At 59.8% G+C, this 54786-nt stretch carries 58 protein-coding genes (1 of these 58 only partly in view); 23 read left to right on the top strand and 35 right to left on the bottom strand.

Annotated elements, in window-relative coordinates; genetic code table 11:
- On the top strand, window positions 1–422 hold the 3' portion of the coding sequence (yihA, locus tag ACIPZE_RS25605) for a ribosome biogenesis GTP-binding protein YihA/YsxC (RefSeq protein ID WP_008081236.1). It extends 223 nt beyond the left edge of the window; the window shows 422 of its 645 coding nt (coding positions 224–645); the start codon falls outside the window, past its left edge; the stop codon is at window positions 420–422.
- Window positions 423–846: 424 nt separating this feature from the next.
- Here yihA and polA read toward each other — a convergent pair whose 3' ends face one another.
- Window positions 847–3651 (bottom strand): DNA polymerase I, encoded by a 2805-nt coding sequence (gene polA / locus ACIPZE_RS25600; protein ID WP_283438193.1) that lies wholly within the window; start codon window positions 3649–3651, stop codon window positions 847–849.
- 74 nt (window positions 3652–3725) lie between these two features.
- Here polA and ACIPZE_RS25595 point away from each other — a divergent pair, with 74 nt between their 5' ends.
- Window positions 3726–4022 carry a DUF2782 domain-containing protein gene (locus ACIPZE_RS25595; protein ID WP_008081231.1) on the top strand — a complete coding sequence of 99 codons (297 nt, stop codon included), beginning with the start codon at window positions 3726–3728 and terminating at the stop codon, window positions 4020–4022.
- A gap of 61 nt (window positions 4023–4083) precedes the next feature.
- Window positions 4084–5037 carry a homoserine kinase gene (locus ACIPZE_RS25590; RefSeq protein ID WP_283438192.1) on the top strand — a complete coding sequence of 318 codons (954 nt, stop codon included), beginning with the start codon at window positions 4084–4086 and terminating at the stop codon, window positions 5035–5037.
- A gap of 97 nt (window positions 5038–5134) precedes the next feature.
- On the opposite strand, the gene ACIPZE_RS25585 is transcribed toward ACIPZE_RS25590, so the two are convergent.
- Window positions 5135–6055: a zinc ABC transporter substrate-binding protein gene (locus ACIPZE_RS25585; protein ID WP_283438191.1), complete on the bottom strand. Its 921-nt coding sequence runs from the start codon at window positions 6053–6055 to the stop codon at window positions 5135–5137.
- Window positions 6056–6121: 66 nt separating this feature from the next.
- Here ACIPZE_RS25585 and ACIPZE_RS25580 point away from each other — a divergent pair, with 66 nt between their 5' ends.
- The 4 genes from ACIPZE_RS25580 to ACIPZE_RS25565 are packed head-to-tail and all read left to right on the top strand — an operon-like array spanning window position 6122 to window position 8921.
- Window positions 6122–6604: a Fur family transcriptional regulator gene (locus ACIPZE_RS25580; protein ID WP_007911760.1), complete on the top strand. Its 483-nt coding sequence runs from the start codon at window positions 6122–6124 to the stop codon at window positions 6602–6604.
- Window positions 6604–7389: a zinc ABC transporter ATP-binding protein ZnuC gene (gene znuC / locus ACIPZE_RS25575; RefSeq protein WP_007911759.1), complete on the top strand. Its 786-nt coding sequence runs from the start codon at window positions 6604–6606 to the stop codon at window positions 7387–7389. Before ACIPZE_RS25580 ends, znuC begins: the two co-directional genes overlap by 1 nt.
- Window positions 7382–8170 (top strand): zinc ABC transporter permease subunit ZnuB, encoded by a 789-nt coding sequence (znuB, locus tag ACIPZE_RS25570; protein ID WP_283438190.1) that lies wholly within the window; start codon window positions 7382–7384, stop codon window positions 8168–8170. The genes znuC and znuB overlap by 8 nt, the downstream gene beginning before the upstream one ends.
- A gap of 37 nt (window positions 8171–8207) precedes the next feature.
- Window positions 8208–8921, top strand: coding sequence for a PA5502 family lipoprotein (locus ACIPZE_RS25565; RefSeq protein ID WP_400776109.1), 714 nt, complete (start codon window positions 8208–8210; stop codon window positions 8919–8921).
- 83 nt (window positions 8922–9004) lie between these two features.
- On the opposite strand, the gene katE is transcribed toward ACIPZE_RS25565, so the two are convergent.
- Window positions 9005–11146 (bottom strand): catalase HPII, encoded by a 2142-nt coding sequence (katE, locus tag ACIPZE_RS25560; RefSeq protein WP_400776116.1) that lies wholly within the window; start codon window positions 11144–11146, stop codon window positions 9005–9007.
- A gap of 260 nt (window positions 11147–11406) precedes the next feature.
- Here katE and ACIPZE_RS25555 point away from each other — a divergent pair, with 260 nt between their 5' ends.
- The 3 genes from ACIPZE_RS25555 to ACIPZE_RS25545 all read left to right on the top strand — a co-directional run bounded on the left by ACIPZE_RS25555 (window position 11407) and on the right by ACIPZE_RS25545 (window position 13935).
- Complete coding sequence (locus ACIPZE_RS25555; RefSeq protein WP_129387105.1) at window positions 11407–12414, top strand: methionine ABC transporter ATP-binding protein; 1008 nt, start codon at window positions 11407–11409, stop codon at window positions 12412–12414.
- The gene (locus ACIPZE_RS25550) at window positions 12414–13088 is read left to right on the top strand and encodes a methionine ABC transporter permease (protein ID WP_129387108.1); all 675 of its coding nucleotides are present in this window, start codon (window positions 12414–12416) and stop codon (window positions 13086–13088) included. The genes ACIPZE_RS25555 and ACIPZE_RS25550 overlap by 1 nt, the downstream gene beginning before the upstream one ends.
- A gap of 76 nt (window positions 13089–13164) precedes the next feature.
- On the top strand, window positions 13165–13935 hold the full coding sequence (locus ACIPZE_RS25545; RefSeq protein ID WP_129387111.1) for a MetQ/NlpA family ABC transporter substrate-binding protein: 771 nt from the start codon (window positions 13165–13167) through the stop codon (window positions 13933–13935).
- Window positions 13936–14186: 251 nt separating this feature from the next.
- On the opposite strand, the gene ACIPZE_RS25540 is transcribed toward ACIPZE_RS25545, so the two are convergent.
- From ACIPZE_RS25540 to ACIPZE_RS25520, 5 genes are read right to left on the bottom strand one after another with little or no spacing between them, the layout of a single operon-like run.
- Window positions 14187–14822, bottom strand: coding sequence for an SCO family protein (locus tag ACIPZE_RS25540; protein WP_400776104.1), 636 nt, complete (start codon window positions 14820–14822; stop codon window positions 14187–14189).
- Complete coding sequence (gene cyoE, locus ACIPZE_RS25535; protein ID WP_400776101.1) at window positions 14819–15718, bottom strand: heme o synthase; 900 nt, start codon at window positions 15716–15718, stop codon at window positions 14819–14821. Before cyoE ends, ACIPZE_RS25540 begins: the two co-directional genes overlap by 4 nt.
- A complete protein-coding gene (locus tag ACIPZE_RS25530; protein ID WP_283438186.1) occupies window positions 15706–16785 on the bottom strand; it encodes a heme A synthase in 1080 nt (359 codons plus the stop codon). The genes cyoE and ACIPZE_RS25530 overlap by 13 nt, the downstream gene beginning before the upstream one ends.
- Window positions 16786–16795: 10 nt before the next feature.
- Window positions 16796–17389 carry a hypothetical protein gene (locus tag ACIPZE_RS25525; RefSeq protein ID WP_283438185.1) on the bottom strand — a complete coding sequence of 198 codons (594 nt, stop codon included), beginning with the start codon at window positions 17387–17389 and terminating at the stop codon, window positions 16796–16798.
- Window positions 17355–18095: an SURF1 family protein gene (locus ACIPZE_RS25520; protein ID WP_283438184.1), complete on the bottom strand. Its 741-nt coding sequence runs from the start codon at window positions 18093–18095 to the stop codon at window positions 17355–17357. Before ACIPZE_RS25520 ends, ACIPZE_RS25525 begins: the two co-directional genes overlap by 35 nt.
- A gap of 71 nt (window positions 18096–18166) precedes the next feature.
- Here ACIPZE_RS25520 and ACIPZE_RS25515 point away from each other — a divergent pair, with 71 nt between their 5' ends.
- Window positions 18167–18370, top strand: a complete 204-nt coding sequence (locus ACIPZE_RS25515; protein ID WP_127925322.1) for a twin transmembrane helix small protein — start codon at window positions 18167–18169, stop codon at window positions 18368–18370.
- Between the two features lie 9 nt (window positions 18371–18379).
- Here ACIPZE_RS25515 and ACIPZE_RS25510 read toward each other — a convergent pair whose 3' ends face one another.
- From ACIPZE_RS25510 to coxB, 4 genes are all read right to left on the bottom strand, one after another.
- A complete protein-coding gene (locus ACIPZE_RS25510; RefSeq protein ID WP_129387129.1) occupies window positions 18380–19267 on the bottom strand; it encodes a cytochrome c oxidase subunit 3 in 888 nt (295 codons plus the stop codon).
- Between the two features lie 25 nt (window positions 19268–19292).
- A complete protein-coding gene (locus tag ACIPZE_RS25505; RefSeq protein ID WP_064116612.1) occupies window positions 19293–19844 on the bottom strand; it encodes a cytochrome c oxidase assembly protein in 552 nt (183 codons plus the stop codon).
- Between the two features lie 261 nt (window positions 19845–20105).
- On the bottom strand, window positions 20106–21692 hold the full coding sequence (gene ctaD / locus ACIPZE_RS25500; RefSeq protein ID WP_129387135.1) for a cytochrome c oxidase subunit I: 1587 nt from the start codon (window positions 21690–21692) through the stop codon (window positions 20106–20108).
- A gap of 82 nt (window positions 21693–21774) precedes the next feature.
- The gene (gene coxB / locus ACIPZE_RS25495; protein ID WP_283438183.1) at window positions 21775–22905 is read right to left on the bottom strand and encodes a cytochrome c oxidase subunit II; all 1131 of its coding nucleotides are present in this window, start codon (window positions 22903–22905) and stop codon (window positions 21775–21777) included.
- A 369-nt stretch (window positions 22906–23274) separates the two neighbouring features.
- On the opposite strand from coxB, the gene ACIPZE_RS25490 reads away from it, so the two are divergent.
- Entirely contained in the window at window positions 23275–23925 is a 651-nt protein-coding gene (locus ACIPZE_RS25490; protein WP_250605512.1) for a hypothetical protein, read from the top strand.
- A 123-nt stretch (window positions 23926–24048) separates the two neighbouring features.
- Here ACIPZE_RS25490 and ACIPZE_RS25485 read toward each other — a convergent pair whose 3' ends face one another.
- From ACIPZE_RS25485 to ACIPZE_RS25475, 3 genes are all read right to left on the bottom strand, one after another.
- The gene (locus tag ACIPZE_RS25485; protein WP_283438182.1) at window positions 24049–25575 is read right to left on the bottom strand and encodes a SulP family inorganic anion transporter; all 1527 of its coding nucleotides are present in this window, start codon (window positions 25573–25575) and stop codon (window positions 24049–24051) included.
- Window positions 25576–25665: 90 nt separating this feature from the next.
- Window positions 25666–26394, bottom strand: a complete 729-nt coding sequence (locus ACIPZE_RS25480) for a carbonic anhydrase (protein WP_129387148.1) — start codon at window positions 26392–26394, stop codon at window positions 25666–25668.
- Window positions 26395–26631: 237 nt separating this feature from the next.
- A complete protein-coding gene (locus ACIPZE_RS25475; RefSeq protein ID WP_129387151.1) occupies window positions 26632–27690 on the bottom strand; it encodes a PA0069 family radical SAM protein in 1059 nt (352 codons plus the stop codon).
- A gap of 233 nt (window positions 27691–27923) precedes the next feature.
- On the opposite strand from ACIPZE_RS25475, the gene ACIPZE_RS25470 reads away from it, so the two are divergent.
- Entirely contained in the window at window positions 27924–28226 is a 303-nt protein-coding gene (locus ACIPZE_RS25470) for a hypothetical protein (protein ID WP_283438180.1), read from the top strand.
- Window positions 28227–28301: 75 nt separating this feature from the next.
- Here the strand turns inward: ACIPZE_RS25470 and ACIPZE_RS25465 are convergent, their stop codons facing one another.
- From ACIPZE_RS25465 to ACIPZE_RS25455, 3 genes are read right to left on the bottom strand one after another with little or no spacing between them, the layout of a single operon-like run.
- On the bottom strand, window positions 28302–29603 hold the full coding sequence (locus ACIPZE_RS25465) for a c-type cytochrome (protein ID WP_400776092.1): 1302 nt from the start codon (window positions 29601–29603) through the stop codon (window positions 28302–28304).
- A gap of 12 nt (window positions 29604–29615) precedes the next feature.
- Complete coding sequence (locus ACIPZE_RS25460) at window positions 29616–31400, bottom strand: GMC family oxidoreductase (protein ID WP_400776089.1); 1785 nt, start codon at window positions 31398–31400, stop codon at window positions 29616–29618.
- A gap of 2 nt (window positions 31401–31402) precedes the next feature.
- On the bottom strand, window positions 31403–32149 hold the full coding sequence (locus ACIPZE_RS25455; protein ID WP_400776087.1) for a gluconate 2-dehydrogenase subunit 3 family protein: 747 nt from the start codon (window positions 32147–32149) through the stop codon (window positions 31403–31405).
- 302 nt (window positions 32150–32451) lie between these two features.
- Between ACIPZE_RS25455 and ACIPZE_RS25450 the strand changes: the two genes are divergently transcribed.
- The gene (locus ACIPZE_RS25450; protein WP_400776085.1) at window positions 32452–33096 is read left to right on the top strand and encodes a dual specificity protein phosphatase family protein; all 645 of its coding nucleotides are present in this window, start codon (window positions 32452–32454) and stop codon (window positions 33094–33096) included.
- Window positions 33097–33141: 45 nt separating this feature from the next.
- On the opposite strand, the gene ACIPZE_RS25445 is transcribed toward ACIPZE_RS25450, so the two are convergent.
- A complete protein-coding gene (locus tag ACIPZE_RS25445; RefSeq protein WP_400776082.1) occupies window positions 33142–33429 on the bottom strand; it encodes a YheV family putative zinc ribbon protein in 288 nt (95 codons plus the stop codon).
- Window positions 33426–35477, bottom strand: coding sequence for an oligopeptidase A (gene prlC, locus ACIPZE_RS25440; RefSeq protein WP_400776079.1), 2052 nt, complete (start codon window positions 35475–35477; stop codon window positions 33426–33428). Before prlC ends, ACIPZE_RS25445 begins: the two co-directional genes overlap by 4 nt.
- An 88-nt stretch (window positions 35478–35565) precedes the next feature.
- Between prlC and ACIPZE_RS25435 the strand changes: the two genes are divergently transcribed.
- Window positions 35566–36111, top strand: a complete 546-nt coding sequence (locus tag ACIPZE_RS25435) for a gamma carbonic anhydrase family protein (RefSeq protein ID WP_400776076.1) — start codon at window positions 35566–35568, stop codon at window positions 36109–36111.
- Between the two features lie 29 nt (window positions 36112–36140).
- Window positions 36141–36791, top strand: a complete 651-nt coding sequence (locus ACIPZE_RS25430; RefSeq protein WP_400776073.1) for an HAD family hydrolase — start codon at window positions 36141–36143, stop codon at window positions 36789–36791.
- A 93-nt stretch (window positions 36792–36884) separates the two neighbouring features.
- Here ACIPZE_RS25430 and ACIPZE_RS25425 read toward each other — a convergent pair whose 3' ends face one another.
- The gene (locus ACIPZE_RS25425; protein WP_400776071.1) at window positions 36885–37967 is read right to left on the bottom strand and encodes an aminopeptidase; all 1083 of its coding nucleotides are present in this window, start codon (window positions 37965–37967) and stop codon (window positions 36885–36887) included.
- 58 nt (window positions 37968–38025) lie between these two features.
- On the opposite strand from ACIPZE_RS25425, the gene ACIPZE_RS25420 reads away from it, so the two are divergent.
- Together ACIPZE_RS25420 and ACIPZE_RS25415 are read left to right on the top strand one after the other, a co-directional pair.
- Window positions 38026–38448 carry a hypothetical protein gene (locus ACIPZE_RS25420; protein WP_283438170.1) on the top strand — a complete coding sequence of 141 codons (423 nt, stop codon included), beginning with the start codon at window positions 38026–38028 and terminating at the stop codon, window positions 38446–38448.
- Between the two features lie 40 nt (window positions 38449–38488).
- Window positions 38489–38908, top strand: a complete 420-nt coding sequence (locus tag ACIPZE_RS25415) for a hypothetical protein (RefSeq protein ID WP_283438169.1) — start codon at window positions 38489–38491, stop codon at window positions 38906–38908.
- Window positions 38909–38914: 6 nt separating this feature from the next.
- On the opposite strand, the gene ACIPZE_RS25410 is transcribed toward ACIPZE_RS25415, so the two are convergent.
- Window positions 38915–39154: a DUF1161 domain-containing protein gene (locus ACIPZE_RS25410; protein WP_129387190.1), complete on the bottom strand. Its 240-nt coding sequence runs from the start codon at window positions 39152–39154 to the stop codon at window positions 38915–38917.
- A gap of 259 nt (window positions 39155–39413) precedes the next feature.
- Window positions 39414–39845 carry an OsmC family protein gene (locus ACIPZE_RS25405; RefSeq protein WP_283438168.1) on the bottom strand — a complete coding sequence of 144 codons (432 nt, stop codon included), beginning with the start codon at window positions 39843–39845 and terminating at the stop codon, window positions 39414–39416.
- Between the two features lie 242 nt (window positions 39846–40087).
- Here ACIPZE_RS25405 and ACIPZE_RS25400 point away from each other — a divergent pair, with 242 nt between their 5' ends.
- Complete coding sequence (locus tag ACIPZE_RS25400; RefSeq protein WP_400776067.1) at window positions 40088–41089, top strand: LLM class flavin-dependent oxidoreductase; 1002 nt, start codon at window positions 40088–40090, stop codon at window positions 41087–41089.
- Window positions 41090–41364: 275 nt separating this feature from the next.
- Here the strand turns inward: ACIPZE_RS25400 and ACIPZE_RS25395 are convergent, their stop codons facing one another.
- Together ACIPZE_RS25395 and ACIPZE_RS25390 are read right to left on the bottom strand one after the other, a co-directional pair.
- The gene (locus ACIPZE_RS25395; protein ID WP_400776064.1) at window positions 41365–41589 is read right to left on the bottom strand and encodes a DUF1161 domain-containing protein; all 225 of its coding nucleotides are present in this window, start codon (window positions 41587–41589) and stop codon (window positions 41365–41367) included.
- Window positions 41590–41716: 127 nt separating this feature from the next.
- Window positions 41717–41932, bottom strand: coding sequence for a dodecin (locus tag ACIPZE_RS25390; RefSeq protein ID WP_129387202.1), 216 nt, complete (start codon window positions 41930–41932; stop codon window positions 41717–41719).
- 157 nt (window positions 41933–42089) lie between these two features.
- On the opposite strand from ACIPZE_RS25390, the gene ACIPZE_RS25385 reads away from it, so the two are divergent.
- Window positions 42090–42416, top strand: a complete 327-nt coding sequence (locus ACIPZE_RS25385; RefSeq protein WP_129387205.1) for a YqjD family protein — start codon at window positions 42090–42092, stop codon at window positions 42414–42416.
- Here ACIPZE_RS25385 and ACIPZE_RS25380 read toward each other — a convergent pair.
- Entirely contained in the window at window positions 42389–43306 is a 918-nt protein-coding gene (locus ACIPZE_RS25380; protein ID WP_400776060.1) for a LysR family transcriptional regulator, read from the bottom strand. The genes ACIPZE_RS25385 and ACIPZE_RS25380 overlap by 28 nt on opposite strands.
- Before the next feature lie 114 nt (window positions 43307–43420).
- On the opposite strand from ACIPZE_RS25380, the gene trpB reads away from it, so the two are divergent.
- From trpB to ACIPZE_RS25365, 3 genes are all read left to right on the top strand, one after another.
- Window positions 43421–44653, top strand: coding sequence for a tryptophan synthase subunit beta (gene trpB / locus ACIPZE_RS25375; protein ID WP_400776058.1), 1233 nt, complete (start codon window positions 43421–43423; stop codon window positions 44651–44653).
- Window positions 44653–45465 carry a tryptophan synthase subunit alpha gene (gene trpA / locus ACIPZE_RS25370; protein ID WP_283438164.1) on the top strand — a complete coding sequence of 271 codons (813 nt, stop codon included), beginning with the start codon at window positions 44653–44655 and terminating at the stop codon, window positions 45463–45465. Before trpB ends, trpA begins: the two co-directional genes overlap by 1 nt.
- 122 nt (window positions 45466–45587) lie before the next feature.
- On the top strand, window positions 45588–46043 hold the full coding sequence (locus ACIPZE_RS25365; protein ID WP_283438163.1) for an anti-virulence regulator CigR family protein: 456 nt from the start codon (window positions 45588–45590) through the stop codon (window positions 46041–46043).
- A 170-nt stretch (window positions 46044–46213) separates the two neighbouring features.
- Here the strand turns inward: ACIPZE_RS25365 and ACIPZE_RS25360 are convergent, their stop codons facing one another.
- From ACIPZE_RS25360 to ACIPZE_RS25320, 9 genes are all read right to left on the bottom strand, one after another.
- Window positions 46214–48175, bottom strand: a complete 1962-nt coding sequence (locus ACIPZE_RS25360; RefSeq protein WP_400776055.1) for a DUF4105 domain-containing protein — start codon at window positions 48173–48175, stop codon at window positions 46214–46216.
- Window positions 48172–48492, bottom strand: coding sequence for a DUF2388 domain-containing protein (locus ACIPZE_RS25355; RefSeq protein ID WP_007911662.1), 321 nt, complete (start codon window positions 48490–48492; stop codon window positions 48172–48174). The genes ACIPZE_RS25360 and ACIPZE_RS25355 overlap by 4 nt, the downstream gene beginning before the upstream one ends.
- Window positions 48493–48533: 41 nt before the next feature.
- Complete coding sequence (locus ACIPZE_RS25350; RefSeq protein WP_400776052.1) at window positions 48534–48851, bottom strand: DUF2388 domain-containing protein; 318 nt, start codon at window positions 48849–48851, stop codon at window positions 48534–48536.
- A 108-nt stretch (window positions 48852–48959) separates the two neighbouring features.
- Complete coding sequence (locus ACIPZE_RS25345; RefSeq protein ID WP_007911658.1) at window positions 48960–49277, bottom strand: DUF2388 domain-containing protein; 318 nt, start codon at window positions 49275–49277, stop codon at window positions 48960–48962.
- 373 nt (window positions 49278–49650) lie between these two features.
- Window positions 49651–49866, bottom strand: coding sequence for a DUF1127 domain-containing protein (locus ACIPZE_RS25340; protein WP_400776050.1), 216 nt, complete (start codon window positions 49864–49866; stop codon window positions 49651–49653).
- Between the two features lie 321 nt (window positions 49867–50187).
- Entirely contained in the window at window positions 50188–51681 is a 1494-nt protein-coding gene (locus ACIPZE_RS25335) for an acetyl-CoA hydrolase/transferase family protein (RefSeq protein WP_129387226.1), read from the bottom strand.
- 214 nt (window positions 51682–51895) lie between these two features.
- Complete coding sequence (locus ACIPZE_RS25330) at window positions 51896–53329, bottom strand: NAD(P)(+) transhydrogenase (Re/Si-specific) subunit beta (RefSeq protein WP_016985542.1); 1434 nt, start codon at window positions 53327–53329, stop codon at window positions 51896–51898.
- The gene (locus ACIPZE_RS25325; RefSeq protein WP_003187417.1) at window positions 53329–53649 is read right to left on the bottom strand and encodes an NAD(P) transhydrogenase subunit alpha; all 321 of its coding nucleotides are present in this window, start codon (window positions 53647–53649) and stop codon (window positions 53329–53331) included. The genes ACIPZE_RS25330 and ACIPZE_RS25325 overlap by 1 nt, the downstream gene beginning before the upstream one ends.
- A 15-nt stretch (window positions 53650–53664) precedes the next feature.
- A partial coding sequence (locus tag ACIPZE_RS25320) for a Re/Si-specific NAD(P)(+) transhydrogenase subunit alpha (protein WP_400776047.1) occupies window positions 53665–54786 on the bottom strand: 1122 nt, incomplete at its 5' end.

The raw sequence follows: 54786 nt of genomic DNA, 5'->3' as shown, positions 1-54786 counted from the left end.
ACGAAGATCGTCGTCTGGTCGACCTGCCGGGCTACGGTTACGCAAAAGTACCGATCCCGCTGAAGATGCACTGGCAGCGTCACCTTGAGGCTTACCTCGGTGGCCGCGAGAGTTTGAAGGGTTTGATTTTGATGATGGACATCCGTCATCCAATGACTGACTTCGACCTGTTGATGCTCGACTGGGCCGTTGCGGCCGGCATGCCGATGCACATCCTGCTGACCAAGGCCGACAAACTCACCTACGGCGCAGCCAAGAACACTCTGCTCAAAGTGCAGTCGGAAATTCGCAAGGGTTGGGGCGACCTGGTCACCATCCAGCTCTTCTCCGCGCCAAAACGCATGGGCCTGGAAGAGGCCTACACTGTACTGGCCGGCTGGATGGAACTGGCAGACAAAGGCGCCGAGGCGGCAGCCGAGTAAGTCGGGATATGGAAATTTGTTTGTAGTGTGTTCAGGCAAGGCGAAAGGGCAGTGAAAAGCGGCCGGGGTCGCGCTCGACTTTAGGGAACCTAAATGAGCATTTGAGCTGTGCTTTCAACGCAGCATGAACGCGCTACAGACAAATTTTGGGCAAAAAAAGCCCCGGATTTCATTGGGGAGGGAGAAATTCCGGGGTTCAAGTTCCGAACCGCTAGGGCGGGGTTCAGATATCTGCCAACACTTAACACAACATAGGAGCATTGAAGGGCTTCACCAGCCATTCAGTAACTCTGAGTGGTGTCCTTCCAGATTAGTTCAGATTTTTTTCAAAAAGCTTTGGAATAATCACAAGCGCTTTTCGAAATAAGCAGGTTTTACCGGTGCTGCCGCGACGCCATGTCGCGGCGAACCGTGTTTATAAGGTTCAGTGAGCCTCATCCCAATTGTTGCCCACACCTACCTCGACCAGCAGCGGCACATCCAGTTTCGCCGCTTCGCTCATGTGCAGGCGAATCTCGGCACTGACCTGCTCGACCAGATCCTCGCGAACCTCGAGCACCAGTTCATCGTGCACCTGCAGGATGACTTTGGCGTCCAGCCCGGACGTCGCCAGCCAGTTATCCACCGCGACCATGGCTTTTTTGATGATGTCGGCAGCCGTGCCCTGCATCGGCGCGTTGATCGCCGTGCGCTCGGCGGCAGCGCGTTCCTGCGGCTTGTTGGAGTTGATCTCCGGCAAATACAGGCGACGCCCGAAGAACGTCTCGACATAACCCTGATCCGCCGCCTGCGCGCGGGTGCGATCCATGTACTCGCGAACCCCCGGATAACGGGCGAAGTAGGTATCGATGTAAGCCTTGGCGGTCTTGGTGTCGACGCCGATGTCTTTGCCGAGCTTCTGCGCGCCCATGCCGTAGATCAGGCCGAAGTTGATCGCCTTGGCGCCACGGCGCTGATCGGAAGTCACTTCATTGAGCTCGACCTTGAACACTTCGGCAGCAGTCGCGGTGTGCACGTCCAGATTGTTGCGGAAGGCATTCATCAGGCCTTCGTCCTTGGACAGGTGCGCCATGATCCGCAACTCGATCTGCGAATAGTCCGCTGCCAGCAGTTTGTAGCCCTTTGGCGCGACGAACGCCTGGCGGATACGACGACCTTCAGCGGTACGCACCGGGATGTTCTGCAGGTTCGGATCACTGGAGGACAAGCGGCCGGTCGACGCCACGGCCTGATGATACGAAGTGTGGATACGCCCGGTACGCGGGTTGATCTGCTCCGGCAGGCGATCGGTGTAAGTGCTTTTCAGCTTGCTCATCGAGCGGTGCTCCATCAGCACCTTCGGCAAGCGGTGATCGTCCTCAGCGAGTTTCGCCAACACTTCTTCAGCAGTGGACGGCTGGCCCTTGGCAGTCTTCTTCAGCACCGGCAGACCAAGTTTCTCGTAGAGAATCACGCCCAGTTGCTTCGGCGAGCCAAGGTTGAATTCTTCCCCGGCGATCTCGAACGCTTCGCGCTCCAGCGCAACCATTTTGTTGCCCAGCTCGATGCTCTGGATGCCGAGCAGCTCAGCATCGACAAACGCACCTTGGCGCTCGATGCGCGCCAGTACCGGCACCAGCGGAATCTCGATGTCGGTCAAAACGCTGGCCAGACTCGGAATGGCGCTGAGTTTTTCGAACAGCGTCTGGTGCAGACGCAGGGTGATGTCGGCGTCTTCGGCGGCATACGGGCCGGCCTGCTCTAGCGCGATCTGGTCGAAGGTCAACTGCTTGGCGCCTTTGCCGGCGATGTCCTGGAAGCTCACGGTGGTGTGATCCAGGTACTTCTGCGCGAGGCTGTCCATGTCGTGGCGGGTGGCGGTGGAGTTGAGTACGTAGGACTCAAGCATCGTGTCGAAGGCGATACCGCGCACGGTAATGCCTTGGCTCTGATCGCCGCCGATGGCGCAGTTGGCGAGAATATTCATGTCGAACTTGGCGTGCTGGCCGACCTTGAGCTTGCTCGGGTCTTCGAGAATCGGCTTGAGCGCGCGCAGCACGGTGTCGCGATCCAGTTGCTCCGGCACGCCGATGTAGGAGTGGGTCAGCGGAATGTACGCGGCCTCGTTGGCCTGCACGGCGAACGACAGGCCGACCAGTTGCGCCTGCTGTGCATCGATGCCGGTGGTTTCGGTGTCGAAGGCGAACAGCTTGGCGTTGCTGAGTTTTTCCAGCCAGACATCGAAACGTGCCTGATCGAGGATGGTTTCGTACGCCGCTTCGGTCGGAGCAGCGGGAGTTTCGATATCTGGCGCGCTGAACAGATCGCCGGCCGGTGCAGGCTCGCTGGCCGCGCTCAATTCCAGGCGTTTGGCGTCGCGATCCAGATCATTGATCCAGCTTTTGAATTCCAGCAGCGAGTACAACTCGTAGAGCTTGGCCGGGTCTTCCGCGCCCATCTGCAAATCATCGAGTTCGACGTCCAGCGGCACGTCGATCTTGATGGTCGCCAGTTGATAGGAGAGGAATGCCATCTCCTTGTGCTCTTCGAGCTTGGCCGGCAGGGTTTTCGCCCCGCGAATCGGCAGGGTCGGGACGATGTCGAGATTGGCGTACAGCTCGGTCAAGCCGCCGTTGACGCCCACCAGCAGGCCGGAAGCGGTCTTCGGGCCGATGCCCGGAACGCCCGGAATGTTGTCGGACGAATCGCCCATCAGCGCCAGATAATCGATGATCTGCTCCGGTGCGACGCCGAATTTCTCCTTTACGCCTTCCACGTCCATCGAACTACCGGACATGGTGTTGACCAAGGTAATGTGGCCGTCGACCAGTTGCGCCATGTCCTTGTCGCCGGTGGAGATGATCACCGGGCGATCCGCCGCTGCGCTGCTGCGGGCGAGGGTGCCGATCACGTCGTCGGCCTCGACGCCTTCCACGCACAGCAGCGGGAAACCGAGGGCAATCACGCTCTGGTGCAGCGGCTCGATCTGCACGCGCATGTCGTCGGGCATGCTTGGGCGATTGGCTTTGTATTCGGCGTACATCTCATCGCGAAATGTCCCGCCCTTGGCGTCGAACACCACGGCGAACGGGCTGTCCGGGTACTGCTTGCGCAGACTCTTGAGCATGTTCAGCACGCCTTTGACCGCACCGGTCGGCAGGCCTTTGGAAGTAGTCAGTGGTGGCAGCGCGTGAAACGCGCGGTACAGGTAAGACGAACCGTCCACCAGGACGAGGGGGGCTTGGCTCATGAGCAGGATCAACCTTTTCGGCGGGTCCGGCGCTAGAATAGCGGGACCGTTGACGACAAAGGGACAAGGTTATCATGCGTACGTTAAATCGCTTGCTGCTGGTCGGTCTGATTGCTGCCTCACCGTTGGCCGCGATGGCGGCGGATGATGCGCCCGCCTCGGAGCCGGAAGTTACGATCAACACGCACACGGAAGGCGACAAGGTCATCCAGGAATACAGTCGCAGTGGCTTCGTCTATGCGATCAAGGTCACGCCGAAGGGTGGCAAACCGTATTTCCTGGTGCGCGCCGATGGTACGGACGCGAACTACATTCGCTCCGACCAGCCGGATATGCTGATTCCGTCGTGGGAAATCTTTACCTGGAAGTAAGATTCCCGACTTTTAATCGGCGTCGCCTGAGCGCGACGCCTGAACTGAGCAGTTTTTAACCATGTCTGTGTTCACTCCCCTGGCTCGGCCCGAGCTGGAAACCTTTCTCGCCCCTTACGGGCTTGGCCGCCTGCTTGATTTCCAGGGGATCGCCGCCGGCAGCGAAAACACCAACTTCTTTATCAGCCTGGAGCAGGGCGAGTTCGTCCTGACCCTGGTCGAGCGCGGGCCGGTGCAGGAGATGCCGTTCTTCATCGACCTGCTCGACGTGCTCCACGAAGCCGATCTGCCGGTGCCTTACGCACTGCGCACCACCGACGGCGTGGCGTTGCGTGATCTGAAAGGCAAACCGGCACTGCTGCAACCGCGCCTGTCCGGCAAGCACATCAAGGTCGCCAATGCTCAGCATTGCGCGCAGGTCGGCGAGTTGCAGGCGCATCTGCATCTGGCGACCCACGGCGAGCGCATGATCAAGCGCAAGACTGATCGTGGCCTCGACTGGATGCTGGAAGAGGGCACGGCGTTTCTTTCGCACCTGAGCGATGAGCCGCGTGCCTTGCTGCAAAAGGCGCTGGACGAAATCACCGAGCGCAAGGAGAAGATTCTCGCGCTGCCTCGGGCCAACATCCATGCCGACCTGTTTCGCGATAACGCGATGTTCGAAGGCACGCACCTGACCGGGCTGATCGACTTCTACAACGCCTGCTCGGGGCCGATGCTGTATGACGTGGCGATTGCCTTGAACGACTGGTGTTCGGACGAGGATGGTTTGATCGATGGGCCGCGCGCGCGCGCGTTTCTCGGCGCCTATGCGGCGCTGCGGCCGTTCACGGCGGCGGAGGCTGAGTTGTGGCCAACGATGTTGCGTGTGGCCTGTGTGCGGTTCTGGCTGTCGCGGTTGATCGCGGCGGAGCAGTTTGCCGGGCAGGATGTGTTGATTCACGATCCGCGGGAGTTTGAACAGCGGTTGGCGCAGCGGCAGCAGGTCAATACACCGCTACCTTTCGCCCTTTAAGATCAAAAGATCGCAGCCTCCGGCAGCTCCTACATGGGATCACCTGTAGGAGCTGCCGAAGGCTCGGGCCGCGTTCGGACGATCTTTTTCTATGGGATTACAACGATTCCAGGCACCCGGCCAGATCGTTACCCAACTTCTCCAACACTTGCTCATAACCCTGAGCTGTCGCCGGGGTGTACCCGCCCAACGCATCCAGTTCCGCCAGTTTCACCGGCAGCCCGGCCACCAAAGTCTCGGCCAGACGCGGGCGTAACGGAGGCTCGCTGAACACACACGTCTTGCCCACTTCCTGCAACCGCTTGCGCATCGCCGCGACATGCTGCGCGCCCGGCTGCACTTCAGCGGCCACGCTGAACACCCCGGTGTGCTTCAGGCCATAAGCCTCTTCAAAATAATCAAACGCCTCGTGAAAGACGAAGTACGGCTTGCCTTCAACACTGGCCAGACGCTGCTTCAAACGCTGATCCAGTGCGTCCAGACGCTGATCAAACGCCTTGGCGTTGCTCTGATAGCGTTCGGCATTGGCCGGGTCGGCAGCGCTGAGGTCTGCGGCCATCTTGTCGGCAATCACCCGCGCATTCACCGGCGATAGCCACAAGTGTGCATCCAGCGTGCCCGGGCGGTGGTCGTGATCATGTTCGTCGGCGTCTTCGGCGTGGGAGTGGCTGTCTTCAGCGAAACGACGCAGCTTCATCCCCGGCAGATCCTGCACGGCGATGCTCGGCAGCGTCCGACCGTTGAGCACGCGCGGCAGAAAGCCTTCCATGTCCGGGCCGATCCAGTAGAGCAGATCCACCGACTGCACCTTCCGTACGTCGGATGGCCGCAGCGCGTAATTGTGCGGCGAGGCGCCTGGCGGCAGCAGCACTTCGGGAATCGCCACGCCGTCCTGCACGGCCGCTGCAATCAGCTGCAACGGTTTGATGCTGGTGAGGACTTTGACCTCGGCCTGGGCCGAACCGATCAGCAGGAAACTGGCGACAAAAGCCACAAAAACAGAAAAAAGTCGGGACACGATGACCACTCAAGGAGGCGAGAACGGGTAACATAATAACGTCTCTATCAAAACTCGTCGCCGCCCATGCCTATTACACCGATTGCCAGCCGTCCCCACGACCACTCTCATTGCGTGCACAGCGCTTTGTCCGAGGCCGATACCTTGTGCGCCCAGAAAGGCTTGCGCCTGACCGCGTTGCGCCGCCGGGTGCTGGAACTGGTGTGGCAGAGCCACAAGCCGTTGGGTGCCTATGACATTCTCGCGGTACTCAGCGAGCAGGATGGCCGCCGCGCTGCGCCGCCAACCGTCTACCGCGCGCTGGATTTTCTCCTGGAAAACGGCCTGGTGCACCGCATCTCCTCGCTCAACGCCTTCGTCGGCTGCGTACACCCGGAACACGCGCATCAGGGCCAGTTCCTGATCTGCCGCGATTGCCACGCTGCCATCGAGCTTGAGCAAAAAGTGATCAGCGACGCGATCATCAACAGCGCCAAAGACGTTGGTTTCATCGTCGAAGCGCAGACCGTCGAAGTCGTCGGCCTGTGCTCCGGTTGCCAGGGGGCTTGATGAGCAATGCGCTGATCCGTCTGGAGCAGGTCGCCGTCACGTTTGCCGGGCAGGCTGTGCTGGACAACATCGAGCTGAGCGTTGAGCCGGGGCAGATCGTCACCCTGATCGGCCCCAACGGCGCCGGCAAGACCACGCTGGTGCGCGCCGTGCTTGGCTTGCTCAAGCCGGACAGCGGCAGCGTCTGGCGCAAGCCGAAACTGCGCGTCGGCTACATGCCGCAAAAACTCCACGTTGATCCAACGTTGCCGCTTTCGGTGCTGCGCTTTCTGCGACTGGTGCCGGGCGTTGATCGTCCGCGTGCGTTGGCGGCGCTGAAAGAAGTCGGCGCCGAGCACGTCATCGACAGCCCGGTGCAAAGCGTTTCCGGTGGTGAAATGCAGCGCGTACTGCTCGCTCGGGCATTGCTGCGCGAGCCGGAATTGCTGGTACTCGACGAGCCGGTGCAAGGCGTCGACGTCGCCGGCCAGGCCGAGCTGTACAGCCTGATCACCCGTCTGCGCGATCGCCATGGTTGCGGCGTGTTGATGGTGTCCCACGATTTGCATCTGGTGATGAGCACCACCGATCAGGTGGTCTGTCTCAACCGTCACGTCTGCTGCTCCGGGCATCCCGAGCAGGTCAGCGGCGATCCGGCGTTTGTCGAACTGTTCGGCAAGAACGCGCAGAGCCTGGCGGTTTATCACCACCATCACGACCACGCCCACGACCTGCACGGCTCGGTGGTCAAAGGGCCGGTTATTGGCCAACCTCACGTTCATGGAGACAACTGCAAGCATGGCTGATTTTCTGTTGTATGCCCTGCTTGCAGGTCTGGCGCTGGCACTGGTGGCCGGGCCGCTCGGTTCGTTTGTGGTCTGGCGGCGCATGGCTTATTTCGGCGACACCCTGTCCCACGCCGCGTTGCTCGGTGTGGCGCTGGGCTTTTTGCTGGATGTCAGCCCGACGGTCGCGGTCACCGTAGGCTGCCTGCTGCTGGCGGTGCTTTTGGTGACCTTGCAACAGCGCCAACCGCTGGCGTCCGACACGCTGTTGGGAATTCTCGCACCGAGCACGCTCTCTCTCGGCCTGGTGGTACTAAGCTTCATGCATGAAGTGCGGATCGACCTGATGGCTTATCTGTTCGGCGACCTGCTGGCGATCAGCCCGACCGACCTGGCGTGGATTCTCGGCGGCAGCGCGGCGGTGCTGGTGTTGTTGGTGACGCTGTGGCGGCCATTGCTGGCGATCACCGTGCATGAAGAGTTGGCCAAGGTCGAAGGCCTGCCGGTCGCGGGCCTGCGCATGGCACTTATGCTGTTGATTGCGGTGGTGATCGCGGTGGCGATGAAAATCGTCGGTGTGTTGCTGATTACTTCGCTGCTGATCATCCCGGCAGCTGCGGCACAGCGTCACGCCCGCTCACCGGAGCAGATGGCGGTGGGCGCGAGCCTGCTGGGCATGCTCGCCGTGTTCGGCGGGCTGGCGCTGTCCTGGTTCAAGGACACCCCGGCCGGGCCGTCAATCGTTGTGACGGCGGCCGCACTGTTTCTGTTGAGTTTTGTTCTGCCCCGTCGTGGGGTGTAGACTTGGCCGCTTTTTGCGCAAATAGAGAGTCGCAGGAATGAAGCCGTTCGCCTCCCGTTATCTGCTCCTTGTCGCATTTTCAGTGCTGCTGGGCGCCTGCCAAAGCACGCCGCCGGAGGCCCAAGCCCCCGATGCGCGAGCTACGGCCATCGCACAGCTGGAGCAAAGTCTGGCCAGCAGCGAACTGGCCACTGCCGAAGACCAATTGGCTGCTTTGCAGAAAGACACCCCAAACGACCAATCCCTTGAGCAATACCAGCGGCAGCTTGCCGAAGCGTATCTGCGCCGCAGCCAGATTGTGTTGCAGAAGGGAGATGTGAATGCGGCCGCCACTGCATTGAGCCGCGCCCGTGCGCTGATGCCGAAAGCCCCGGCGCTGACCGGTGGCGTTAACGGTGCCATTACCGAAGCGCGCAAGGCTGAGCTGGAAAAGGCTGAAGCGGCGCTGCTGGCAGCCGAAGCCAAGCCCAAAGCCAAGGTGATCGATCCGACTGCCGAGAGCACCACGGTCGCGCTGAACATCACCGATAGCCGCAAACTTCGCCGGCAATTGGATGCCATCGCCGCCGATGTGGTGAATTATGAGTGTGGGGTGACCATTCAGGCGCCACGCACGAATGATTATCCATGGTTGGCGACGTTGCTGACCAAGCGGGTGAAGAAGTTGAACCCGGATTTTGATCTGAAGATTGAGAAGCAGATCGTGCGTACAGTGCCGGCTCAGATGGTTCTGAGCCCGCGTAAGCCGTAAAAAAGATCGCAGCCTGCGTCAGCTCCTACATGGGATTGAGATACACCCTGTAGGAGTTGCCGAAGGCTGCGATCTTTTGCTTTTTAAGCCGGAATGGCTTTCGCCTTAGGCTCGCGATCCCAAACCCGGTGCTGCCCGATCGCCGCAAAGAACGGTTTGGTCAACGCTGCCACGTCCTTGCCCTGCAGCAATCCAGCATCCGCTTCCAGTTTCAGCAGGTCTTGCAACTGCTTCGCCTCGCCCTGCAACGCAATCGCCTTCAAATGCTTGTACGCCTCCAGCAGGTAATGCAACGCCACGCCGTCGCCGCTCAACGCCTTGACCGACGCCGCGCCACCCGGCACAAACACCGCATCGAAAATCACCGACGGCATGCCTTCCATCGATGCATCGACAGGCAACATTTTGCCGTCCGCAGTTTTCACCGGCGCCGAAGTCGGCCCCAGCAACTTTGCATGTGCCCCCTCAGCCGCCAATGCTTTCTTCATCGCATCAATCGCCGCACCATCGACGCCGTTAGCGGCAAGAATCGCCACTTTTCGCGTCTTGATGTTCTCCGGCAAAAGATTTGCCTGGCTCAATGCTGGCGAATGATCGAAAGATACTTTGCGCACATCCACCGTACCTTTGCTCGGCGCCGGCAGACCCAGATTAGCCGCCACACGCTTGGCCAGTTCCAGATCGATGTTGGCCAGAATCTCATTCACCTCACGCGCCCGAATGTGCTCGCGCTCAACCTTGCCCAGCTCGAAGCTGTAAGCAGAGATGATGTGTTCCTGCTCATGCTTGCTCATGCTCTTGAAGAACAATGTCGCCTGAGAGAAGTGATCGCTGAACGACTCGCTGCGCTGGCGAATCTTGTTGGCGTCGATGCGCTCTGGATAACTCTCGAACCCACCGTCCTGCGCGGCCGGCGGCGTTTCTTTTGGCCAGCCGCCATCAATCGAGTTCGGCTCATAAGAAGCGCGACCCTTGTCGATCACCGTGCGGTGCTGCGCATCGCGCTGGCCATTATGGAATGGCGCCACCGGACGGTTGATCGGCAGCTCATGAAAATTCGGCCCGCCAAGTCGGCTGATTTGCGTATCGGTGTAGGAAAACAGCCGACCTTGCAGCAGCGGGTCATTGGAGAAGTCGATGCCCGGCACGATGTGGCCGGGGCAGAACGCGACCTGCTCGGTCTCGGCAAAGAAGTTGTCCGGGTTGCGGTTCAACGTCATTTTGCCCAGCGGCGTGATCGGCACGATTTCTTCGGGGATCAACTTGGTCGGGTCGAGGATGTCGAAATCGAAGTCGTGCTCGTTTTCCTCCTCGATGATCTGTACGCCGAGTTCCCATTCCGGGTAATCGCCCATCTCGATCGCTTCCCAGAGGTCGCGACGGTGGTAGTCGGTGTCTTTACCGGCGAGCTTCTGCGCCTCGTCCCACACCAGCGAGCAAGTACCGGCGGTAGGGCGCCAGTGGAATTTGACGAAGCGTGATTTGCCTTCGGCGTTGATTAACCTGAAGGTGTGCACGCCGAAGCCTTGCATGCTGCGCAGGCTTTTCGGGATCGCCCGGTCGGACATCGCCCAGATGACCATGTGCGCCGACTCCGGCACCAGGGACACAAAGTCCCAGAACGTATCGTGGGCCGAGCCGCCGGTAGGAATTTCATTGTGCGGCTCGGGTTTTACCGCGTGGACGAAATCGGGAAACTTGATCGCGTCCTGAATGAAAAACACCGGCATGTTGTTGCCGACCAGGTCGAAGTTGCCTTCATCGGTGAAGAACTTCACCGCGAAACCACGCACGTCGCGCACGGTATCGCCAGAACCACGCGGGCCCTGCACCGTGGAAAAGCGCACGAACACCGGGGTCTTTTTTCCCGGATCCTGTAGGAAACCGGCCTTGGTCAGCGTCGAATGGTTCTCGTAGGCCTGAAAGAAACCATGCGCGCCAGTGCCGCGTGCGTGGACGATGCGCTCCGGAATCCGCTCATGGTCAAAATGCGTGATCTTTTCTCGCATGATGAAGTCTTCAAGCAGCGACGGCCCGCGCGGGCCGGCCTTCAGGGTGTTCTGGTTGTCAGCAATCTTGACGCCCTGATTGGTGCGCAGGGCTTGGCCAGTGGCGTCGGAGCGGAACTTCTCCAGGCTGTCGAGTTTGGCGTTGGTGTTGGCTCGATCCGGGGCATCGGTTCCGGCCATTTGGCTTTTGTCGGACGTAGGCTTCTTGCTCATCAGTCGTAAACTCCTCGGTTGACCCCGATGCTTGCCGGGGACTCTTGAGTGGTTCCCGGGCACGGCACCCAGGGTTTTCAAGTCGCTTACTTAGTGACTGATGGGCTGCTTTGGACGTTCCTTTTTTATGACCTTTGATCTTGTTATTGCCAAATCGAAGGTTAATTGAGAAATAAATGCTAAGAACCTCTATACGGACAGGCTAAAATGCGCGCCCGGCTAACCGCTGATCCTTTTCTAACGCGCCCCACAAGGTTCGCTACGTGATCGAGTTTCAAAACGTCCACAAGACTTACCGCGTCGCCGGTAAGGATATTCCCGCGCTGCACCCGACCAGTCTCTCTATCGAGAACGGGCAGGTGTTCGGCCTGATAGGCCATTCCGGCGCGGGCAAAAGTACCCTGCTGCGCCTGATCAATCGCCTGGAAAACTCCAGCGGCGGCAAGATCATCGTCGACGGCGAAGAAGTCACCGCGCTGGACGCCAACGGCCTGCGCCGTTTCCGCCAGCAAGTCGGGATGATCTTCCAGCATTTCAACCTGCTCGCCTCCAAGACCGTGGCCGACAACGTGGCGTTGCCGCTGACCCTGGCGGGCGAATTGTCGAGCAGCGACATCGACAAGCGTGTAGCCGAGTTGCTGGCGCGGGTTGGTCTGTCCGACCACGCCAAGAAGTATCCGGCGCAGTTGTCTGGTGGCCAGAAGCAGCGCGTCGGCATTGCCCGCGCCCTGGCGACCAAGCCGAAGATTCTGCTCTGCGACGAGGCCACCAGTGCCCTCGACCCGCAGACCACCGCGTCGGTCCTGCAACTGCTGGCCGAGATCAACCGCGAACTGAAGCTGACCATCGTCCTCATCACCCACGAGATGGATGTGATCCGTCGCGTCTGTGATCAAGTGGCGGTGATGGACGCTGGCGTGATTGTCGAGCAAGGTTCGGTGGCCGATGTGTTCCTGCATCCGAAGCACCCGACCACCAAGCGTTTCGTCCAGGAAAGCGAGCAGGTCGACGAGAGCGAGCAGCGTGATGACTTCGCTCACGTGCCGGGCCGCATCGTGCGTCTGACCTTCCAGGGCGAAGCGACCTACGCGCCGTTGCTCGGTACCGTCGCCCGCGAAACCGGCGTCGACTACAGCATCCTCGCCGGTCGCATCGACCGCATCAAAGACATTCCGTACGGGCAATTGACCCTCGCCGTCACCGGTGGCGACATGGAAGCGGCCTTCGCCCGCTTCACCGCCGCTGACGTTCACATGGAGGTATTGCGCTAATGGAAGACCTGATCAGTTTCTTCACCAATATCGACTGGTACGAAATCTGGCTGGCCACCGGCGACACGATGCTGATGCTCGGCGGTTCGCTGCTGTTCACCGTGTTGCTCGGCCTGCCGCTGGGCGTGTTGCTGTTCCTCTGCAGCCCGCGTCAGTTGCTGGAAAACCGTGGCCTCTACGCGTTCATGTCGTTGGCGGTGAACATCCTGCGTTCGCTGCCGTTCATTATTCTGTTGATCGTGATGATCCCGTTCACCGTGCTGATCACCGGCACGTCGCTGGGCGTGGCCGGTGCGATTCCGCCGTTGGTGGTCGGCGCGACGCCGTTCTTCGCGCGTCTGGTGGAAACCGCGCTGCGTGAAGTTGATCGCGGCATCATTGAAGCGACCCAGTCGATGGGTGCTACCACGCGGCAGATCATCGTCAACGCCTTGCTGCCAGAGGCTCGCCCGGGCATCTTCGCAGCGATTACGGTGACCGCGATTACCCTGGTGTCCTACACGGCAATGGCCGGTGTGGTCGGCGCCGGTGGTCTGGGTGACCTGGCCATCCGCTTCGGCTACCAGCGTTTCCAGACCGACGTGATGATCGTCACCGTGGTGTTGCTGTTGATTCTGGTGCAAGTGTTGCAGATGGTGGGCGACCGTTTGGTCGTGCATTTCTCGCGCAAATAAACCGGTTTTGTAAGAAGACATGAGCCGGCCATTCGCTGGCAGGCGCCAGACGGGCGCCTCAAAAGGAGTTAGCTGAATGAAAAAACTGATCGCTGCTATTGCTGCCGTTGCAGCATTCTCGGCCCACGCCGAAACCCTCACCGTTGCCGCCACTCCAGTGCCGCACGCAGAAATCCTCGAGTTCGTGAAGCCGGCACTGGCCAAAGAAGGCGTGGATCTGAAGGTCAAGGTCTTCACCGACTACGTTCAGCCGAACGTACAGGTCGCCGAAAAGCGCCTGGACGCCAACTTCTTCCAGCACCAGCCGTACCTCGATGAGTTCAACAAGGCCAAGGGCACCAACCTTGTCGCCGTGACCGGTGTGCACCTGGAGCCGCTGGGCGCTTACTCGAGCAAACTGAAGAACATCAATGATCTGCCAAGCGGCGCCAATGTGGTGATTCCGAACGACGCTACCAACGGCGGCCGTGCGCTGTTGCTGCTGGCCAAGGCTGGCGTGATCACCCTGAAGGATCCGACCAACATCCTGTCGACCGTCAAAGACATCGCGCAGAACCCGAAAGACCTGAAGATCCGTGAACTGGAAGCCGCGACCATCCCGCGCGTGCTGACCCAGGTCGATCTGGCGCTGATCAACACCAACTACGCGCTGGAAGCCAAGCTCGATCCGTCCAAGGACGCGCTGGTAATTGAAGGCAACGACTCGCCGTACGTGAACATCCTCGTGTCCCGCCCGGACAACAAGGACAGCGACGCGATGCAGAAACTGGCTGCGGCCCTGCACAGCCCGGAGGTGAAGAAATTCATCACCGAGAAGTACAAAGGCGCGGTATTGCCGGCGTTCTGATTTAGATTGTTGCAACGAAAAGGGGACGCCGCGAGCGTCCCCTTTGTTATGTCTGGTGTTTGGCTTTGAACCTGCTGTGAAGCTTCCCCTCACCCCAGCCCTCTCCCGAGGGAGAGGGGGCCGATCTTCAAGCTTTTCGAGCCTGAGTTCGACTCACAATTGCAGGTCGGCGCAACTCGAAAAAACACCTCGGTCAGTCCCCTCTTCCTCCGGGAGAGGGTTAGGGTGAGGGGCTCTTGGCTTTTGACCCGTCACTTGCGATTAAGCATCACCGGCAACTGCGCAACCAATTTGGCATTATTCAACGGCGCACGGATAAACCCCCGCTGCGTGCCATCCGGCCCGATCACCGCGAGATTGCCGCTATGGTCGACGGTGTAATTCGGCTTACTGGTATCCGCCGGAATAAACGGAATACTCACCGCGTTCGCCACCTTCTGCAGTTCTTCGATCGAAGTCGGCGTCAGGCCGATGAACTGCGGATCAAAGTAACCCAGGTACTGCTTCAACTGTTTCGGGTTATCGCGGTTCGGGTCAACGCTGACCAGCACGATCTGCAACTTGTCCACAGCGTCCTTGGGCAATTCACTCTTGATCTGCCGCAGCTGCGCCAGCGTTGTCGGGCAGATGTCCGGGCAGAAGGTGTAGCCGAAGAACAACAGGCTCCATTTACCTTTCAGATCATTGATCGCCACCGGTTTGCCGTCCTGATCGGTCATCGTCACGTCCGGCAGGTTGCGGCTCTGCGGCAGCAGGATGATGCCGGCGTCGATCAGCGCAGTCGGGTCGCCCTGGCCCTTGCCGCTCAGCACTTTGTTGACGGTCAGGCCGAGGATCAGCGCGATCACGGCGACGAGGATGAAGACGGTTTTCTGGGTTCGAGTCATAGGTTCAACAGTAAGTAGTGGTCTACGAGCAGGGCGATGAACAGCAGGAACAAGTAATAAATAGAGTACTTGAAGGTGTTGATCGCCGCGTGCGGCCGAGTGCCACGGTACAGCACCACGGCCCATTGCAGAAACCTTGCGCCCAGACCGAGGGCGCAAATCAGGTAGAGCACGCCGCTCATGTGGATCACGTACGGCAGCAGACTCACCGCCAGCAGTGCGAAGGTGTACAGCAGAATGTGCACTTTGGTGTAGTGCTCGCCGTGGGTGACCGGCAGCATCGGGATGTTGGCCTTGGCGTATTCCTCCTTGCGATGTATCGCCAGTGCCCAGAAGTGCGGCGGCGTCCAGGCGAAGATGATCAGCACCAGCAACAACGGTTCGGCGCTGACGTGGCCGGTGGCGGCGGTCCAGCCGAGCAGCGGCGGGGCGGCGCCGGCGAGGCCACCGATGACGATGTTCTGCGGCGTCGCGCGTTTGAGGAAACCGGTGTAGATCACCGCGTAACCGAGCAGCGAAGCAAGCGTTAGCCATGCCGTCAGCGGATTGGTGAAAGTCAGCAACAAGGCCTGACCGAGCAAGGCCAACACCAGCGCAAAGGTCAGCGCCGCCGCCGGTGAAACCCGGCCCTCGGCCAGCGGCCGTTTGTGCGTGCGCGCCATCACCGCATCAATGCGCCGATCCACCACATGATTGACCGCCGCCGCACCACCAGCGCACAACGCAATCCCCAGATTGCCGAACACCAGCACCGTCCACGGCACGCCGGCGCGGGTCGCGAGAAACATGCCGACCAGCGAGGTGATCAGCATCAGCACCACGACTTTCGGTTTGGTCAGCTCCAGATAATCACGCCAGATCGCCTGATGCGGACGTTCGCCAATCAGAATCGCCACGGCGTTTCTCCTTTTATTGTGATGGGCGCTGCCGCGTGTTTGCGCGGGCTCAGGCGCCAGCGCGCAAGCACTGGTTGCTTGACCCGGACCAGACTGGTGCGCGCGTGATAGTTGACCAGCACCATCGTCAGCAACAGCACCGCACCGCCAGCGTTATGCGCCACCGCCACCGGCAGCGGCAGATGGAACAGCACGTTGCTGATGCCGAGGGTAATTTGTGCGGCGAGGGCGATCACCACCAGGCCGGCCAGCCGCGTCATGCCGACCACTTTCAATTGCCATGCGAGGCCGAGCAACACCAACGTCACCAGCAGCGCGCCGATACGGTGAGTCAGGTGAATCGCCGTGCGCGCGTCGCTATCCAGTTGCCCGCCGAGATAATTCGGGCCGATGTGTTGAGTCAGATGAAACCCATTGGCGAAATCCGCCGGTGGCAGCCATTGCCCATGGCAGGTCGGGAAGTCGATACACGCCACCGCTGCGTAGTTGGAACTGACCCAGCCACCCAGCGCGATCTGGCCAATCACCAACAACAATCCCGCCGTCGCCCAATACTGCAAACGCTTGGGCACCGTCAGCGCCGGCAGCACGCCGGACAATCGCAAGGTCAGCAAGAACAGCAGACTCAAGGTCGCAAACCCGCCGAGTAAATGCCCGGTGACCACCTGCGGCCAAAGCTTGAGCGTCACCGTCCACATGCCGAACGCCGCTTGCGCGAACACCACCGCCAGCAGAAACAGCGGCAGTTTCAACGGCTGCCCCGGATGACGCCGATTGACCCACGCGCGCCCGGCCAGAATCGAAATGAGCAGGCCGAGGGTGCCGGCAAAATAGCGATGGATCATCTCGTTCCAGCCCTTGTGCGCCACCACTGGCGAGTCGGGGTAATGCAGCTCGGCATGGGCCAGTTGCGCTTCGCTTTTCGGCACGCTGATAAAACCGTAGCAGCCCGGCCAGTCCGGACAACCGAGGCCGGCGTGTGTCAGGCGCGTATAAGCGCCGAGCAGCACCACAATCAGCGCCAGCAGGGTGGCAAACAGCGCGAGGCGAAATCCAGGTTTGGCCATGACTATGCCCTTATCCGATGTTCGACAGTTTCAGCAGGTGACGCAGGTCGTTGAGCAGATCCTTGCCCTTCACATTCGGCTCGTAACGCAGCACGAGATTGCCGTGCGGGTCGATGATCCACAGCTGCGGCGTGGCTTTGTCGCCGGTGGCCTTGCTGAAAACGCTGGCGTCCAGCGGATAGCGTTGCAGTTGCGGATATTCGCGGGTCAGCTTGTCCGCGTAATCAGCGCTGAGCGGTTGCGCGACGGCGAGCGCATGACTGGCGCGACCGGCATCGCGGCCCAGACCGACCTGGATCTGCCGCGCCAGATACACCAGTTGCTGGCAATCGACCGCGCAATCCTTCGGCGCAGTGACCAGCATCTGCCAGCGCTCTTCATCGGCTTGCACGCCGAGGTCGGCGCGGGTCTGGCCGTTGCCGATCAGTTCGCCGTGATAGCTGCGACCTTCCGGCACCCAGAACTGCAATTTGTACATGCCGGTGGCGAGCACCATCGGGCCGATCACGCCAAGCAGGATCAGCAGCAACTGAATGCGTCCGCGCCGACGGCTGGCGGCAGGTTTCGCCTCAGACATGCTGGGTGGATTCATGGCCGTTCCCATGGTGTTTCTCCTTTGCGTTGTGCAAGCCCAAATAGACGTAGAGGCCGAGCAGGGCCGTGGCCATGGCGAACCACTGCACGGCGTAACCGAGGTGTTTTTCCGGGCCCATGGCAACCACCGGCCAATCGGCCTCGTAGCTGGTCGGGCCGGGTTCGGCGCGTAATTCGTAGGCAAAGCCGTCACGATCGAGGGTTTGCCACAGCTTGGCGGGTTCGACGGCGGTGATGGTTTGCGGCCAGGTGCTGCTGACCGGATCGGCGTGGAGTTGGAAAGTGGCGCCGGGGGCGACGTAGACCCAGGCGTCGACATTCAACGCCTCTGTGGGCGTGGTGAATTGCGGCGGCACGCGGCGATCCGGCCACGGTAACCAGCCGCGATTGACCAGCAGCCACAGACCGGTGCGTTGATCCTGAAACGGTTGCAGCAGCTCGACGCCGACCTTGCCGTTACGCTGGCGGTTATCCAGCAACAGACTGTGCGCGGCATCGAACTGGCCGTGCAGATGCACACGGCGATAAGCCGGGTCGGCGCTATTAAGGAGTTCGGTGCTGGCCATCGGTTCAGCGGCGCGGCGTTCGGCGTAACTGGCGAGCAGGGCGGTTTTCTCCGCGCCCCGGCTCAGTTGCCAGAAGCCCAAAGACACCAGCAGCGGCAGCAACAGCGCCACCACCACGGTCGGAATCACGCCCGGACGAAAACGCTTCATGGCTGCGCCACAAAGTCAGTCGTTGCGCTCGCTATACTCAACTGCATCGCCTGTCCCCCGGAGTTCTTCCCATGCTCAAAACAGCGATCGTCCTGATGCTGATTGCCACGGTGATCAGCCTGTTCAGCGGCCTGTTTTTCCTGGTCAAGGACGACAGCAGTTCCAATCGCCTGGTCATCGCCTTGAGTGTTCGGGTGGCATTGGCCGCTGTCACCGTCGGCTTGATCGCCTGGGGCTTTTACAGCGGCCAATTGGTGTCGCATGCGCCTTGGTAGTGCGGATCCTCAGAGTACGTAAACGAAGATGAACAAGCCGATCCACACGACGTCGACGAAGTGCCAATACCAGCTCGCTGCTTCGAAGCCGAACTGGTGTTCGGCGTCGAAATGGCCCTTCATGATCCGCATCAGCATCACAAACAGAATGATCGTGCCGATGGTCACGTGGGCGCCGTGGAAACCGGTGAGCATGAAGAACGTCGCGCCATAGATGCCCGAACCGAGGGTCAGCCCCAGTTCGTGATAAGCGTGCATGTATTCCTCAGCCTGCAAGGCCAGGAAGCAGCAGCCCAGCAACACGGTGATCGCCAGCCAGATTTTCAGCGCGCCGCGATGGCCTTTCTTCAGTGCATGGTGGGCGATGGTGATGGTCACGCTGGAGCTGACCAGCAGGATCGTGTTGATCAGCGGCAAGCCCCACGGGCTGATGACTTCTTTCGGCGGCGGGAACAGTTTCGGATCCGGCGTGTGCAGCAGCGGCCAGGTGAACTGGAAGTTCGGCCAGAGCATGTGCGCGATGCCTTTCGGCCCTTCGCCACCGAGCGCCGGGCCGGAGATGTGCCGCACGTAAAACAGCGCGCCGAAGAAGGCGACGAAGAACATCACCTCGGAGAAGATGAACCAACTCATGCCCCAGCGAAACGAGCGGTCCAGCTGCGGGCTGTAGAGTCCCGCGCGGCTTTCTTTGATCACCGCCCCGAACCAGCCGAACAGCATGTACGCCAGCAACAGGCCACCGACGAAAAAGATGTACGGGCCGTGGGATTCCGGACGCGCCGCCTTCAGGTCGTTGAACCAAGTGGCGAGGCCGTACACGGTGATGGCCATGCCGAAGGTCGCAATGATCGGCCATTTGCTTTGCGGCGGAACGTAATAATGCTCATGAGTTGCCATTTATTGTTCTCCTTATCGGGCACGCTCAACCGCCAGTGTTTACAGCCACCGGCGGATGTCGGGCAGTGATATCGAACAGCGTGTAGGACAGCGTCAGGTGCTTCACATCCTTGGGCATGTCGCGGTCAACAATGAAGCGCACCGGCATCTCGATCTGCTGACCGGGCTGCAGCACCTGCTGGGTAAAGCAAAAGCATTCGGTCTTGTGGAAATACGCCGCGGCGTTGCTCGGCGCGATGCTCGGCACGGCTTGCGCACTCATCGGTTTGTCGGTGGGATTGCGCGCGATGAAGATCATCTCGTTGACTGCGCCGGGGTTGGCGGTGAGTTCGTCATGCTTGGGATAGAAATCCCATGGCATGTCGACGTTGTTGGTCGACAGAAACTGCACGCGCACCTGGCGCGAAGTGTCGACCACTTGCTCACCCTCGTACTGCCCGGCGGTCTTGCCGTTGATGCCGAAGGCTTTGCACATCACGTCGTAGATCGGCACCAGGGCAAAACCGAAAACAAACATCGCCAGCACCACCCCTAGGAGGCGGGTGACCAGTTTCTTCATCGAAATCGAATCAGCCATGGCTTCCACCCTCCACCGGTGACGCGTTTGTGGCGAGGGGATTTAGCGAAACGTCGCACCGCCCCGTTGGGTTGCGCAGCAGCCCTGAATCCAGCGCACACGGTTTGCCTGATAAATCTCGATTGCAGATTTTGGGGCTGCTGCGCAGCCCAACGGGGATAAATCCCCTCGCCACGGGGGCTCTATGTGCATCCAAAGAAGATTTGTGAGCATCCACCGGGGATCTGTGCCTCTGCACCAATTTCACAAAAGGCCGGGTGTTCATTTCACTTCCGGCGGTGTGGTGAAGGTGTGGTACGGCGCCGGGGACGGCACGCTCCACTCCAGACCTTCCGCGCCATCCCACGGTTTGGCCGGTGCTGGCGGGCCGCCGCGAATGGTCTTGATGACGATGAACAGGAAGAAAATCTGCGTCGCACCAAACATGAACGCGCCAATCGACGAGACCATGTTGAAGTCGGCGAACTGCAGGTTGTAGTCCGGAATCCGTCGCGGCATCCCCGCAAGACCGACGAAGTGCATCGGGAAGAAGGTCAGGTTCATGCCGACGAACGACAGCCAGAAGTGCAGCTTGCCGAGGGTTTCGTCGTACATGTGGCCGGTCCATTTCGGCAGCCAGTAATAGGTTGAGGCGAAGATCCCGAAGATCGCCCCCGGCACCAGCACGTAATGGAAGTGCGCGACCACGAAGTAGGTGTCCTGGTACTGGAAGTCCGCCGGGGCGATGGCCAGCATCAGCCCGGAGAAGCCGCCGATGGAGAACAGGATCACGAACGCCACGGCAAACAGCATCGGCGTCTCGAAGGTCAGCGAGCCTTGCCACATGGTGCTGGCCCAGTTGAACACCTTCACCCCGGTCGGCACCGCGATCAGCAGCGTCGCGTACATGAAGAACAGCTCGCCGACCAGCGGAATGCCGACCACGAACATGTGGTGCGCCCAGACAATGAACGACAGGAAGGCGATGCTCGCCGTCGCGTAGACCATCGAGGTGTAGCCGAACAGCGGCTTGCGCGAGAAGGTCGGGATGATCGAGCTGACGGCGCCGAAGGCCGGCAGGATCATGATGTACACCTCGGGATGGCCGAAGAACCAGAACACATGCTGGAACAACACCGGGTCACCGCCACCGGCAGCACTGAAGAAACTGGTGCCGAAGTGGATGTCCATCAACATCATCGTCACGCAGCCGGCCAGCACCGGCATCACAGCGATCAGCAGGAATGCGGTGATCAGCCAGGTCCAGACGAACAGCGGCATTTTCATCAGCGTCATGCCGGGGGCACGCAGGTTGAGGATGGTGGCGATCACGTTGATCGCGCCCATGATCGAACTGATCCCCATCAAGTGGATGGCGAAGATGAAGTAGGTAACGCTTTCCGGCGCGTACGTCGTCGACAGCGGTGCATAGAACGTCCAACCGAAGTTCGGCCCGCCACCGGGCATGAACAGGGTCGACACCAGAATCAGGAATGCCGCCGGCAACAGCCAGAAGCTGAAGTTGTTCATCCGGGGCAGGGCCATGTCCGGCGCGCCGATCATCAACGGGATCATCCAGTTGGCGAGGCCGACGAAGGCCGGCATCACCGCGCCGAAAACCATCACCAGACCGTGCATGGTGGTCATCTGGTTGAAGAACGCCGGCTCGACGATTTGCAGCCCCGGCTGGAACAGTTCGGCGCGAATCACCATCGCGAACGTACCGCCAAGCAGGAACATGCAGAACGCAAACCACAGGTACAGCGTGCCGATGTCCTTGTGGTTGGTGGTCAGCACCCAGCGCATCAGGCCTTTGGCGGGACCGTGGGCGTGGTCGGCATGACCGTGGTCATCGATTACAGCGCTCATGGCCGGTCTCCTTTACGTGAACAGGCGGGGTGGCTCGCGGCAGTGAGCCGCGAACCGTGGCGGGTAGATGCGATAGGCCGGCTCATTTGTCCCCCGCCTGTTTCATCTCCAGCACTTCTTTTGGCGTGACCATGTCGCCCTTGTTGTTGCCCCAGGCGTTACGTTCGTAGGTCACCACCGCTGCGATATCGACTTCCGACAGCTGCTTGCCGAACGCCGCCATGGCCGTGCCCGGTTTGCCGAAGACCACGCGATGCAGGTGATCGGCCTTGCTGCCTTTCATGATCAGTTCCGAGCCCTTGAGCGCCGGGAACATCGGCGGCAGGCCCTGACCTTCCGCCTGGTGACAGGACACGCAGGTGGTGTGATAGATCTTGTCGCCGCGTTCCTTGAGTTCGTCGAGCGTCCAGTCCTTGCTGGTCAGCTCTTTGAGTTGCGCGGCTTCGGCTTTACGGTCAGCGAGCCACTTGTCGTAGTCGGCCTTCTCCTTGACCTCGACCACGATCGGCATGAAGCCGTGATCCTTGCCGCACAGTTCGGCGCACTGGCCACGGTAAATGCCGGGCTTGTCGATGCGCGTCCACGCCTCGTTGACGAACCCCGGGATCGCATCGCGCTTGACCGCGAAGGCCGGCACCCACCAAGAGTGGATGACGTCGGCGGAGGTCACCAGAAAGCGCACCTTGGCCCCGGTCGGCAGCACCAACGGCTTGTCGACTTCGAGCAAGTAATGCTCGCCCTTGGTTTCCTTGTTGTGGATCTGCTCGGCGGGGGTGGCCAGGTTGCTGAAGAACTCGACGTCCTGGCCCAGGTACTTGTAGTGCCACTTCCACTGATAACCGGTGATCTGGATATCGATATCCGGCTCACTGGTGTCGTACATCCTGATCAGGGTGGCGGTCGCCGGCACGGCCATCGCCACCAGAATCAGGAAAGGTACGATGGTCCAGAGAATCTCGACGGTGGTGCTTTCGTGGAATTTTGCGGCGACCTGCCCGGTAGAACGGCGGTGCACCATCATCGACCAGAACATGGCGCCGAAGACGATGATCCCGATCACCACACATATCCAGAAAATGGTCATGTGCAGGTCGAATACTGCGTGACTGATTTCAGTCGCTCCAGGCGCCATATTCACAGTCCATGCGGCGTGTGCCGGACTGAAAATCGACCACAACAGGAGGCCCATCCAGACGTGTGGATGTCGCATCATTGCGGGTTCCCCTTATCGTTCTTGTTATCCCGCCGGCTTTCGCCTGCGGCAAGGGAGCGGCTGCATCAGACTACGAACTTGAATCGCCGGGCCTTGCTGCGGGTGCAGTCGGGCGTCATCAGCTAACTCCATTCACTGGCGAGTATAGACAGCGACTGAGAATTGCAATGTGCCGACGTAAATCATCTGAAACAGCGGGTGCTTGCATTCGAGGGCACGAATGGAGAAGGATGCAGACGAGTGGTGGCAAATCGATATAACGCAGGTGCATCAAGGATGAAATAATTATGACAAATGCGTCTTAGCATTTTTCGTAAGCCAGCTAAGTTATGTCTTCCCTATTTCATTGCCTTGTTTCCTGGAGTTTTCATGAACACCGCCGCATTGCGCGAGCAGATCCAAAAAGCCCAACAACACGAAAAAGACACCGGCCTGCTGACTCGTCAGCTGGAAAGCAAGCTGCCTCATTTACACCCGGCCATTCAATTGCCGGAAGCCGACGCCCAAGGCGTGCTGACGCGTTTTGTCGCCGCCTATATCGATGAAGTGCCTGACCTGCTGGACGCAGCCAATGAAGTCGCCAGGGAAGCGGGAATCGAATCGCAGATCAAACCGGTGCTGAAAATCGCCGAGCAGTATTTCCTCCAGCCTCCCGCCATCATGGCCGGGCACGTTGGCCTGGACAGCCTGCTCGACGAAGCCTATCTGGCGCACCGTTTTGTCGAAGAGGTCAACGACCTGTACATCAAGCATTTCGGCCAGCCACTGATCCCCTTGGACATGACGGTCGCCAACTTGATTGCTCACCAATTGATCGGTGAGGAATTTGCCAACCAACTGGACGAAGCGGTGCATCACGCGATCGACGAGATGCTCAACGACGAGAGTTTTGCGCTGGAGTCGGTAGAAGCCTACCGCGACAAACTCAGCAGCCCGGACACCGGCGCGGCGTGGAAACGCTGGCCGTGCATGGGCCGCCGACTGGGCGTGGGCCTGGAACTCGACCAGCCTGCCGCCTGAGTTCACACGATCCAATGTAGGAGCTGCCGCAGGCTGCGATCTTTTGATCTTGATTGTTAAAAACAACATCAAAAGATCGCAGCCTGCGGCAGCTCCTACAGGGGTTGAGTTCAACCGGGAGATTTAGCCGGCTGCACCGATGCCTGTTGTTGTGCGAATCCGTCCCTCAAGCCTGCGCTTCAACCCACGCGACTCGATCAACAGCTTCGAGCCCTTCGCCGCATTCGCCCGGCCCCACTCTTCCAGCAACTCCAGACACGAATGGTCGATGTAGCTCAGATTGTTGAGCGGCACATGCACCGTCGTGCCCGCCGCAATACTGCCCAGCACCTGGGTCAGCGCCGGCACCTTGAGGAAGGTCGCCGCGCCGACCAGACGCAGCTCCATCTCACCGTCCTGCGGCAGATCGATCAGGCTGATCTTCAAGCGCGAAGCCTTGAACGCCAGCTTCAACATCGTCAGACCGAAACCGATCAATACACCGGTCAGCAGGTCAGTGAAGATGATTGCCAGCGCTGTCGCCACATAGGTGAACATCGGCATCCGCCCATAGCGACTCAGACCGCGAAAGGCTTTCAGGTCGACCAGTTTGAATCCGGTATAGACCAGCACGCCCGCCAGGCTCGCCACCGGAATGCTTTGCAGCACGCTCGACAGCAACAGCACAAACGCCAGCAGCCACAGGCCATGGAAGATCGTCGAGTAACGCGTGGTCGCGCCGGCCTGAACGTTGGCCGAACTGCGCACGATCACCCCGGTCATCGGCAGCGCGCCGACCAGACCGCAGAGCATGTTGCCGACACCTTGCGCCGACAGTTCGCGGTCGAAGTCCGACCGTACGCCGTTGTGCATGCGATCCACCGCAGCGGCGGACAACAGGGTTTCGGCGCTGGCGATAAACGCCACCGCGAACGCCGCGATCAACAGCGTCGGGTCAGCCAGACTGAGCAAGTCCGCAGGCTTCAGCCAATCAATAGCTTCCGCCAGATTCGCCGGCACCTCGACGCGTTTCACCTGCAACGCCAGCAGCAGACTCGCCCCGGTCGCCAGCCCGACACCGAGCAATGCACCGGGAACGAAGCGCAGCGAATGCGGGCGAAACTTCTCCCACAGCCACATCACCGCAATCGTCGACAGCCCAAGCAGACCCGCCTGCCAGCCGAACGACGGCAAGGCCTGCGCTACTGCTGCCGGGAATGCCGTGAGGTTATCCAGCCCTGAAGGTTTAGGCGACGCATCCAGCATCACATGCACCTGCGACAGCACGATCAACACGCCGATCCCCGCCAGCATCCCGTAGACCACCGCTGGCGCCGTGACCCGAAACCAGCAACCCAGTTTCAATCGGCCGGCGACCAGTTGCAGAAAACCGGCAAGTAACAGAATTGGCCCAAGCATCTCGATGCCGTGCTGGCGCACCAGCTCGAACACCAACACCGCCAGACCCGCCGCCGGCCCACTGACCTGCAACGGCGAACCCGCCAGCCAACCGACCACCAGACCCCCGATGATCCCGGTGATCAGGCCCTTGGCCGGCGGCAACCCTGACGCAATCGCAATACCCATGCACAGCGGCAGGGCGACCAGAAACACAACCACTGAAGCGAGCAACTCCCGTGGCAACACCGCTTTCAATTGAGCCGCACGCATGGCGATTCTCCCGAAGTTTTCTTCAGGCATGGCTTCGCCGAACCGCTGAAACAGCGGCCGGCGTCAAACCACACAGATTTTTAGGAAGATTTAGAAGCGCGCTTTCGGCGTCGCCACCGGAATCGGATGGCTACCATCGAGCGGCAGGAAACGTCCCTGATCCGCGTCGTAAGCTTTGATTTCGCTGGTTTCGATGTCGTAGACCCAACCATGGATGAACAGATGACCGTTCGCCATGCGCGAGGCTACCGAAGGATGGGTGCGCAAGTGCTGCAGTTGGGCGATGACGTTTTCCTCGGTGAGGATCGGCATGCTTTCTTTTTCGTCGGCGCAGTTACAGTTCTCATGCACCATGGTTTTTGCCACTTCCGCGTGGCGCAGCCAGGCTTTGACCGTCGGCATTTTTTCCAGGCTGTCCGGGTTGAGCACTGCACGCATGGCGCCGCAATCGGAGTGGCCGCAGATGATGATGTGCTGCACGCCGAGCGCCAGTACCGCGTATTCGATTGCGGTGGAAACGCCGCCGTTCATCTGCCCGTAAGGCGGGACAACGTTGCCGACGTTACGGGTCACGAACAGATCGCCGGGCGAGCTGTGCGTAATCAGCTCGGGAACGATGCGCGAATCAGCGCAGGTGATGAACATCGCTTTCGGCGCCTGGGCCGTGGCGAGTTTCTTGAAGAGTTCTTCCTGCTGCGGAAAAATCTCATGATGAAAATGCAAAAAGCCGTCTACGATCTGGCGCAGCGCTGCATCGGCGGATTCCGCTTCAGGGGTTTGCGCCGACGCAGCCAACGGCTGTTTATCCTTGTCACTCATGATTCATCCTCTTAGGCGGATTCAGGGAGTCTTCCCCGGTATTCCGGTATGAAGCCAGTGGCTGTTTAAAACTATCCGGGTCATCCCGACCCGTCAGTCACTCGATGAACAAGGTAGCCGCCGAAACTTAACTCAAACTGAATCAAACGCTCTAGAACGTGTGTTCCAGGTCACAAAAAACGTGACTGCGGGTTTCGGCGGAAGGACTCCAACCCCTCAACCATAGGCCAATTGTCGCTAAATCAACGACATCTGGCGACCCGGCGGACAGAAGGCGCTGCAATCAAGGTTGTAGCCTTCGCGGTGATTCAAACCCAGACGCTTGATGGCTTTGGCAAAACGTTGCGCGAGCAGGTCGGCAAACACCCCTTCGCCGCGCATGCGCGCGCCGAAACGACTGTCATAGAGCTCGCCGCCACGGCTCTGGCGGATCAGGCTCAGCACGTGCGCGGCGCGCTGCGGATAGTGCGCCGCCAGCCATTCCTCAAACAGCGGCGCCACTTCCAGCGGCAGGCGCAGCATCATGTAGGCAGCGCTTTGTGCGCCGGCGGCGTGGGCTTCGGTGAGCAGGCTCTCGATTTCGCTGTCGTTGATCATCGGAATCATCGGCGAACACAGTACGCCGACCGGAATCCCCGCTTCGCGCATCACCCGAATCGCGCGTAAGCGCGCCTTGGGCGCCGCCGCGCGCGGTTCGAGGATGCGTTTGAGTTCGTCGTCCAGCGTGGTCAGGCTGATCATCACCGCCACCAGCCGTTGCTGCGCCAGTTCGGTAAGCAGGTCGAGATCGCGCAGGATCAGCGAACCTTTGGTGACAATGGTCACTGGATGCCGATAGCGCAGCAGCACCTCGAGGATTTGCCGGGTGATCTTGTGTTCGCGTTCGATCGGCTGATACGGGTCGGTATTTGAACCCAGATTGATCGGTGCGCATTGATAGCCGCGTTTGCTCAGCTGTTCTTCCAGCACCTGCGCAGCATTGGTCTTGGCGATCAGCTTCGTTTCGAAATCCAGCCCTGGCGACATGTCCCAATAGGCGTGGCTCGGCCGCGCGTAGCAATAGATGCAGCCATGTTCGCAGCCGCGATAGGGATTGATCGAACGGTCGAAGGGCAGGTCCGGCGAGGTGTTGCGGGTAATGATGGTTTTCGCGGTTTCGATCATCACCTCGGTGTTCTGCGTCTCGGGCACTTCCTGATACCAGCCGTCATCTTCGGCCACCGAACGATTCGGCGCGAAACGGTTGTGCGGGTTGGTCGCGGTGCCGCGTCCGCGAGGTGGCAAAGGCGTGTGCATCGCAGGCATCCTGATCGCTGTATGTGCATACAGTATCGCTGGTGCGAAGAAACAGCTAGTGCCGTTCGGCGATTTACATGATTCAACAGTACCCTTGCAAATGCGGGATCTTCTTTGATCAATGCTGTTACTGCAACCCGGAGACACATCTTTGAACTGGCAGTGTAAAACGCCAAGTCGTTAGTATTGGTTTTGTTGTCATTCTGCTATTCAATATTTAAAAGGAATTAATCATGTCTAACTTCAATCATCGTGGCATCTTTCTGCAGAAGCTTGGGCCGACTCCGGTTGATCCGGATGAGGTACTGGTGTCCATGCAATTTGCGTTGAAAGAGTCGGGTTGGGATGCAGAGAACGGCGTGCCGACCGAGTCCTTGCTGGATTCGCGGATTATCATCGCCTCTTCTTATGACGCCGGTAAAACCTTTGATGTACGTAATGAAAAAGATGTCGATGGTGATGGGGATATTGATGCAGATGACAAGGCAAAGTTGCTCGCGCTGGCCAAGGCTTACGTAAACATCATGAACCCATAAGATGGGTTGAATGCTGGATTAGTTGCGATGTAAAAATAAAAGCCCTGCCCGAATGAATGCGAGCAGGGCTTTTTATTAGTTGTTGTTGGTTACTTGGCCGAGATCATCTGCAGAAGTGTTTTTCATTTCGCTGGTGCGCAAACGACTGACGTCGTCAGCGCCGACCGCCGCCCCCTTGTTGCCCCAACTGCCACGAATAAAACTCACCACATCCGCCACTTCCTGATCCGACAGGCGCCAGGCGAAACCCGGCATGGTGAACGTGGACGGTGCGGTGTGAGTCGCTGGCAGAGTCCCACCTTTGAGCACGATGTGAATCAACGAGGTCGGGTCTGCCGATTGCAGCACCGGATTGCCTGCCAGCGCCGGGAACACTCGCGTGTAACCATGGCCGTCGGTGCGGTGGCACGCCGCGCAGTTGTCGATGTACACCGACGCGCCGCGTTGACTGTCGTCACCGTTCCACAAGGCCCTGGCCGCTTTCTCGTCGTACTGATGCGGCTGATCGGCAGGATCACTGGCCGGCAACGACTTGAGGTAGCGGGCAATCGCGGTCAGGTCGGCGTCGGTCATGTATTGCATGCTGTGGGTGACCACATCGCTCATGCCGCCGAACACCGCACTGCGATCGCTGCGACCGGTCTTGAGGAACTGCACCAGTTGCTCTTCGCTCCAGCCGCCGAGGCCATCCTTGTGATCGCCGCGCAGGCTCTTGGCGATCCAGCCTTCCAGCGGTGCACTGCCGGCGAGGAAGTTGCTGCCATCTGCGGCACTGAGGGATTTTTCCTGCATGGTCAGGGCGCGCGGTGTGTGGCAGGCGCCGCAGTGGCCGAGGCCTTCAACCAGATAGGCGCCACGGTCGATCACCGGGTCGGTACTCGTCGCTTTGTAATCCTCGACCTTCGGTGCAAACATCCAGCGCCAGCCCATCAATGGCCAGCGCATGCTCAACGGCCACGGAATGTCGCTGGCCTTGTTCTCCTGCGCGACCGGTTCAACGCCGTGCATGAAGTACGCATACAGCGCCTGCATGTCGGTTTCGCTGACACGCGCGTAGGACGGATACGGCATCGCCGGGTACAACGTGCTGCCGTTTTTGGCGACGCCATGGCGCACGGCTTGATCGAAGTCTTCGAAGCTGTAATCACCGACGCCGGTTTTATCCGGGGTGATGTTGGTCGAGTAGATCGTGCCGATCGGCGTTTCCATCGGCAGGCCACCGGCGAACGGCTTGCCGCCCTTGGCGGTGTGGCAGGCCACGCAGTCACCGGCACGGGCGAGGTATTCGCCTTGTTTGATCAATGCTTGATCAACGTCAGCCGCATGAATTGAGGCGCTGCCGAGCAGCGCCAGGGTCGCGATAACGAAATTCTTCATGGTCATCGCTCCTTAAGCCTGAACCAGCGGGCCGGGGTTTTTCAGGTATTGCTCGCGGATCGCCTTCGCCGACCAATAGGTCAGTGCGGCAACCAGCCCGGTCGGGTTGTAACCCAGGCCCTGCGGGAACGCCGAGGCGCCCGGGACGAAGACGTTGTGCACGTCCCAGCTCTGCAAGTAGCGGTTCAGCGCGCTGGTCTTCGGATCGGTGCCCATGATCGCGCCGCCGTTGAGGTGGGTGGTCTGATACGCCGCGGTGTTGAAGTGATCGCCGACTTGCTTGCCGATCACCGCAATGGCTTTCGGCCCCATCGCTTCGGCGACCTTGCCCATTTTTTCGACCATGAAGCGGTTCATCTTGATGTCGTTTTCCTGCCAGTCGAAAGTCATCCGCAGCAGTGGCAAACCGTAGGCATCGCGGTACACCGGGTCGAGGTCGAGGTAGTTGCCACGGTAGGACTGATGAGCGCCGTGGGCATCCATCGACACCTGATGGGTGTAGTAATCGGCGGTCGCGCGTTTCCACGCACTGCCCCAGGCCGGGGTGCCCGGCGGGTTCGAGGTGCCGGCAATCGGCCGGCTGCCTGCCTGGTTGACCCACATCGGCGAGCCGCCGACGAAGCCGTGCGGGCCGTGGTCGAAGTTGTCGGCGTTGAAGTCGTCCAGCGCCACGCCGTTGCCGCCAGCGCCGATGAAGTTGTTGGTGTGGGTGTCCTTGTCGAAGAACGCCTTGATGGTCGCCATGTTCTGGTAGGCGAAGTTACGCCCGACCACGCCTTCGCCAGTCTTCGGGTCGTATGGCTTGCCGATCCCCGAGAGCAGCATCAGACGCACGTTGTGCAACTGGAAGGCACCGAGGATCACCAGATCCGCCGGTTGCTCGATCTCGCGGCCCTGGCCGTCGACATAGGTGACGCCGGTGGCTTTGCTCTTGGTGCTGTCGAGGTTGATCCGCAGCACGTGGGCGTTGGCGCGCAACTCGAAATTCGGCAGCGGTTTCAGCGCCGGCAGAATATTCACGTTCGGCGACGCCTTGGAGTACATGTAGCAAACATAACCGCTGCAGAAACCGCAGAAGTTGCACGGGCCCATCTGTGCGCCGTAAGGGTTGGTGTACGGCCCCGACGTATTCGCGGACGGCAGGTTGTAGGGTTTGTACCCGACTTCTGTAGCCGCTTTGCCGAACAGCTGTGCGGATACGGTGTTCTTCTGCGCTTGCAGCGGGAACGGGTTGGAGCGATCCGGCGCGTACGGGTTGCCGCCCTTGCCCTGACCGACCAGTTGGCCTTTCACCGTCCACGCCTGGCCCGAGGTGCCGAAAACTTTTTCGGCGTAATCGAAGAACGGCTCCAGCTCTTCATAGCTGACGCCGAAGTCCTGGATGGTCATGTCCTTGGGGATGAAGCTTTTGCCGTAGCGCTCTTCATAGTGGCTGCGCATGCGCAACTCGATCGGGTCGACCCGAAAATGCACGCCCGACCAGTGCAGGCCAGCACCACCGACACCATTACCCGGCAGAAACGCGCCCAACTGGCGGTTCGGCAGGGCGATGTCGTTGACGCTGTGGCGAATGGTCACGGTCTCTTTGGAGATGTCCTGAAAGAGTTTTTTGCGCACGCTGTAGGTGAGTTCGTCGATCACCTGTGGATAGTTGCCGTCGGGGTAGGTGTCCTGCATCGGCCCGCGCTCCAGCGCCAGCACGTTCAAACCTGCTTCGGTCAGTTCCTTGGCCATGATCGCGCCGGTCCAGCCGAAACCGACGATGACTGCGTCAACCTTCTTCATTACCGTTGCCATGCTTACGCCCTCTCGCCGCGAATCGAAACTGCCGGGAAGGGGTATTGCTCGTTGCGTTCCACCCAATCCATGAAATCGGCGCGGGCGCCGGGGAAGCCGATCATGGTCCAGCCGACCATGCCTTTGTTGCCGCCGTGGATCGGGTCACAGAAGAACCCTTCCTTGGTGTTTTGCAGCAGCAGATTGAAGAAAATCTTCGCCGGAACCGCGTCGAACTGCGGTTTGCCGGCTTCGAGTTGCTTGAGCAAATCGTCTCGGGTAGCGCTGTCTTGCTCAGCAAATACTTTACCGTTGAGGGATTTTGCCCACTGATCCGTGGCAGCGATGCCGAGGCGATAGATCTCTTTGGGCACCAGTTTGCTCTGCCAGCCCATCTCGGGCGCGGCGTCGGCATTGAACGGGCCTTGCATGTACCACAGGGCACCGGCGGCGTATGGCGTGTTCATCTGGCGGTCGATGTATTCCGGCACACCGGCTTCGAGCGCGCCCGGGCCTTGAGCATCGTTGGGGATCAATTGCGCGACGGCGGCATTGATGAACGCCCATTCTTCGGCGGTGAAGTAGCTCGGCTGATAAACGCCAGCATCCGCTCGAACCGGCTGCGGCGCGGGTGCTGCCGGCGCTGCTTCAGGCGCGGCTTGCAGGACGCTGCTGCCCAGACCGGTACCGGCCAGGGTGACCACTGGAATCAGGGTCAGGGATTTGCGCAAAAACTCACGCCGCGGGTTGTCTCGACTTTCATCAGACATGGGGTGCACCTCATCAGGCATCAGGGGTAGCCGCTTCTGCGAACGGCTTGAGGATTTATCGTCGAGACGGATTCGGTCTGACCCGGAAAAGGGGGACGCGTCTGCAACATCGTGTGACAAATGGTAGCAGGCTAAGCTTCCGGGTGAACCGATTCAGTGGAAAAAATACCGGTTTTTCTTCGCCGAACTCAATGAAACAGCGCTGATTCACGATTCTTTTACAAATGGCTCACGGGGCTTTGACCGCTGAACATCGAAGCTGCGGCTCCTCTCATCGATGAATCCCGACACGGTCACCCAGCATGTCCCGAGTGCGTTTGTTCTCTGCTTTGTGTTTATCGCTTGTAGTACTGCTGCCCTGGATGCCGGCCCACGCCGCATCGGCAACGGCCGTCCGCCCGACTGAATGGGCGCAACCGGTCGAAGTGCAATACAACCTGTTTCAGATGTCGCCGACGCTCTACCGCAGTGCGTTGCCGGATGGCGGTGCAGTTCCGTTGCTGAAAAATCTCAAAGTCGCCACGGTGATCAACTTCCTGCCGGAGGCCGATAGCAACTGGTTGTCCGAGCCTGGCATCAATCAAGTGCAACTGCCGTATCGCACCAACCACGTCGATGACGCCGATGTGCTCAAGGCGCTGCGTGCGATTCAGGCTGCCGAAGCCAACGGTCCGGTGTTGATGCATTGCAAACACGGCTCCGACCGCACTGGCCTGATGGCGGCGATGTATCGGGTGGTGGTGCAGGGCTGGAGCAAGGAAGATGCCTTGAGCGAGATGACCCAGGGCGGTTTTGGTGAGAGTGGGCACTTTCGCGACAGCGTGCGTTACGTGATGCAGGCCGATGTCGACAAGCTGCGCACGGCGCTGGCCAATGGTGATTGCAGCACCAGCGCGTTCGCCACCTGCTCGATGAAGAGCTGGTTTCAGTCAGTCAATCTGAAGTAACCGAGACCTTCCACGACATTGCGTCGTGGAAGGCTAAACAGCGACTCAGTCTTCAGTCTTTTTCTTCAGCTTCGGATTCGGAAAGAACTGCACCGCCTGCACGGTTTTGTCCGGTGCAGGTTTGTTCAGCGCGCTGGTGTTGACCCGCGTGCCCAGCTCTTTCGGTACCGACAGCCCTTGCTCGTTGAGCGTATCCGAGTAACCGCAAGCCACACACTCACGATGCGGGACGAGGTCTTCGTTCCACATCATCAATTTGTCCGGCTCGCTGCACGCCGGGCAGACTGCCCCGGCGATAAAGCGCTTCTTGGTAATCACAGGCCCCTCATTCATGCTGCCGCGTCCTCACTCAGGCCGCTATGGCGCAACAGTGCGTCAATCGACGGCTCACGGCCACGGAAGTCGACGAACAGCACCATCGGTGCCTGCGAACCGCCGCGCGCCAGAATCGCTTCGCGGAAGGCGCGACCGGTTTCTGCGTTGAGCACGCCGTCTTCTTCGAACTTCGAGAAGGCATCGGCCGAGAGCACTTCAGCCCACTTGTAGCTGTAGTAACCCGCTGCGTAACCGCCGGCGAAGATGTGCGCGAAACTGTTCGGGAAACGGTTGTAGGCCGGTGGGCGCATTACCGACACCTCGTCACGCACGCCTTCAAGCACTTGCAGCGGACTGCGGCCGTCACCGTGGGTGGCGTGCAGTTCGAAGTCGAACAGCGAGAACTCCAGCTGACGGACCATCATCAGGCCGGACTGGAAGTTTTTCGCCGCGAGCATTTTTTCCAGCAGATCCTGCGGCAGCGGCTTGCCGCTTTCGTAGTGACCGGAAATCAGCGCGAGGCCTTCCGGCTCCCAGCACCAGTTTTCCATGAACTGGCTCGGCAGCTCGACCGCGTCCCACGCCACGCCGTTGATGCCGGAAACACCGGCGTGATCAACGCGGGTCAGCAGGTGATGCAGGCCATGACCGAATTCGTGGAACAGCGTGGTCACTTCATCGTGGGTCAGCAGCGCAGGCTTGCCGCTGTCGGCCGGGGTGAAGTTGCACACCAGATTGGCCACCGGGCTTTGCAGCACGCCGTCGACAGTGCGGCGGCGGTCACGGGCGCCGTCCATCCACGCACCGCCACGCTTGTTGGCGCGGGCATAGAGGTCGAAGAAGAAGCGGCCGACGTGCTGGCCGTTTTCCTTGATTTCGAACAGGCGCACGTCCGGGTGCCAGGTGTCGAAGCCTTTCTGTTCGGCGATCTCGATGCCGTACAGACGTTGAACGATGGCAAACAGGCCGCCCAGCACTTTGTCGATCGGGAAGTAGGCGCGCAGGGTTTCCTGAGCAACGCTGTAGCGTTGTTCACGCAGCTTTTCGCCGTAGAAACCACTGTCCCAGCTTTGCAGATCGGCGCAGCCCTGTTCGGCGGCGTAGGCGCGCAGTTGTTGCAGATCCTGCGCGGCGAACGGCTTGCTGCGCTTGGCCAGATCGCGCAGGAAGCTCAGCACCTGATCGCTGGACTCGGCCATTTTCGTCGCCAGGCTCAGCTCGGAGAAGCTGGCGAAACCCAGCAGTTTGGCCAGTTCCTGACGCAGGTCGAGGATTTCTTCCATCACCGGGCCGTTGTCGTTCTGGCCGGCATTCGGGCCCTGGTCCGAGGCGCGGGTGCAGTAGGCGGCGTAGACTTCTTCACGCAGCGCACGATCCTGCGCGTAGGTCATCACCGCGTAGTAGCTCGGGAATTCCAGGGTGATCAGCCAGCCGTCGAGGCCTTTGGCCTGTGCGGCGGCAGCCATTTGCGCCTTGGCCGAATCGGTCAGGCCGGCGAGTGCGGCTTCGTCGGTGACGTGCTTGGTCCACGCCTGAGTGGCATCGAGCAATTGATTGGAGAAGCGGCTGCCCAGCTCGGACAGTTTGCTCTGCACTTCGGCATAACGTTTCTGTTCGGCTTCCGGCAGGTCGATACCCGACAGACGGAAGTCACGCAGGGCGTGTTCCAGAATAGTCTTCTGCGCCACGTCGAAACCGCCGGCTTGCGGGCTGTTGGCCAGTGCTTCATAAGCCTGGAACAGCTCGCGGTTCTGGCCCATCTCGGTGGAATAGGCGCTCAGGGCTGGCAGGCACGACTCGTAGGCTTCACGCAGTTCGGCGCTGTTGCACACGGCATTAAGGTGGCTGACCGGGCTCCAGGCAGCGCCGAGGCGATCATTGAGTTCGTCCATCGCCAGCACCAGGCCGGCCCAGGTAGGGTTCTCGACCTGAGTCTTGAGGATTTCGGCAATGGCGGCGCGGTTGTCGGCCAGGATCGTTTCGATGGCGGGCAGGACATGTTCGGCACGGATCGTGGAGAACGGTGGCAGGTCATAGGACTGCAGCAGAGGGTTGTTCACGCTCACGGTTGGCACCTTGGCAGGGGAAACATGCAACCATCTTAATTACAATCGGCATTCACCGCAGCTATCGGCGACAGAGAGAGAAATTATCGTGTCCGTTCGCAAGTACCAGAATCACACCCCGCGCTTGAGCAAAGGCGCGTTTGTCGACGGCTCGGCGGTGGTTATCGGCGACGTCGAAATCGGCGAAGACAGCTCCGTATGGCCGCTGACCGTGATCCGCGGCGACATGCACCGCATCCGCATCGGTGCGCGCACCAGCGTGCAGGACGGCTGCGTGTTGCACATCACCCACGCCGGCCCGTTCAACCCCGACGGCTTCCCGCTGCTGATCGGCGATGACGTGACTATCGCCCACAAAGTCATGCTGCATGGCTGCAGCGTCGGCAGCCGCGTATTGATCGGCATGGGCAGCATCGTCATGGACGGCGCGGTGGTTGAAGACGACGTGATCATTGGCGCCGGCAGCCTGGTGCCGCCGGGCAAGCGCCTTGCAAGTGGCTTCCTTTATGTCGGCAGTCCGGTGAAGCAGGTGCGTCCGCTCTCCGACAAGGAAAAAGCCTTCTTCACCTACAGCGCCGCCAATTACGTAAAGCTCAAGGACCTGCATCTCGCCGAAGGCTACGACACACTCTGAATCGAATTTGCGCCTGCCCAGGAATTTCCATGCATTACCAAACCGTATTGTTTGACCTCGATGGCACCCTCACCGACCCGCGTGAGGGCATCACCCGCTCCATCCAGTTCGCCCTCGCCAAGCTCGGCATCGATGAGCCGGATCTGAGCAAACTCGAACACTTCATTGGCCCGCCGCTGTTGCAGGCGTTCATGCAGTTTTATGAATTTGACGAGGCGAAAGCGTGGCAGGCGGTGAATTTCTATCGCGAGCGTTTCAAGGTCACTGGCCTGTATGAAAACCGCGTGTTTGATGGCGTCACGCCGTTGTTGGAAACCCTCAGTGGCCAAGGCCGGCAGCTGTATATCGCCACGTCGAAACCGTGGGAATTTGCCCGCGAGATTGCCCGGCATTTTGATTTCGCCCGGCACTTCAAAGTGATTTACGGCAGCGAACTGGATGGCACGCGGACCAACAAGGTCGAGTTGATTGCGCATCTGATGAAAGAAGAAGGGCTGGATCCGGCGAACACGCTGATGATCGGCGACCGCAAGCATGACCTGATCGGTGCGCGCAGCAATGGGTTGGATGCGGCGGCGGTGGGGTATGGGTTTGGCAGTTTTGAAGAGTTGAATGCCGAGGCGCCGGCTTATCACTTTGAAACACTGGAAGAGTTGCATCGGGCATTTCTGCAGCGCTGATCAGATTGCTATCGCGAGCAGGCTCACTCCTACATTTGGAACGCATTCCCCTGTAGGAGTGAGCCTGCTCGCGATGACGCCCTTTCAGCCACCTCAGCCTTCCGGATCTGCCAACGCTCTTAGTGCCGCCTTGCGCTCAGCCGCCGGCAACCCACCCAACCGCTCAACCTCAGCGTAAAACCTCAGCCAATCCCCCCCGACCTTTTTAAACAACGCCGCAAACGCCGGCACCCACTGGTCATACAGCCCAAACGGCAGCAACCGCGCATTGTTCAACGGCGTATTCACCCAAGCGTCATAACGCTTGTCCCCGGCCCACTGGCTGTCCCTCATCAGTCGATAATCCCGGCGAAACTGCTCGAACTCGGCCGCTTTGCGCTCACGCATTTGCTCTGCCGGCAAAGGTTGGGCATACAACTTCTCTAACCGTGATCGGGTAGCGAGGACCAATTCGATGAACTGATCACGCTGCTGCAATCGCGCGTTGGCATCCGCCGGCAACCCGCGAAATGCTCGCCACTGCCGCGTGCCTTCCTGCTCGACAAACGTGGCAAAGGATTCGTTGAATTCGGTGTCGTCCTTCACATAAAAACGCTGATGCGCCAGTTCGTGAAAGATCAGCGTGGCCAGGCGTTCATCGCCCCAGCCCAGCATCGAGTTGAGGATCGGGTCGTTGAACCAGCCCAGCGTCGAATAGGCTTCGACACCGCCAATCGACACGTCCATGCCTTGCAAGCGCTGGATCGCCGCTTCACCGCGCGCCGCGCTCTGGCTGTAGTAACCCCGATAGGCCACGCAACCGGCAATCGGGAAGCAATGGTTTTGCGGCGTCAGGGAAAATTCTGCGGTGGCGAACACGTTCCACACCACGAACGGCCGGCCAATGTCGGCGTACAGGCGGTAGCTCTGGTTATCCGGCAAGTGCAGTTGCTCGCTGGCGAACGCACGGGCCTTTTGTGACTGAGCCAGGTGCGCGCGCAATTTCGCATCGCGGTGTGGGTCGGCGATGACTTTTTCCACCGGCTCACGCGCGCGCAGCAATTGCAGCTGACCGCTGGCCAACTGGCTGTAATAGCTCACGCTGACGCAACCGTTGAGCAACAAAAACATCACACCCGGAAACAAAACCCGAAAAACGCGATCAAGTAACCCAAGGCTTGGAAACGGCCTGATCAAAATAAGAAATCCCCGGAGAGTCTTTTCGCAAGACTATCTCGCCTAAAGGAGCACCGCTATGCGCACGTTGATGCTGACAGGGGGCCTGCTGACACTGGCCGGTTGTGCCAATTTCGGAATCCCCGATCCTGACCCTTCGCAAGCCTGGATCGATCTCGATGCACGGCAACAGGACACGGCGCTGCAAGCGCTGCAAGTCGATACCCAGGTGACCAGCGATAAACGCTACTTCGAAGTGCAGCCCGGCAGCCATGAGCTGAAGGTTCGTTATCAATTTCCCGTCGAGGCGACCAACATCGGTCCCGATGCCGAGCCGCTGTGGCGCGATTGCCAGTTGAGTGTGAAATTCAAGGACTTCAATGCCGGCCAGCGTTATCAATTGCAGGCTGGCAGTATCGGTTTCCGACCGTGGGCCAAGCTTTATGACGAGCAGCGCAAAGTGGTCGGTCAGGGCACGCCGGCAGGCTGTCAGCGCACTTGATCGGCGCTATGCTGAGTATCCGGATCTGTGGATATTCATCATGCGCAAGTTGCTGTTGTTGCTCGTTGCCAGTCTTGTAGCGGGTTGTCAGACGCCGCTGCCCCCGGTCGATCCGCAAATGGCCTGGGTCGACTTTGCGACACCGACACCCGGCGGCAAATTACTGATGGCTGAGCGCCTCGACAATCAACGACTGAATGACGGGCGCTACTTTCAGGTCACCCCCGGCAGTCATGAGTTGCGGGTGCGCTTCGATTTTGAGGTGTTTGGCGGTGGCGGCAGTTTGATGACCGGGCCGGTAGAGCGCCTGTGCTACCTGTACATTCGCTACGACCATTTCGAGGCGGGGCAGCGTTATGTGCTGGAAGGGCGTTCGCTGGCGTTCACCCCGAGTGCCCGGCTGTACAACGGCAAGCGTGAAATCGTCGCCGAGGATCATGACTACAACTGCATCAACTGAGATGGCTCAGCTGTCGTTCTTTTGATAGATGATCGCTTTAGTGCCGTATTCGCAGGTGCCCACTACCATCGCCACGTCGTGCTTGTCGGCCTCTTCCTTGCTGACGATTTCCAGCGTGTAGGACGGCACGGCGTTGGCCTGGATCTTGATCTCGATTTCTTTTTTCAGTTCTTCGCAGTCTTTGGGTGCCGCCATAACCGAGGTGGCCAGTGCACTGCAGAGGATCGCCAAGCCAATACGTTTCATGAGTGAAGCTCCCTGAGGCAGCGCGCACGGGCGTGCGCTGAAGCTGCTGTCACTTATTCGACCATATTTTTACAGCGAGGGTTCTGACTTCGCTCACAAGTTGTGCTGAAGGTTTCAAACCTTGGGCGATCTGCAGATGGCTATCGCGAGCAGGCTCACTCCTAAAGGGGATCTTCGTTGTTCACAAAAATTGTGACCGCTGGAGATCAATTGTAGGAGTGAGCCTGCTCGCGATAGCGTCAGACCGCTCAGCGTCGAATCAACTGGCCAGCGAAGCCTCAAGCGTAATCTTCGCATTCAGCACCTTCGACACCGGGCATCCTTCCTTGGCCTTGTTGCTCAACTCTTCAAACTGCGCCTGAGTCGCCCCAGGGATTTTCGCCTTGAGGATCAGCTTCACTGCGGTAATCGCGAAGCCGCCGTCAACCTGGTCAAGCGTGACTTCAGCCTGGGTATCAATGCTGTCGGCCTTGAGCCCCGCATCGCCCAGAATCATCGAAAACGCCATGGAGAAACAGCCGGCATGCGCCGCGCCGATCAGTTCTTCCGGGTTGGTGCCCTTGCCGCCTTCGAAGCGGGCTTTGAAGCCGTAGGGTGCTTCTCTGAGGACACCGGTTTCGGTGGAGATCGAGCCGATGCCGGTTTTCAGATCGCCTGCCCAATGTGCGGATGCTTTCTTCACGATAGCCATGTCTGCCTCCTCAAGATCTGGCGCGGAAACGCCGCACCGTCGTGGTTTTTGCTTGCAAGGCTTCTGAGGATAGACGGCGGAACAAAGTTCAGCCGGACTGAATCGTTGACTTTTTTAGTAGGAAATTTCGCCGCCACTATTGAAACTCGGGTATATGCCCTCATTGCACAAAACACGCTTATGGATTTGGCAGGTTTTCGTTCGCAAGAAAAACCTGCCTCCTCACTCGGAGACGCAGGTTTATGAAGCAATTGTCCGACGTAAAGTTTTCCACCCTCGATCTGGTGCCGGTGCGCGAAAACGGCAGCCCGGCGCAGTCGCTGCGCAATTCGCTGGACCTGGCACAGCACGTCGAGAAGTTCGGCTACACGCGGTTCTGGGTGGCGGAACACCACAACATGGACGGTATCGCCAGTTCGGCGACCTCGGTTTTGCTGGGTTATCTGGCGGGCGGCACGTCGACCATTCGTGTCGGCTCCGGTGGCGTTATGTTGCCTAACCATGCGCCGCTGGTGATTGCCGAGCAGTTCGGTACGCTGGAAAGTCTTTATCCGGGACGGATTGATCTGGGTCTTGGCCGCGCGCCGGGCTCCGATCAGATGACCGCTCGTGCGCTGCGCCGCGAACGCTCCGGCAGCGCTGACGATTTCCCCGAAGACGTCGCCGAACTGGTGCGCTTCCTCGGCCCGCGTACCCCGGATCAGCGTGTGATCGCGATGCCGGGCACGGGCACCAATGTGCCGATCTGGTTGCTCGGTTCCAGTCTGTTCAGTGCGCAGTTGGCCGGTGAACGCGGTTTGCCCTACGCCTTTGCCTCGCATTTCGCCCCGCGTTTCATGCATGAGGCGATCCGCGTCTATCGCAATCACTTCAAACCGTCGGCGGTGCTCGACAAGCCGTACGTGATGCTCGGTGTTCCGTTGGTGGCAGCGGATACCGATGAACACGCCGATTACCTGGCGACGTCGGTGTATCAGCGCATTTTGGCGCTGATGCGTGGACAGAGCCTGGTGCAGCGTCCGCCAGTGAAAACCATGGACGGCCTGTGGTTGCCGCATGAACGCGAGGCGGTGGGCGATTTCCTCGGTCTGGCGATGGTTGGCAGCCCGCAGAAGATCCGCGCCAAGCTTGAGGTGTTGGTTGAGCAGACGCAGGCGGATGAGCTGATTTTTACCAGTGATTTGTATGAGCACGCTGATCGCGTGCACTCCTACGAACTGCTCGCGCAGGTCATGAAGGGCTGAAAAGCCGAAAGGCACCCTCACCCTAGCCCTCCCGAAACGTCGGACCGCCCGGAGGGAGAGGGGACTGACCGGGTTGAATGTTCGAGATACATCGACCTGAAAAATCGAGTCGAACTCACGGTCTGAACAGCCCCCGATCTGCTCCCTTTCCCCTCGCCCCCTTGGGGGAGAGGGCTGGGGTGAGGGGGATTCGATTTCATAACCACCAAAAATCTCAAATCCCGGACACAAAAAAGCCGACGCCTTCACGTCGGCTTTTTGTATTTCACACGCGATCAACCGCGCTTGTAGACGATTTCCTTGGTACCGCCTTCGCAGGTGCCAACGACTTTGCTGTCGGCTGCTGCGCCCTTATCGACAATCTCCAGCGAATACCCGGAAACGCCCTTGGCATCCAGCTTCGCCGCAATCTCGCTTTTCAGCTCTTCACATGGCTTGCCGGCAGCAAACGCACCACCCGCAAGGCTCAACAAACCTACTGCCAACATGAACTTCTTCATCGGTCGCACTCCCTGGTCGGATTAAAAGAGGCGGGCACCGGGGATTGACCCGATGCAGCCACCCTGTAGCGCTTTGCCATTCCTATGGCACTCGGCCAGCGCGCAAGTTCAGAAGCGTAGACCAAACTCAGCTACTGGCAATGCGAAAACCGACTTTCAACGTCACTTGAAAGTGCGCGGCCTTGCCGTCCTTGATGTGGCCACGGGTGTCGACCACTTCAAACCACTCAAGATGCTTGATGCTCTTGTGGGCTTCGGCCAGCGCGTTGTTGATGGCGTCTTCAATGCTGCTGGGCGACGAACCGACCAGCTCGACTTTCTTGTACGTGTGATGGTCACTCATGGCGATCTCCTTGGCGTGTGGAATTGAGACTAGCAGTGAATCTGCACTGTTGATTTCGGTGACGCTGCGCAGGCGAAGTTCAGATTTTCTGCACTTTCTCAAACCGCTGAAGTCCCAACCAACACACGCCACTCATCACCAATGCAGGAGAGCCACCATGGCCAACACCTCTTTACGTAAAGCCTCGTTGCAAAGCATGGAAGCCGAGATCGAGAGTCTGCTCAAGTCGTTGGAAAGCCTGAAGGACGACGCTTCGGACGAGTCGCGCAAGACCCTCAAGGCGCTGAAAAGCAATGCTGAAAGCGCGCTGAAACATTCGCGTCATCTGCTGACCGATGCCTATGAAGAAGTCAAAGTCAAAACCCGCGAAACCGGCATCGCCACCCGTGATTACGCGCAGGAACATCCGTGGACGACGGCCGGTGTGGCAGTCGGTGCACTGGGTCTGCTCGCGGCTTATCTGCTGTTCAAACGCGGCGAGTAATTGCTCTGGCGTAGCTCGTTCTTGAGCCATTGCGCCAGTTGCCGGGCGCGCCCGTCTGCGGCGCGTTTGGGTAGCCACAACGCCAGTTGCGCCGGGGTTTCACAGAAACCCCATGGCGCAACCAGGCGACCGGCCTTCAAATCTTCAGCCACCAGCGGTTCTGGCGCGATTGCCACGCCGAGGCCTGCGACTGCTGCTTCAAGCAAATAATACAAATGCTCGAAACCTTGGCCCAACTTCAATGCTTTGGCATCGAGGTCATTCTGCTGCGCCCAACTTGGCCAGGCTTGGGGGCGTGAAGTGGTATTCAATAAAGGCTCATTGAGCAGCGCTGAGGCTGGCGCGATTTGCAGGCGTTGATAGCCGCTGAACAATGGGCTCATGACCGGGCCGATGCGTTCTGCGGCCAGTTCGTAAACCTGCATGTCCGCTGGCCACGGCGGCTCGGCGAACAGTAGTAAGGCATCCAGCCCCGGTCGCCGAGGATCAAGATCGCCTTCTCCGGCCGACAGATGCAGGCGCAAGTCCGGCAGATCTGCATTCAATCGCCTCAAACGCGGAATGAACCAGCGCGCCAGCAAGCTGCCGGAGCAACCGAGGACAAACGGGGCGTCCGCCGTACTTTGCGTGAGTTCTGCGCAAACGCTGCGCAACCGATCAAACGCCTCGCCACTGGCATCGCGCAAACGCAGGCCGGCATCTGTGAGTTTCAAGCCGCGCCCATCCTTGACGAAAAGGCTGACGCCGAGGTGCTCCTCCAGCACTTTGAGCTGCCGGCTGACCGCGCCATGGGTGACGTGCAGTTGTTCGGCGGCCTGACTGACGCTGTTCAGCCGGGCGGTGGCTTCGAACGCACGCAAGGCGTTCAGCGGGGGAAGGTCGTGGCTCATGATATCTGTGAGTTTTCCTGACAGGTTGTGGCGATCTTATCGGTTTTCAGCCTGGATCGTCAGGGGTAGAGTGGTCGTCATTGTCTTTTGACCCGAATTCACCTGGAGCGACTCATGACCCAGACTTCGAACACTTCCAATCTGCGTAACGGTCCGGACGATAATGGCCTGTTCGGCTCGTTCGGTGGCCGCTACGTGGCTGAAACCCTGATGCCGTTGATCCTCGATCTGGCCCGCGAATACGAAACGGCCAAGGAAGATCCGGCATTCAAAGAAGAATTGGCCTACTTCCAGCGCGACTATGTCGGACGTCCGAGCCCGCTGTATTTCGCCGAGCGCCTGACCGAATTCTGCGGCGGCGCGAAGATTTACCTCAAGCGCGAAGAGCTGAACCACACCGGCGCGCACAAGATCAACAACTGCATCGGCCAGATCCTGCTGGCGCGGCGTATGGGCAAGAAACGCATCATCGCCGAGACCGGCGCCGGCATGCACGGCGTGGCGACTGCCACCGTCGCCGCACGTTTCGGTCTGGATTGCGTGATCTACATGGGCACCACTGACATCGAACGTCAGCAGGCCAACGTCTTCCGCATGAAACTGCTGGGCGCTGAAGTGATTCCGGTGGTTGCCGGTACCGGCACCCTGAAAGACGCGATGAACGAAGCGCTGCGTGACTGGGTGACCAACGTCGACAGCACGTTCTACCTGATCGGCACCGTGGCCGGCCCGCACCCTTATCCAGCGATGGTTCGCGACTTCCAGGCCGTTATCGGCAAGGAAACCCGCGATCAGTTGCAGGCTCAGGAAGGTCGTCTGCCGGACAGCCTGGTGGCGTGCATCGGTGGCGGTTCCAACGCGATGGGCCTGTTCCACCCGTTCCTTGACGACAAGAGCGTTGAAATCATCGGTGTTGAAGCGGCCGGTTACGGCATTGAAACCGGCAAGCATGCGGCGAGCCTGAATGGCGGCGTTCCGGGTGTGTTGCACGGCAACCGTACTTTCCTGCTGCAGGACGACGATGGCCAGATCATCGACGCCCACTCGATTTCCGCCGGCCTCGACTACCCGGGCATCGGCCCGGAACACGCCTGGTTGCATGACATCGGCCGCGTTCAGTACACCTCGGTGACAGACGACGAAGCGCTGGACGCGTTCCACAAATGCTGCCGCCTGGAAGGGATCATTCCTGCACTGGAAAGCGCCCACGCTCTGGCTGAAGTGTTCAAACGTGCACCGAAGCTGCCGAAGGATCACCTGATGGTGGTCAACCTCTCGGGCCGTGGCGACAAAGACATGCAGACCGTCATGCATCACATGGAACAGTCTAAGCAGGAGAAACACTGATGAGCCGCCTGCAAACGCGTTTTGCCGACCTAAAAGAACAGAACCGCGCCGCGCTGGTGACCTTCGTCACCGCCGGTGATCCGGACTACGACACCTCGCTGGCGATTCTCAAAGGTTTGCCGGGTGCCGGCGCCGACGTGATCGAGCTGGGCATGCCCTTCACCGACCCGATGGCCGACGGCCCGGCGATCCAGTTGGCGAACATCCGTGCCTTGGGCGCCAAACAGAACCTGGTGAAAACCCTGCAAATGGTTCGCGAATTCCGCGAAGGCAACAGCGACACGCCGCTGGTGCTGATGGGCTACTTCAATCCGATCCACATGTACGGTGTGCCACGTTTCATCGCTGACGCGAAAGAGGCCGGCGTTGACGGTCTGATCGTGGTCGACATGCCGCCTGAGCACAATGCTGAGTTGTGCGACCCGGCGCAGGCTGCCGGTCTGGACTTCATCCGTCTGACCACGCCGACCACTGACGATGCACGCCTGCCGAAAGTGCTCAATGGCAGTTCCGGTTTCGTTTACTACGTGTCGGTGGCCGGTGTGACCGGTGCTGGCGCCGCAACGCTGGAGCATGTCGAAGAGGCGGTCACTCGTCTGCGTCGTCATACCGATCTGCCGATCAGCATCGGTTTCGGCATCCGTACGCCGGAGCAGGCAGCGGCCATCGCGCGTCTGGCCGACGGTGTGGTGGTGGGCTCGGCGCTGATCGATCACATCGCCAATGCAGCGACGCCAGCTCAGGCCATCGACGGCGTGTTGAGCCTGTGCTCGGCACTCTCCGAAGGCGTGCGTAAGGCCCGTGTCAGCTGAAGGTAAAGTTCCTGATACAGAGGAATTAGCGCCTCGCGGCACAGACTAAATGAGCAAGACCGAGGGCTTCAGAACATCGTTCTGAGGCCCTTTTTGCTGTTTGTGCCGTGAGGAAAGACCCGATGAAAATGCCGAAACGTCTGATGGCCGGATTGGGCGTGCTGTTGATCAGTGCGACACCGCTGCTGGCCAGCGCCGATCAGCGCGATGATCACGACCACGGCGGCCCGCAGCAGGGCCAGTACGACAATCATGGTAATGACCATCGCGACGATCACCGTGGCCCGCCAAACGATCACCGTGGCGGCCCGCCACCGCACGACTTCGGGCCGGTGCGCCAGACCATTCGCGACAATCATGGCTACTTTGTCCGCGGGGCGCCGCCGCCTCCGGGGATTCATCTGGAGCGTGGCCGACCGTTGCCGCACGGGTATTACGGCGAGCGTCTGGACAATCGCGCGTTGGGTCGTTTGCCGGTGTATCCGGGTTACGAGTGGCGCCGTGCCGGGGGCGATATCGTGCTGATCGCGGTGGGCACCGGGATCGTCTACGAAATTCTGGATGGTGTCCTCTATTGATCTGACACACATCACCTGTGGCGAGGGGATTTATCCCCGTTCGGCTGCGCAGCAGTCGCAGTCCAGCGGACGCGGTTTATCTGATTGACCGGGTTCGCTGATTTTGGGGCCGCTTCGCGACCCAACGGGGATGAATCCCCTCGCCACAAGGTATGCAATCAGGCTCAGTCTCAGGGCAGTTCCAGGCCGCCCGAGGCTTTGTGCAATTTGCGCAAGTGCGCGCCAATCTGCTTCACGTTCTCCTCACTGGCGGCAATCTCCGCAGCGCGCTTGGGCTCCAGCAACTTACGCACTTCTGCGTCCAGATCCCCGGAAAGCACCAGCAACTTCTTCTGCCGCTGGCTGCTTTCATCTTCCAGTCGCTTGAATTCGCTCGGTTGCGGTAAACCGTAACCACGGCTATCGAGCAACTCTGCCGGGCGACTGAGGAACCCACTGTTGGCGAGGATTTCCTGCAGGGTCGCGTTGGCCTTGTCCATGCCGCCGTTTTCCAGCTCGCGCGCGCCGAGGTAGCGTTGCTTGACCTCGTCCTGTGCCAGCAGCAATTGGCGCCTGTAACTGGCCTGCTCCAGCAACAGCAATGCCGCACTGGTGCGCAGATCCGCACGTTCGAACCACTCGCGGCGCTCTTCGGCCTTCAGCGATAGCCATTCCTCGACGGTGGTCTGTTTGATCGGCAGTTGCTTCTTCAACACATCGAACATTGCTTGATAGCGATCGCGGAACGAGTCGAAGCGATAACCCAGGCGCAGCGCTTCTTTCGGATCATCCAACACGCTGGTGTCCGCCAGACCACGGCCCTTCATAACTTCCAGCAAGCCGTTGGGCATGATGCTATCCAGTCCGACGAACTGGCTGTTGTCACTACCGCTGCGCAACAGCTTCAGACCTTCTACCGCGCAGTTGTTGGAGAGGAAGAAGTAGTTGCCGTCGTAGCTCCAGTGCATCTCTGCCGCGTGCTCGACCACGCCTTCGATCTCATCGCGTGACAGGTTCAGCGGCACCGAGGCAAGGCTGCGCAGTTCGGTCTTGGTGTATTCGTCGATGACTTGAGCCAATGGCAGGACGAACAGCCGCGACGGGTATTTGCCGACCAGTCCGTCCCAACTCGACAACTGCACATCGCCGACAAACGCGCGATACGACAACACCAGATGCTGATCCAGGTCGAGACGGCAATCCGGGCCACGCGGACGTCCCGGCGCGCAGATCACCAGGCGCAACATGCTGTGGCCCCAACGGCTGACCCAGTTCTGATTGGCCTCGGCCAGCAGGTAATCAACGGCGTAGACTCGCTCCGGATCGACTTGTCCCAGGGGTTGCTTGGCAAAGTCGTTGCCCGCGTTCAAAAACGCGAAGGTCTTGCTGCAAGTGTCCTTGGCCGTCGGCGCCCAGCCAAAGTGTTGCTGGTAATAGCGATACAGCGCCGGACGTCGGCAGGCGTAGCTCGGGTCGAGGAGGAAATACTCCATGTTGACCGCGACGAACTCCTTCGGGCTGGAGATCTCGTACAAATCCGGGCTGCGGGCGATCTGTCGGTTGTGTTGCTCGCGCTCGCCCCGGCGACCGACGTATTGCTGCCAACCGGCGAGGTCGAGCAGGCGCGGGTCATCGCTGAGGGTGAAGCGCCGGCCGTTCTGGCCACGGCATTCATCGGGGATGCCAATCAGCCCGGCGCTGTTGAAGCGGCGTGTGCAGCGCTGGATCAGCGTGCGCTCGCTACTCGGCCAAAGGCGCGCTCGATCATAAATATGAGTGATTTCGTGCAGCACCGTGGCGAGCAGTTCCTGGCGCACAGTGCCGTGGGGGCGATTGGTTTTTTCTGTCGCCGCGCTGCCGTCGGTGAGGCTGGCGAGCAGTTTGCGATTCAGATCGAGTTCGGAAACCAGCGTGGCCTGGCCGTAGGCATTGGCGGGCATGTCGTCGGTCCAGCCGACATCAATGCGTCGATCCAGCCGCTCGATAAAGCTCGGCGGCAGCTTCTGCATGGCCTCATCGATCAGCGCCTGACTGGCCTGTTGTTGGGCGGGGCTCAGACCGGCGGTCTTGAGCCGTAATTGCAGGCTGGCGTGGGCGCTGTTGCCAAGCAGCAACAGTGCCCCGGCCAGGAGCCAGGCGCCGAGTGACTTCACAGTGCGAGAATGGCTTCGGCGAGTACCTGATCACTGGCGTCGCGCGCTTCCGGCACGCGCGTGCGCAAGGTGTTGAGTGCGGCTTCAAGATGCGCGCCACGGATATCGCCGTTGGTGGCGACGAAACTGGCGGCGTCGTCGTGGGCTTCGCGGATGATCTTCGAGTCGCGAATCGAGGTGGTGGTGTCGGAAGTGAAATCGATGGTGCGCTGGGAGGCACGAACGATGATGTTACTGGTGGCTACCAGGGTGTGCGCCTGGGCCACGTCGGCCAACAAAAACAGGCCAAGGGCGGCAGCAATCAGCGGGCTACGCATGGAACGACTCCGGAGGGAAAGATGACCAGGGACTGGGATAACTATTGGACGAGAATTGCCTCTGCCAGTTCAAGGTCGCTGACATGAAGTTTCGGCCGGGTTTTGCGCAGGTAATGCAGCGCCGATTCCAGCCGGGCGCCTCGCCATTCACCCTCCGTGGCCACAAATGCTGCCGCGTCATCATGGGCGGCGAGCAACAGTTTACGGTCGAAAGGCGCTGAAGACACCATGCTGGTGGCGTAGCCGCTGACGACAGTGCCTTGTGTCGACGCATTGAAAGCATCAAAGGCAGCGACCGACGTCGCCCAGCAGGCGGTGAACAATAAGGAAGGGATCAGCAGATTTGGAAGAAAGCGCATTGGACTCGGTAACTGTTGGCGAACCCAAAGGCTAGCGCAATGCCCGGGCCAGAGCCAGCGCCGAAACATCGGGACACGCCCGGCGTGTCCCGCAATGCCTTGCAGCGTTTAGATCGTCAGGATGGCCTGAGCCAGCTGTGCGTCAGTCGCTTGCAGCTGTGGTGCCTGGTGACGGATATGGTCCAGTGCGCTTTCCAGCTTCACGCCACGAATCTCGCCTTCGCTGGCAACGAAGCTGGCGGCGTCATCACGGGCAGCCAAAACGATTTTGTCGTCACGGAAGGACGAGGTGACGTCGGAAGTAGCGTCAGACGAAGACTTCAATGCGCCAACCACGGCATCGGTGGTGACGATGAAACTGGTGGCGCTGGCGTTGGCAGCCACGGCCAGCAGGGCGGCAGCGCTGAGCAGACGAAGACGGGACATAGGGTAACTCCTGTGGATAAACCGTATTGAGAGGTGGCTCGGTATCTGAGGAGTCAGACGCCTGTTGCGCAACATTCGCCACGTTCTGTGTGGATACTAGGCTCAGATCCGTTCGCCAAACCAGCATCCAGACGAAAAACCGTAGGAGCTGCCGAAGGCTGCGATCTTTTGGTCTGGATTTTCAAGATCAAAAGATCGCAGCCTTCGGCAGCTCCTACAATTGTTATGGTCTAATTTAAATTTATATTAACTGTACTGGTTTGGATTTTTAAGGGCCAAACGACAAAACCCGTCGTGGTTTCCCACGACGGGTTTTGTTTGTTCAATTCGGGTTGCTGGCGGTGGGTCTAACGACCAGAGCCAGCGACGCTACTTAGCGCCAGAACGGCTTGCTCAGCTCTTCGTAGCGTTGTGCTTCGCTGATACCGGCATCAGCCAGCAGACGCGAATCCAGACGAGCCAGTTGATGGCGGCTGGAGATGCGGCGCTGCCACAACATCAGGTTGGCGAGAACGCGCAGAGGCATGGAAGCCTGGTTTTTTGCAGCTTTGTCTTCGAAGAACAGTTCGGAACTGAGTATACGTTCCATGGTTGACATCCTTCCGCTTGTGGCGGGATCAGGTAGTGGTTTGACTGGTGCCCATGATCCTCTCGTTTGCCTAGTCTCTCTAGATACAGTTCAACTGTATTGTGAGTGACCAGTTAACTGTTTATACGGGGTGTACGGGTCAAAATTGGGAAAACTGTACCTGTCTGCACTAACGTGGTGCGTTTTGGCGTGATTAGTCCGAAAAGGTAGGCAAATACCGTAGGAAGTGACCAGTACAGCAGTACAGTTTTTGTCGTTCTGAAGGCTTGCGAGATTCCGCTGACGCAAACTGTGTTTGCATCAGCGGTTTATCTGTGTGAATTACACCGCCAGCATGCGCCCGGTTTCTTCCAGATTCATGTGCCAGCTCAGCGCTTCGCGCAGGATGTGCGGGGTGTGGCCACCGATTGCACAGGCTGCCGTGAAGTAGTCATTCAGCGCCTGACGGAAGTCCGGGTGCACACAGTTATCAATGATCACCCGCGCGCGCTCCCGTGGCGCCAGACCACGCAAGTCGGCCAGACCGACTTCGGTTACCAGAATGTCGACATCATGCTCGGTGTGATCGACGTGGCTGACCATCGGCACCACGCTGGAAATCGCCCCGCCCTTGGCGATCGACTTGGTCACGAACACCGCCAGATGCGCGTTGCGGGCGAAATCGCCGGAGCCGCCGATGCCGTTCATCATCCGCGTGCCGCAGACGTGGGTGGAGTTGACGTTGCCGTAGATGTCGAATTCCAGCGCCGTGTTGATGCCGATGATGCCCAAGCGACGTACCACTTCCGGGTGGTTGGAGATCTCCTGCGGACGCAACACCAGTTTGTCCTTGTACTTCTCCAGATTACCGAACACATCGCTGTTGCGGCGCTCCGACAAAGTGATCGAGCTGCCCGAAGCAAAACTCAGCTTGCCGGCGTCGATCAGGTCGAAGGTCGAGTCCTGCAGCACTTCGGAGTACATGGTCAGGTCTTCGAACGGCGAATCGATCAGGCCGCACATCACTGCATTGGCAATATTGCCGATCCCCGCCTGCAACGGGCCGAGCTTGTTGGTCATGCGCCCGGCGTCGACTTCCTGCTTGAAGAACGTGATCAAGTGATCGGCGATGGCATTGGTGTCGACGTCAGGCGACGACACGGTGGATGGCGAATCCGGCTGCTGGGTGATGACGATGGCGACAATCTTCTCCGGCGGAATCGGAATCGCCGTGCTGCCAATGCGGTCGTCGACTTTTACCAGCGGGATCGGCGTACGCGTCGGACGATAAGTCGGGATATAGATGTCGTGCAGGCCTTCGAGGTTGGCGTTGTGCGCCAGATTGATCTCGACGATCACCTGTTTGGCGAAGATCGCGAAGCTCGCCGAGTTGCCCACCGACGTGGTCGGCACGATGTGGCCTTGCTCGGTAATGGCCACGGCTTCGATGACCGCGATGTCCGGCAGCTTCAGTTGCTGGTTGCGCAGTTGCTCAACGGTTTCCGACAGATGCTGGTCGATGAACATGACCTGGCCGGCGTTGATCGCCTTGCGCAAAGTGCTGTCGACCTGGAATGGCATGCGTCGCGACAGTACGCCGGCTTCGGTCAATTGCTTGTCGAGGTCGTTGCCCAGGCTGGCGCCGGTCATCAGGCTGATCTTCAGCGGCGTGACCTTGGCGCGCTCGGCCAGTGCGTGAGGGACGGCTTTGGCTTCGCCGGCACGGGTGAAACCGCTCATGCCGACGGTCATGCCGTCCTCAATCAGAGCGGCGGCGTCGGCGGCGCTCATCACTTTATCCAACAACGAAGGCAGGCGAATACGGTCACGGTACATGGATTATTATCTCGGGAAGCGAGTAGCAGGATGCGCAGTCTAGTGAATTTGACGGGCGCCTGTCCCGCTACCAAGGTCGCAAACGAGGCGTCTATTCAGCGGGTTTCAAGTAAAACACCGTTACCGGATCTGCAACAACGCGGCAAATTGTCCGACTGTTTGCGCAAACAAAAACGCCCCGACAAGTCGGGGCGTTCGGTGTTGCAGCGGGGAATTATTCGACCGCTTTGACCATGTCTTCGATGACTTTCTTCGCGTCGCCGAACACCATCATGGTCTTGTCCAGGTAGAACAGTTCGTTGTCCAGGCCGGCATAGCCGCTGGCCATCGAGCGCTTGTTGACGATGATGGTCTTGGCCTTGAACGCTTCGAGAATCGGCATGCCGGCAATCGGCGACTTCGGATCGTTCTTCGCGGCCGGGTTGACCACGTCGTTCGCGCCGAGCACCAGCACCACGTCGGCCTGGCCGAACTCGGAGTTGATGTCCTCCATCTCGAACACCTGGTCGTAAGGCACTTCGGCCTCGGCAAGCAGAACGTTCATATGCCCTGGCATACGGCCCGCTACCGGGTGAATCGCATACTTCACGGTCACGCCACGGTGGGTCAGCTTCTCGGTCAGCTCTTTCAGCGCATGTTGTGCACGCGCTACTGCCAAGCCATAACCCGGCACGATGATCACGGTGTCGGCGTTGGTCAGCAGGAAAGTCGCGTCGTCAGCGGAACCGGATTTCACCGGACGGGCTTCTTTCGCACCGGCAGGGCCAGCATCTGCCGTGTTGCCGAAACCGCCGAGCAGTACATTAAAGAAGGAACGGTTCATCGCCTTGCACATGATGTACGAGAGGATCGCACCGCTCGAACCCACCAGCGAACCGGCAATGATCAGCATCGAGTTGTTCAGCGAGAAGCCGATACCCGCCGCCGCCCAGCCCGAGTAGCTGTTAAGCATCGACACCACCACCGGCATGTCGGCACCACCGATCGGGATGATGATCAGCACACCCATCACGAAGGCCAGCGCCAGCATCAGCGCGAACGCAGTGAGGTTACCGGTGAACATGAAGGTCAGGCCGAGAGCGAGCGTGGCCAGACCCAATACTGCGTTGAGCTTGTGCTGACCAGCAAACTGTACGGGTGCGCCCTGGAACAGCCGGAACTTGTACTTGCCCGAGAGCTTACCGAACGCAATCACCGAACCGGAGAAGGTGATCGCACCGATGGCTGCGCCGAGGAACAGCTCCAGACGGTTGCCCGTCGGGATCGAGTCGCCGAGCTGTTTAACGATACCCAGCGATTGCGGTTCAACCACCGCCGCGATAGCGATGAACACTGCCGCAAGGCCGATCATGCTGTGCATGAAGGCGACCAGTTCCGGCATCTTGGTCATTTCAACGCGCTTGGCCATGATCGAACCGGCCGTGCCGCCGACCAACAGGCCGACGATGACGTAACCGATGCCGGCAGTGGCCAGCTCGGCGCCCAACTTATAGATGAGGCCGACGGTGGTAAGAATTGCCAACGCCATGCCGAGCATGCCGAACAGGTTGCCGCGCCGCGAGGTGGTCGGGTGCGACAGGCCTTTGAGGGCCTGGATAAAACAGATCGACGCGATCAGGTAGAGCGTCGTGACGAGATTCATGCTCATTACTTCGGCGCCTCTTCTTTTACTTTCGGGGCTTTCTTCTTGAACATCTCAAGCATGCGGCGGGTGACCAGGAAGCCACCGAACACGTTGACCGCAGCCAGCGCCACGGCGAGGGTGCCCATGGTTTTGCCCAGCGGCGTGACGGTCAGTGCGGCCGCGAGCATGGCGCCGACGATCACGATTGCCGAGATGGCGTTAGTCACTGCCATCAATGGCGTGTGCAGCGCAGGTGTAACGTTCCAGACCACGTGGTAACCGACATAAATCGCCAGCACGAAGATGATCAGGTTGTAGATACCGGGGGAGATAAGCTCTTCCATCGTCTGAATCCCTGCTTAGGCGTTTTTGCGGATGACTTGGCCGTCGCGGCACATCAGGCACGCGGCGACGATGTCGTCTTCGAGGTTGACGTCGAACTGGCCTTCTTTGGTGAACACCAGCTTGAGGAAGTCCAGCAGGTTGCGTGCGTACAGTGCCGAAGCGTCTGCAGCGACTTCACCGGCCAGATTGGTCGGGCCGCAAATGGTCACGCCATTCTCGATCACGACTTGATCAGCCACGGTCAGCGGGCAGTTGCCACCCTGAGCCGCGGCGAGGTCGATGACTACCGAGCCTGGTTTCATCTGCGCCACGGTGTCGGCGCTCAACAGCGTCGGCGCCTTGCGGCCCGGAATCAGCGCGGTGGTGATGACGATGTCAGCCTGCTTGGCGCGCTCATGCACAGCCTGGGCCTGACGCTGCATCCAGCTCGCCGGCATTGGCCGCGCGTAACCGCCGACACCGACGGCGCATTCACGCTCTTCATCGGTCTCGTAAGGCACGTCGACGAACTTGGCGCCGAGGGATTCGATCTGCTCTTTCACCGCCGGACGCACGTCGGACGCTTCGATCACTGCACCAAGGCGTTTCGCCGTGGCAATCGCCTGCAATCCAGCCACGCCGGCGCCGAGAATCAGCACGCGCGCCGCTTTCACGGTGCCCGCAGCGGTCATCAGCATCGGCATGAATCGCGGATAGTGGTGAGCGGCCAGCAACACAGCCTTATAGCCGGCAATGTTCGCCTGCGACGACAACACATCGAGACTCTGCGCGCGCGAGGTGCGCGGCGCCGCTTCGAGGGCGAACGCGGTAATGCCGCATTCGGCCATCTTCGCGATGGTTTCGTTGTTGAACGGGTTGAGCATGCCCACCAGCACCGTACCGCGCTTGATCAGCGTCAGTTCGGCATCGCTTGGGGCGACCACTTTGAGAATCAGCTCGGCGGCAAACGCGTCATTGGCACTGCCAATGGTTGCGCCTGCCGCTTCATAGGCACTGTCGACCACACTGGCTTTAACGCCGGCGCCGGTTTGCACAGTGACCTTATGACCTTGGCTGATCAGCTTTTGTCTGGGTTCCGGGGGTGGGGCCACCCGTGGGTCGCCGGTGTGGGTGTCGAGCGGCCCCGCACTGTGGCC

It is taken from the genome of Pseudomonas sp. NPDC089741, from assembly GCF_044748825.1.
GTDB lineage: Bacteria > Pseudomonadota > Gammaproteobacteria > Pseudomonadales > Pseudomonadaceae > Aquipseudomonas > Aquipseudomonas helmanticensis.
Note: the sequence above shows the minus strand (reverse complement) of the source record. Positions and strands in the feature narration are given on the sequence as shown.

What these genes read in the sequence shown, in the direction of transcription:
- polA (WP_283438193.1), bottom strand. Translation starts at nt 3,651, where the DNA reads ATGAGCCAAGCCCCCCTCGTCCTGGTGGACGGTTCGTCTTACCTGTAC.
- ACIPZE_RS25595 (WP_008081231.1), top strand. Translation starts at nt 3,726, where the DNA reads ATGCGTACGTTAAATCGCTTGCTGCTGGTCGGTCTGATTGCTGCCTCA.
- ACIPZE_RS25590 (WP_283438192.1), top strand. Translation starts at nt 4,084, where the DNA reads ATGTCTGTGTTCACTCCCCTGGCTCGGCCCGAGCTGGAAACCTTTCTC.
- ACIPZE_RS25580 (WP_007911760.1), top strand. Translation starts at nt 6,122, where the DNA reads ATGCCTATTACACCGATTGCCAGCCGTCCCCACGACCACTCTCATTGC.
- znuC (WP_007911759.1), top strand. Translation starts at nt 6,604, where the DNA reads ATGAGCAATGCGCTGATCCGTCTGGAGCAGGTCGCCGTCACGTTTGCC.
- znuB (WP_283438190.1), top strand. Translation starts at nt 7,382, where the DNA reads ATGGCTGATTTTCTGTTGTATGCCCTGCTTGCAGGTCTGGCGCTGGCA.
- ACIPZE_RS25565 (WP_400776109.1), top strand. Translation starts at nt 8,208, where the DNA reads ATGAAGCCGTTCGCCTCCCGTTATCTGCTCCTTGTCGCATTTTCAGTG.
- ACIPZE_RS25550 (WP_129387108.1), top strand. Translation starts at nt 12,414, where the DNA reads ATGGAAGACCTGATCAGTTTCTTCACCAATATCGACTGGTACGAAATC.
- ACIPZE_RS25545 (WP_129387111.1), top strand. Translation starts at nt 13,165, where the DNA reads ATGAAAAAACTGATCGCTGCTATTGCTGCCGTTGCAGCATTCTCGGCC.
- ACIPZE_RS25540 (WP_400776104.1), bottom strand. Translation starts at nt 14,822, where the DNA reads ATGACTCGAACCCAGAAAACCGTCTTCATCCTCGTCGCCGTGATCGCG.
- ACIPZE_RS25530 (WP_283438186.1), bottom strand. Translation starts at nt 16,785, where the DNA reads ATGGCCAAACCTGGATTTCGCCTCGCGCTGTTTGCCACCCTGCTGGCG.
- ACIPZE_RS25525 (WP_283438185.1), bottom strand. Translation starts at nt 17,389, where the DNA reads ATGGGAACGGCCATGAATCCACCCAGCATGTCTGAGGCGAAACCTGCC.
- ACIPZE_RS25520 (WP_283438184.1), bottom strand. Translation starts at nt 18,095, where the DNA reads ATGAAGCGTTTTCGTCCGGGCGTGATTCCGACCGTGGTGGTGGCGCTG.
- ACIPZE_RS25515 (WP_127925322.1), top strand. Translation starts at nt 18,167, where the DNA reads ATGCTCAAAACAGCGATCGTCCTGATGCTGATTGCCACGGTGATCAGC.
- ACIPZE_RS25510 (WP_129387129.1), bottom strand. Translation starts at nt 19,267, where the DNA reads ATGGCAACTCATGAGCATTATTACGTTCCGCCGCAAAGCAAATGGCCG.
- ACIPZE_RS25505 (WP_064116612.1), bottom strand. Translation starts at nt 19,844, where the DNA reads ATGGCTGATTCGATTTCGATGAAGAAACTGGTCACCCGCCTCCTAGGG.
- ctaD (WP_129387135.1), bottom strand. Translation starts at nt 21,692, where the DNA reads ATGAGCGCTGTAATCGATGACCACGGTCATGCCGACCACGCCCACGGT.
- coxB (WP_283438183.1), bottom strand. Translation starts at nt 22,905, where the DNA reads ATGATGCGACATCCACACGTCTGGATGGGCCTCCTGTTGTGGTCGATT.
- ACIPZE_RS25490 (WP_250605512.1), top strand. Translation starts at nt 23,275, where the DNA reads ATGAACACCGCCGCATTGCGCGAGCAGATCCAAAAAGCCCAACAACAC.
- ACIPZE_RS25485 (WP_283438182.1), bottom strand. Translation starts at nt 25,575, where the DNA reads ATGCGTGCGGCTCAATTGAAAGCGGTGTTGCCACGGGAGTTGCTCGCT.
- ACIPZE_RS25480 (WP_129387148.1), bottom strand. Translation starts at nt 26,394, where the DNA reads ATGAGTGACAAGGATAAACAGCCGTTGGCTGCGTCGGCGCAAACCCCT.
- ACIPZE_RS25475 (WP_129387151.1), bottom strand. Translation starts at nt 27,690, where the DNA reads ATGCACACGCCTTTGCCACCTCGCGGACGCGGCACCGCGACCAACCCG.
- ACIPZE_RS25470 (WP_283438180.1), top strand. Translation starts at nt 27,924, where the DNA reads ATGTCTAACTTCAATCATCGTGGCATCTTTCTGCAGAAGCTTGGGCCG.
- ACIPZE_RS25465 (WP_400776092.1), bottom strand. Translation starts at nt 29,603, where the DNA reads ATGAAGAATTTCGTTATCGCGACCCTGGCGCTGCTCGGCAGCGCCTCA.
- ACIPZE_RS25460 (WP_400776089.1), bottom strand. Translation starts at nt 31,400, where the DNA reads ATGGCAACGGTAATGAAGAAGGTTGACGCAGTCATCGTCGGTTTCGGC.
- ACIPZE_RS25455 (WP_400776087.1), bottom strand. Translation starts at nt 32,149, where the DNA reads ATGTCTGATGAAAGTCGAGACAACCCGCGGCGTGAGTTTTTGCGCAAA.
- ACIPZE_RS25450 (WP_400776085.1), top strand. Translation starts at nt 32,452, where the DNA reads ATGTCCCGAGTGCGTTTGTTCTCTGCTTTGTGTTTATCGCTTGTAGTA.
- ACIPZE_RS25445 (WP_400776082.1), bottom strand. Translation starts at nt 33,429, where the DNA reads ATGAATGAGGGGCCTGTGATTACCAAGAAGCGCTTTATCGCCGGGGCA.
- ACIPZE_RS25430 (WP_400776073.1), top strand. Translation starts at nt 36,141, where the DNA reads ATGCATTACCAAACCGTATTGTTTGACCTCGATGGCACCCTCACCGAC.
- ACIPZE_RS25420 (WP_283438170.1), top strand. Translation starts at nt 38,026, where the DNA reads ATGCGCACGTTGATGCTGACAGGGGGCCTGCTGACACTGGCCGGTTGT.
- ACIPZE_RS25415 (WP_283438169.1), top strand. Translation starts at nt 38,489, where the DNA reads ATGCGCAAGTTGCTGTTGTTGCTCGTTGCCAGTCTTGTAGCGGGTTGT.
- ACIPZE_RS25410 (WP_129387190.1), bottom strand. Translation starts at nt 39,154, where the DNA reads ATGAAACGTATTGGCTTGGCGATCCTCTGCAGTGCACTGGCCACCTCG.
- ACIPZE_RS25405 (WP_283438168.1), bottom strand. Translation starts at nt 39,845, where the DNA reads ATGGCTATCGTGAAGAAAGCATCCGCACATTGGGCAGGCGATCTGAAA.
- ACIPZE_RS25400 (WP_400776067.1), top strand. Translation starts at nt 40,088, where the DNA reads ATGAAGCAATTGTCCGACGTAAAGTTTTCCACCCTCGATCTGGTGCCG.
- ACIPZE_RS25395 (WP_400776064.1), bottom strand. Translation starts at nt 41,589, where the DNA reads ATGAAGAAGTTCATGTTGGCAGTAGGTTTGTTGAGCCTTGCGGGTGGT.
- ACIPZE_RS25390 (WP_129387202.1), bottom strand. Translation starts at nt 41,932, where the DNA reads ATGAGTGACCATCACACGTACAAGAAAGTCGAGCTGGTCGGTTCGTCG.
- ACIPZE_RS25385 (WP_129387205.1), top strand. Translation starts at nt 42,090, where the DNA reads ATGGCCAACACCTCTTTACGTAAAGCCTCGTTGCAAAGCATGGAAGCC.
- ACIPZE_RS25380 (WP_400776060.1), bottom strand. Translation starts at nt 43,306, where the DNA reads ATGAGCCACGACCTTCCCCCGCTGAACGCCTTGCGTGCGTTCGAAGCC.
- trpB (WP_400776058.1), top strand. Translation starts at nt 43,421, where the DNA reads ATGACCCAGACTTCGAACACTTCCAATCTGCGTAACGGTCCGGACGAT.
- trpA (WP_283438164.1), top strand. Translation starts at nt 44,653, where the DNA reads ATGAGCCGCCTGCAAACGCGTTTTGCCGACCTAAAAGAACAGAACCGC.
- ACIPZE_RS25365 (WP_283438163.1), top strand. Translation starts at nt 45,588, where the DNA reads ATGAAAATGCCGAAACGTCTGATGGCCGGATTGGGCGTGCTGTTGATC.
- ACIPZE_RS25355 (WP_007911662.1), bottom strand. Translation starts at nt 48,492, where the DNA reads ATGCGTAGCCCGCTGATTGCTGCCGCCCTTGGCCTGTTTTTGTTGGCC.
- ACIPZE_RS25350 (WP_400776052.1), bottom strand. Translation starts at nt 48,851, where the DNA reads ATGCGCTTTCTTCCAAATCTGCTGATCCCTTCCTTATTGTTCACCGCC.
- ACIPZE_RS25345 (WP_007911658.1), bottom strand. Translation starts at nt 49,277, where the DNA reads ATGTCCCGTCTTCGTCTGCTCAGCGCTGCCGCCCTGCTGGCCGTGGCT.
- ACIPZE_RS25340 (WP_400776050.1), bottom strand. Translation starts at nt 49,866, where the DNA reads ATGGAACGTATACTCAGTTCCGAACTGTTCTTCGAAGACAAAGCTGCA.
- ACIPZE_RS25335 (WP_129387226.1), bottom strand. Translation starts at nt 51,681, where the DNA reads ATGTACCGTGACCGTATTCGCCTGCCTTCGTTGTTGGATAAAGTGATG.
- ACIPZE_RS25330 (WP_016985542.1), bottom strand. Translation starts at nt 53,329, where the DNA reads ATGAGCATGAATCTCGTCACGACGCTCTACCTGATCGCGTCGATCTGT.
- ACIPZE_RS25325 (WP_003187417.1), bottom strand. Translation starts at nt 53,649, where the DNA reads ATGGAAGAGCTTATCTCCCCCGGTATCTACAACCTGATCATCTTCGTG.